The sequence below is a fragment of the Vibrio mediterranei genome (assembly GCF_013364395.1).
GTDB classification, from domain to species: domain Bacteria; phylum Pseudomonadota; class Gammaproteobacteria; order Enterobacterales; family Vibrionaceae; genus Vibrio; species Vibrio mediterranei.
This window is the reverse complement of the sequence record NZ_JABXGK010000008.1, coordinates 1,787,816-1,844,595: the sequence shown is the minus strand read 5'-3', so window position 1 is coordinate 1,844,595 and position 56,780 is coordinate 1,787,816. Positions and strand designations below refer to the sequence as shown.

The following is a 56,780-nucleotide window of genomic DNA, read 5'->3' as shown; positions in this document are numbered from 1 at the left end:
CACCTGCGTCAATCATTTCTTGTGCAGTTTCCCTAGTGCGAACGCCGCCAGATGCTTTTACTCCCATTTGGTTGCCAACAGTATCACGCATTAACTTAATATGCTCGACAGTTGCGCCACCTGTTGAGAAACCTGTTGATGTTTTCACAAAATCAGCACCTGCACGTTTACTAATGTTACACAGTTCAACAATTTGTTCGTTGGTCAGCAAGCAGGTTTCGAAGATGACTTTGAGCAATGTCGCTCCACACGCTTCTTTGATAGCCGCAATCTCTTGTTCTACGGCATCCCACTTTCCGTCTAAGACATGGCTTATGTTGACAACCATGTCAATTTCGTCAGCGCCCAACGAAATCGCATTTTGAGTTTCAAACACTTTTACTTCAGTGGTGTTTGCGCCCAGAGGAAAACCGATAACTGTGCAGATCTTAACATTTGATGTTTTTAAGCGCTGAGCACAATGCTCAACAAAGTCAGGATTAATACAAACAGAGAAGAACTGATGCTCGTGGGCTTCATCACATAGGGTGTTGATTTGGCGTGTTGTAGCATTAGCGAGGAGTAGTGTGTGATCAATGTAGTGATTCATGTTGTTACCTTATGCGTTAATCATGGAATTGAGTGTATGTTACTTTAATAACATTTCAAAGTTACAATGTTATCATGTTAACTATAAAGTGTGATTTAGTACGGGTTTTCTCATAATTTAATCGATATTAACATCATCAAAGTGATCTTGATCTCAGTAAAGAGTCATTGAGATCGATTAATGTTAGTTTCATAACATGAGTGAGGAAATAAAAAATGAAAACAATCGCAGTTATCGGCTCCAATATGGTCGATCTCATTTCATACACCGATCGTATGCCGAAAGAAGGCGAAACGTTAGAAGCACCGTCATTTAAAATGGGATGTGGTGGCAAAGGTGCTAACCAAGCCGTAGCCGCCGCTAAAATGGGCGCAGATGTTGTGATGGTGAGTAAAGTTGGTGATGACATGTTTGCCGACAATACGATTCGAAACTTTCAATCTTACGGCATTAATACTCAATATGTGAGCAAAGTACCTCAGACTTCAAGTGGTGTGGCACCAATTTTCGTAAGTTCTACCTCGCAGAACTCCATTTTAATTATTAAAGGGGCAAATGAGTTTTTGAAACCAGCTGACATTGATAAAGCGGAAAGTACCTTGGTGGAGTGCAGTTTGATAGTGCTTCAGTTAGAAGTACCGCTTGAAACTGTCTATGCTGCTATTGAATTTGGCAACAAACACAATATTCCGGTGTTGCTAAATCCTGCCCCTGCGGTACCTGAGCTTGACATTGACTATGCTTGTCGCTGCGACTTCTTTGTTCCTAACGAAACTGAACTCGAAATTTTGGTGAACAAGCCTGTTGAAACGGTTGAGCAGATTAAAGAAGCTGCCACTATTCTTCTAAATAAAGGTTTAAACAACATCATCGTTACCATGGGGTCGAAAGGGGCTCTTTGGCTAAGCAAAGATGGTAAAGACGTATTCATTGAACCAACTAAAGTGAACGCAGTGGACACCAGTGGTGCGGGTGATGCCTTCATTGGCTGCTTCTCTCGCTACTTTATGCAAACTGGTGATGTACAGAAGTCCTTGGAAAAAGCTTCACTATTTGCTGCATTCAGCGTGACGGAAAAAGGAACACAGTTTTCCTATCCGAGCATTGAACAATTTGAAGAGTTTGAAAAAAAACATACTAAATAATACTAATGGTCTGAACTAACAATTAAAACTGGCTCATTAGAAATAATGAGCCAAAGATAACTTGTTCTTTAAGGAACCCTACAATGATAAAAAATAATACTATCCAAGGCTCTGATGGCTATTTGGATAAAACACCAGTGTTTCAATTTATACTATTATCTTGCCTTTTTCCTTTATGGGGGTGTGCCGCTGCATTAAACGATATTCTAATTACTCAATTTAAATCTGTTTTTGAATTATCTAATTTTGCAAGTGCCTTAGTACAAAGTGCTTTTTATGGCGGTTATTTTTTAATTGCGATCCCTGCTTCTTTAGTCATTAAAAAATCGTCGTATAAAGTAGCTATTATGATTGGTTTATCGCTGTATATCTTTGGCTGTGCGGCATTTTTCCCAGCTTCTCATATGGCAACCTATACTATGTTCCTAGCGGCAATCTTTGCGATTGCGGTAGGATTGTCTTTTCTTGAAACAGCGGCGAATACCTATTCTTCAATGTTGGGTCCAAAATCCCACGCAACATTACGTTTAAACATTAGCCAAACTTTCTATCCAGTAGGTGCGATTGCGGGTATCTTGCTTGGTAAATATCTTATTTTCCAAGAAGGTGCGAGTTTAGAGTCACAAATGGCGGCGATGTCTCCAGATCAGATTCATGCATTCCGTTTGGAGATGCTAGAACATACTTTGAAGCCTTATAAGTACATCATTTTTATCCTTATTGGTGTATTAGCTTTGTTTATGTTCACTCAATACCCGAAATGTAAAGTGGCTCAACAAAGTGGTAAAAAAGCACCTTCCATTGGTAAAACACTTAAGTACTTATCGACAAACAAGCGCTTCAAAAAAGGGATCATTGCACAATTCTTATATGTCGGTATGCAAGTTGCAGTGTGGTCGTTCACCATACGCCTAGCTCTTGAGATGGCGGATATTAATGAGCGTGCAGCGTCGAATTATATGGTGTATTCATTTGTTTGTTTCTTTATCGGCAAATTTATTGCCAATATATTGATGACTAAGTTTTCGGCAGAGAAGGTTCTTATTGCCTATTCAATAATTGGCATGGCGTTCCTAGCTTATGTCTCACTAGTTCATGACTTTAGTGCCGTTTACGTAGCGGTTGGTGTGAGTGTTTTGTTTGGTCCTTGTTGGGCGACTATCTACGCTGGAACGTTAGATACGGTAGATAACGAATACACTGAAACGGCGGGTGCGGTCATTGTTATGGCTATTGTAGGAGCAGCAGTAGTACCTGCCATTCAAGGTTTGGTTGCTGATGTTATTGGTATGCAGTTATCGTTTTTGGTCAACTTTATCTGTTTTGGATACGTTGGTTATTATTTCTTAGGTGAAATGAAAAATAAGAATCTTAACGAAAAACAACCTCAATTAGCTGAACAAACAAATTAATGTCGCAAAAAGCCACTGTATAAGTGGCTTTTCTGTTTCGGAGAAAAGTTATGTATATCATCCCACTAAATAAAACACAATTTAATCAACAAGATGCAATATTAATTCAATCTGAGAATTTTAAAGTATCAGCATTTAAATATAACTCTGGGGTTGAAGGACTAAAGATTGAAAATGCTAAAGGATATTTGATTATCTTACCTTACATGGGACAAATGATCTGGGATGCGAAATTTCTAGGTGAAAATCTTTGTATGGAGAACATGTTCTCTGAGCCCAAACCAAGCAACGAGATTGTCGCTACATACGGTTGTTTTGCGTTCCATTCCGGTTTGATTCGCAACGGCTGTCCAAGTGCTGATGATGACCATCCTCTGCACGGTGAAATGCCGTGTGCCAGTATGGACAGGGCGTGGATAGAAGTGGATGAATATCAGGTTACTTTAAAGGGTGAATATGAGTATGTGATGGGCTTCGGAGACCATTACATAGCGACGCCGTCAGTTTCTATCGGAAAAGACGCATCAGTATTTGAGATCAAAATGAAAGTGCAGAACTTAGCTTCGGTCCCGATGCCACTTCAATACATGTGCCACATGAACACGGCGTATTTCCCAGAAGCGATGATGACACAAAACATTCCAGACAAAGCGGTTAAGCTGCGAGAATCGATTCCCGGGCACGTTAAGCCAACACCGCAATGGCTCGAGTTTAATGATGTACTCAAAGCGCAATCGACACCAATTCAACAGCTTTCAACACCAGACATGTATGACCCTGAAATTGTCTATTTCATGGACGACTTGTCTCAGTATACCGATAAAGCTGAGTTTCAGATGACTATCTCCAATGGTAAGACTTTAGTCACTCGATTTGATACCACTGAATTTAACTATGCGACACGTTGGGTATTGTACAATGGCGACCAAAAAGTCGGAGCCTATGTCCTTCCTGCAACTTGTCGACCAGAAGGTTACTTAGCGGCTGAAAAGAACGATACGCTTATTCGATTGCAACCAAAGGAAGTAAGAGCGTTTACGGTGACAACGGGCATTGTTGAATAAGAAGCTTATTCGGTCCTTGGTGCTTTAGTCGTAAAGCACCAAAATAAATCCTCGAAATATCGTCGAACACTAATTACGCTCCAGGAACCTGTCTCGTTCTACCCTCATGAGTCGGTGCGGTTTTGTATACAGCTTTGTGTTATCAACCTAAAGCGCACAGTTTTGGCAAGGGGAGGCAAAATTCCCTCTTTCGTTCAGCGCTCCGATAATGTATTTCTTTGGGTTTTTCCCTCAGCCGCATCTCACTCGTAGATTTGGTCAAGAATAATGTTCTTGTAACTGTTCGACCACTCTATCAACGCTGCGTAGCGTATTTAGGCGGATACTCAGAAAACTTTGATTTATCCCTACTCGGCTGGTTGCTTCTTTTTGGGTTAAACCCTCGACCAGATACATTTCTAATGCTGTGATGACTTTTCTTGAACTGATCTTCGTAAGTTTAAGTAACAGGCTTAACTGTTCTTCCGTTACTTTTCCACGTTCTAAAGCCATAATTTTCTCCAACTGGAAGGAAGGGGAAGCCTAACTCTTCGTTCCCCCTTAGTGCTATTGCGTTTGGGCCCTGAACTTTCTAAGAAATTTGCCAAATCCAAGGTCTCCAGTCCAAAAGTTAATGGCGTGCTCTACGCCTTTACTGGTGTAAGTGGCTCCGCTAATACCATCTACTCTATAGGGATCTTGAGAAAGGCTATGTTTTTGGCTTAGGGTTATTGATGGTTTATTGTCTTTAAAAATCAGTTTATTAGCGAAACGTGTTGACCAATCTGGGTTGTCGGTTATTTCCGCGCCAAGACCTTTACTCTCTTGGTGCTTGTAGAACTTAAGCCCCGCAATACTAAAGTCACGACTATTTAGACCTAAGTATCCGTAAATCAGCCCGAATTTCCCTTGAGCCCGAATAGGCATAACAAGACGATAAGTGACCCCGTTTTCGTCATGGATAAAATAAACAGGTAGCGCATTTTCGCGCATTTTTATGCCCGCTATATCATCCTTAGCTGATAAGGAAGTCGCGTTAGTGGCTGAGAGTGGATAATGGGTTAGTGACTCGTCGACATCGAACTTCGACGGTCGAAATTCGCCACTATTGAGGTCAACGGTTTTCACATCAACATACTTGTCGATGAGTGTCGAGACGGGTAACCGTTTTTGCATTAGTCCAGCAGATTCCAACAAAGTAAGGCGTTGGTCGAGTTCGGTTGGCTTAGGTGGCTGCTTTTTTAGGTCAGGTTCTGTACAGGCAACAAGAAAGGTTGCGCTGGCAGTGATAACAAGTGTAGTGACAAAACGCATGGTCTTAACCTATTTAAGCTTGCGAGGAACAACTTGTGCGATGACCTTAAATTGACCTTGGTTGGTATCGACAGTCATGGTTAGAAACTCCCCCAGTTTTAAGGTGCGTTTAGGGCCGAACATCATAAAGTGGTGAGTATTTGGGGTTAATGCGGTTTTTTTTCCTGCTGGAATGGTAATGTCTTTAACCATGAACATGACACGCTTCCCTGCTTCATATTTGGTGCTGTGAAGCATGGTTTTGTCAAACTCGTTGATATGAAACCCAGTAATAATCAGTGTTTGGTCGCTGTTATTGTAAATCGTCATTTTAGACCCAGTGCCTTTCGCTCCGCTGGCTAATTGGAAGATGACAGGAGAGTCTATTTGGACCTTGTCTTGAAGCGTTGGAGTGCTTGCATTAACTGCAGGCACGAGAGACAGTAGGCTGAATAACGCGACAAGGGGCAACAAGAATTTTCGCAGTAACATCTTAATATTCCTCATATTTACAATATGTTAATAACTTTATCTAAATCTAGTTTTGCTGAGTAACCAATATGCATATCTACAAGAGTGCCTTTTTGGTTAATCAAATAAGTGGTAGGTGTGACGCCAATAGAGAATCGTTCTTTAGATATTCCTAGTTGGTCTTTGCCAATGGGAAAAGTGAACTGATATTTGTGACGAAATGCATCAAGGTCGACGTCGTACTGGTCAATATTAATAGCGATTATGGCGACTTCATCTGAGCGTCTTTGATAAATGTCTTGCCATTTTTTCATCATGGCTATGCAGGCACCGCAGGTAGAAGACCAGAATTCGAGCACGACTTTCTTACCCTTATAATCATGAATACTGAGTTCGGTGTCGCGAGAATCTAGTGCCACGATGTCGGGACTTTCAGCCCCAATTTTGGCAACTTGCTCTTTACATCCTGTAACTATCACTACCGTACTGAGGAGTGGAATCAGTAAATAGTTACGCCACATCTTGGATTTCCTCACCGATGTATTTACCGTGTTGTAAGCGAATAATGCGGTCAGTAAATTGCCCTAAACTCGGGTTATGGGTGACCATGATGATAGTTTTGTTTTGAGCATGAAGCTTTTTGAAAATCTCAAGGACGATATTCTCATTTTCTTCATCAAGATTTCCGGTAGGCTCATCGGCGAAGATGATTGGACTTTCATTTACAATCGCGCGAGCAATACATACACGTTGTTGCTCCCCGCCTGACAGTTGACTCGGAAGGTGATCAAAACGGTGACCCAATCCCACTTGTGTCAGCACCGCTTTCGCAGCGTCTTCGTCAGGAACGCTATGGTAATGTTGAGCCAACATGACGTTTTCCAACGCCGTCAAATAAGGAATTAGGTGGAATTGCTGAAACACCAAACCAATTTTCTCGGCGCGAAAGGCACGTCGTCCTTCTTCATCGAGAGAGCCAGCATCCTCACCATCCAAAATAACCGTTCCTGATGTTGCACTGTCTAGGCAGCTAAGAATGTTCATCAAGGTGGTTTTGCCTGAACCTGACGCCCCCATAATGGCGACAAACTCACCTTTTTTGACTTCAATACTGATATCGTCAAGTGCATGGACTTGATCGAATACTTTGCAAAGTCCCTCTGTTTTAATAGCGAATGTAGACATATTAATCTCCTTTCAGGACTTTGGCTGGGTCGATACGTATCGCTCGAATTGTCGGAAGAGTGGCCGCGACCAAGGCGGCGCAAAATGAAAGTAAACTGGTAATCAATAGAACAGGTATTCGAATATCGATGGTTGCGCCGAATACGGACTGTCCGAGAAACTGAGCCAGAATGTAGCCGATCACCAAACCGCTAATGACAGCGGCGAGAGTAATGATTAAGGTTTCATAAACGATTTGGCGCTTAATGGATTGATTCGATGCGCCCAATGACTTTTGCAGCGCAAATTCATAACGACGCTCCGCGATCATAGAAGTCATCGTCGTATTTACGCACAACGTCGACAACACCAAAATCACCAAAGCAACGATGCCCATAAGCAGTTTTATTTTATCAAGCACCTTGCCTTCTGAGGCGGAGACTTTGCGAATAGGCCTGATCACAAGATCACTATAATGACGTTTCAACGTCTGCTCGAACTGAGCTACTTGTTGCTTGTCGTTGGTTAGGCTAAACATGGCGAAATTAATCTCATCACCTTTATTGAGCCACTTTTGCACAAACGGTAGATTTACGATTAAGTAATTGTCTTCGTCTGAACCTGACTCGACGATTCCTTTGATTCTAAAGCTGTAACTACCTTGTTTTCCGTATACAGTAAGTTTTGAGCCTATGCCCAGCTCTAACTTCTCAGCGAGCTTTTTACCTATCATGACGTTACGGTCATCAAAGGATACTCCGATCCATTGACCTTCAACTTGCCAGTAAGGTACGAGCTTCTTCAGTTGTGAAAAGTCGATACCCATCAATACGACCTTCTCTAGTTCGGCTTGAACCATGCCATATAGGTAAGGACTAGATGCAATGAGGCTATCTTTAGGGGCAAGTGATTTTATTTCTTGGTATTGCTGCGTTGTGAGCTTTTTAGTGGCTTCAGGGCCAACAAAGAAGTTAGCGCCATAGTTACGAAGCTCATGACTCATTTTTTCATTGATATCGAAATATACGCCTGCCATTGCGGTAATGATTGCCGCGCCAACGGTGAGTGCGAGAAAAACCACCAGGACGCGCTGTGCACGCAGTTTTAGCGACCGCCATACTAGTGTTGATAACATTGAACGAGGTTTATTTGCGGCCATATAACACCTCTATTGGGTACAGTGATGCGATTCTGCGAGATGGGAAATAGGTTCCAAGAACAGTAATCAAAGTAGAGATAAGTAGAACGACAGGAACAATGATCCAGTCAAATGAAATAGAAGAACCAAACAAGGCGTAGCCGATGACTTTGGATAACCCCCAACCAGACAAACAGCCCAACAATCCACCTAAAATGCCACACAATATGGACTCGGAGTAGAACAAGGCATAAACCTGCCAATTATGCGCTCCTAGTGATTTCATTAACCCGATTTCTTTGGCTCGTTGCAGGATCGCATTAGTCATTAGAGATGCGATACCCATTGCTGAAGCAATCAGTGCAGCAAAAGTTACAACAAACAATAGCGCCTGAATCTTACTGATAACGGCACCCTCAGATGCAGCTACTTGCCAAAGCGGTTTTACTAAGGCGTTGTTCATCGCCCCTTCTAGTTGGAACGAAATAGAAGAAACAAACGCAGTGCAAAACCACAAGTCATATTCATCAGAGTCGAGAGACTCTAGATCTTCGCGAGCTTTTTTAGAAAGAGCATTTTCCGGAACGGTCAGAGCAGACACTTTTACGCTTTGGACTTTGCCTTCTAAACCTAGGAGTTGCTGCCCTTTATTTAACGGCATCACAACGGAGCTTTCATCGCTGGTACCGTTAGTGAGAATGCCAGTGATTTTGAAGTCGTTTTTAACATTACTCTCACCAGCGAGGGAGAGGGTATCTCCAACCGACAATGACAGCTGCTTGGCTAACGTTTTACCAATCAGTACTTCGTTTTTCTCGTCGCTGGGCCATTGCCCATCAATATGCCAATAGGTAGAAATGACTTTGTTACCGGTACGATATTCGTGGTCGTCGGCAACTGGGAGGTTTTTGTCAAAAAAAGTACCGATGATGCGAATGGTGCGGTTCGACTCTACATCTTTAACCTGACCTTTCACGAATGGAGCAAAGCCAATTATGTTATTGCGCCAGAATATATCCATGATGTTAGGTAACTCGCTTTCTGCAAGCAGATCGTCTTTTTCCAGTTTATTGACGTTATGAGCGAGGAGTTCGGGCAGCTTTACTTGCCCTTCAGGTGATATCTCAATATTCGCACCGTAGCTTTTCATCTCCATAGACATTTTGTTGCCAATATTGATTGATATTGCTAATAAGGCCGAAATTAGACTTGCTGCTAAGAATACAGTAATGACAGCCAGTCTTTTTCTGTTGGAGTCATGACGCCATGATTGACGTAGCATTCGAATTAACATTGCTAATCTCCGAGTGGGTTAACAGGTTTAACATCGGAATACTTCCAGGGGTCTTCTCTAAATGTCTCGTATGAGTCTTCCGAGGTGAAGAAGTACGTTTTTCCGGAGAATGAATAGCTGTGCTCAGCATCCATATTGCTGATTTGTTTACCGTTAACGGGATCGGTTGCCATAACTTCTACTACTTCACTGAAGTACTTTAGTCCGCTTTCTAGTGTCGCCTGGGTTACAACAATCTCGTTGTTTTCAACCCGCCAGTCAGACATTGGAATAGGGTTACATCCACCTGGCTTGCCAATAGATGGAATAAAAATATGCACCCCACATGCAAGACAAACGACTTGGTCGCCTACTTGAGCGTAACCTGCGTCGCCACATAACATGCAGGCATCAAACACAACACCAAATTTCTTTTCACCTGCAAATCGGTCAATAACGAAAAAGCGAACGACCTTGCCGTCACTGGCTACCCAGTCAAAACGATGTAACTTACCGTCTATTAAGTGTTCATCAATCGGGATATGAACCCGACCATCCGTTGCCATCTCCATTCTTTGTGCTTCTGAACGATGAATGGGTTGTGAAGCGACAAGATCCCAATAGAGTAGGGCGATAAGTACAGCAGCAAGAGTGGCGAGATTAAATGTGACCTTGTGTTTTGCCGAGTTCAGCCGTGCTTGTTGTTTGCGTCGTTCAATGGCAAGAGAGGTATGAGATATTTGTGTTTTTAGCGGTTGGATTTGAGAACGATAGAAATAGCACAAACACAACGATGAAATGATTAAAACCGCATAAGACGTCACCCAAGAAAAGTTAGTGACTTTCGAAACATATGCCAATAAGCCTCTATCTAAGCCAACAATACTTAGCTTCATACTGGCGAGAATGATTTCACCAGATAATGGTAGGGCGGCAATCACCAATAGCAGCACAATTAAAAATCGTCGCGCACCTTTGCTTAATGCTGTGACAGTCAAACTCGACGTGACATGAATAAATGCAATGGCCAAAAAACCTAAGATGATAGCTGTAACATTGAGGATAAGCTCAGTGTTGATTACGTTTGTCGTACTTAGCATGGTCAGCTTAGCGACTTTCGCCCACATAAAACTGGCAAGCAGAGTTGTTAGGCTCTGCAAAACAATCAATATTCGCGGTGGTATTGAGAACAGAAGACTAGCAACAACGGTGAGTAATAAGATCGCTAAGTAGCTAGTAGAGACAGTTAATATGTTGACCTGGCTAAAAGGCAACAGGAAGAACAGTAATGCTCCGGAAAATAGCGATAGCAAAACCCATCCGACTTGATGCTTATACATGCGGGTACTGTGTGTTGCCCAAATGGCACCAAATAGGAGTGCGGGTAGTAAATAGACAAGTAAGACTTGGGAAAGATAGAAACTCATACTGTAATCTGATCGGCAGAGAAAACTTAAATAACCAAACAAGATCAGCTCAGACTCTAATGCAATCGCCTGAGCTGATATAGCAATGGTTAGTTGATACCTACGTATTTAAATTCATAACTCGCATCGAACGGTTTGAACCAACGACCTACACCTGTTTCTTCGTCTGTATGGCGCAGTAGTCCTGCTTTTGATGGCGGGTCAATATGGAAAGTGAGTTTGTAGTTACCAACACCCAACATATTGATATTCGAACCATAGTGAGGACCATCCGCTGCAACCATTGGCATGAACGTGCCTTCTTGAGTCTTACCTGTATCCATGTTTTTCAGTGTGTAGCTGATGGTTAGGTACGGGATCCATTCCCCTGCCGCAAATCCATTCTTGTTGCCTTTTAAGGCGTGAATGTCTGCTTCAAGATGAACCTCCGATTTTGATGCTGCGCGCATCATACCTTGTGGCTCCATGGTCACTGGTTTTAAGTAAACTGCGGCAATTTCCATTCCGTTCATTTCAACAGGTTCACCTGCTGGATGTTCAACGAATGGTAGGTCGTTAGCCATAGCTATGCCTGAAATTGCTTGTACAGCCACTGCTGCGGCGATGAGTTTTTTGTTAAACATAGTAATGTCCTTTACTTGTTTGATTTTACGAAGTTTTAATTGAACTATGAGTTCGCGTTGATAGTCATGTCTTGCTTATTTTTGAGCTTTAAGAGCACGAGCGCGAACAGTGCTGCCAGCACCAAGATGAGCTGAGGTAACAAGGTTTCTAAGTATGGATAGATTCCAAACGCTGCGAATTCTGGCGCGCCAGCAATAAGTGTTGGGTCGAATAATTTACCTTCGATAAGCTCCAACACGCCTTTACCTGCGAATACAAATGCCATTAAGTACATAAATCCGCCGGTGAAAATAAAGAATGGCTTAAGTGGGAGTTTGACTACGCTATATCGCATGATGAAGAAGATGACAGCAAGTACAACGACGCCAACAAGGAAGCCCGCAACTAACGCCGTCATAGTTTGTGCAGTGGCATCGCTCGCCAATGCAAAATAGAACAGCACGGTTTCAGCCCCTTCGCGATAAACCGCTAGAAAACTTGCTAACCAAAGTCCTATTAGGGAGCCTGTCGTAATTGAGTTTGAAAGTTTGCTTTGCAAATAGCGCTTCCACTGAACAGCCTCTACTTTTGAAAGAAGCCAATAACTCATTGAAAATAGGATCACTACGGCAATCAGCATAGTGATGCCTTCCAATAGCTCTCTACTTGCGCCCGCATTCTCGAACAACCATTGAAATAGCGCGGCCGTAATGGCACTGGCGATAAGACCTACCACGACTGAGTTTTTAACGACATGAAGCTTATCGGATGCGTCATTCTTGATTAGGTATGCTGTAATTGCTGCCACAATAAGCATAGCTTCAAGCCCTTCTCTGAAGATGATGGTGAAGCTTGCAAGTAACATGGCCCACCATCCTAAATCTCCTTCAGAAAGCGTGTCAGAGGCGTCCATCAATCCTTGTTTCAAGAACTTCACTTGCACTTGTATATCATCAACCTTTTGATTTGCCTTTAACATGCTGACGATTCGAGTGAAATAGCCTTCTAACTCTGACTTATAGTTACTGTCTCTAGAGCCAACGGCATTCTCCATTCCTGAGGCTTCAAAGTGGTCGAAATAGGCATCTTGCATTGCCAACATTGCACCGTTGGTATCGCCATTTTTATAGATCTCTATAGCACCGTCGACAGCTTGAATAATGCTACTGACAACAGGCCGCCAATCTTTTGATTGAACTGATGATGCTTCGGAAGAGGAGTCTGAGACAGACTGAAAATCGCGAGTTGGGGGAAGACCAGGTAACTCATCCTTTAGATCTTGTACTAAGGTTGCCAGTTCATAGCTAAATTGAATGAGATGTTTTTGGCTATATTCTTGTTTGGCTATTTTCGCTAATGAACGAAATGCTGCATTATATTCAGCCGCTTTTTCCGCTGAACGGTTCAATCTTATTGTGATTTCGAGCTCGGTATTTTTAAAGCCTTTGAATTGCGCTTGCTGAACCAACTCGAAAGCTCGTTGCTGTTTTTTCGTTGATTCATCAGGTTGTTCGGCAGATTCTCGATACTCAGTTAGTGCCTCATTCAGTTGTGTATCAATAGAGGTTACGGCATCTCGCCAAAAAGGAAGAATATCATCCGTATGAAGGTTGGTATTTTCGGCGATGAGCTTATGCCCAGAAACTAGAATACTCGGTAAGTTAGCTACCTCTTGCTTTAACCAATCAATTTCACTTTGAACGTTTTCAATAGATTCTCTAGCGACGATCATTTTTCGTATCTCGCCAAATTTAGATTCTAATTGGTACGCGTATTTCCGTGAATAATTAATGCGGACGGGACCTTCCAAGCTTTCAAATACTTCGAAGTAAGCCATTTGAACTGTAGTTTTAGCTTCGTTTTGTTGCCCCTCTCGATATAGTTCTTCTGCTTTGTCGAGTCGAGAGATTATTTCATTTGCTGCAGATTTGTAATCTATGGCATAAGAGATTTGCGGCATAATAAGTAAGAAGAATACTAGAAAATAACGACGGTAATTGTTAATTGCCTTTAACATATGACATCCGTGAACAAGAGGTGTTCCTGTACGCTAATGGAAGTCATTCTCATTATCAATGTTGGAGATTATAAAGGTGAAGGGTGATAAATGAGTTGATATTAAACTTTGATTTTGATGGTCTTTGTTTAAATCATTGAATAACAATGGAATTTAAACCATTTGGTTGATGTGGTTAAATTTCACTCATGTTGTAATCGGTCATTTCAAGCAAAAACTAAGTTCTCACAAATGGTAATGAAAATTGATATCATTATCATCCGTGTTGAAATGTTGTTGATTTTAGTGATTTATAATGTACTAAAAAAATAAAAAATCTGTTGTTATATCTATCTCGGTTATTTTCTCAATACAGAGTTAAGTGGAGTTTAATTAAATGAAACATCAAAAGGGATATATAAAAAGTTATAGCGAAAATTATTTAATCGCTATAACTTTATGCCGTCACTAATTCTTCTCAGTAAATAGAACGTTATATTCACCTAAACCATCATATTTTATTGCTGTGAGGACTCCAAAGTCTACTTCGACAACACCACAATAAGATCCAGTAATAATTGCTTCACCCGCTTTAAACTCAATACCACGACGAGTCATTGCATTAATGAGCCAGTAGATCGGAGTCTGTGCTAGCTTGTTTGGATGTTTTCCAGCGAACGTCTGCACATTGTTATCTTGAGATACGGTGATTTGGATGGTTGCAGCATCAAAAGCTTGTTCACGAGCAATTTCTGGCCCAATAAACAATCCTTGGTTAACCAAACAGTCTGCTAATTTCTCATAAAACTCAGCGCCACTATCGTCGGCATAGCGAGATTGCATAAGTTCCAATGCCATATGGCAAGAGCCAATGGCATCATTGATCTGTTCTTCACTATAGCCATCAGGTTTTGCGGGTAACGATTTTGACAGGAGGAATGCGATCTCAGGCTCTATCCGAGCGGTATTATTGTCGGCAAAGAGCTCACAGATTTCTCCTTTTTGCACGCTATTAGAGAAAATTGGTGCAACGATAAATTGGTCATCGGATAGAGGCAGGAGACACTTCCATCCTCCAACTTCATCGCTATGCATATCGATCATTGAAGATTGGATTTGTAGTGCGTCATCCAAGGTATTTGGACGTTGCAGTTCATTCAGTCGTGGTGCTTTGGTTCCCGCTACACGGCGGCTTAGCAGCTCAGAGGCAGCTTGCTGAAAAACATTTGTCATATAATATCACCTGTGTTGTATCTTTTAATCATAAAGCAAATTTTTCCAGCAAAATAGGTGATGAGATCATGAAGTCACGAATTTTTCGCAACTGAATTTCTAATCTGTTGTCCCCGCCAACTTTTTACTAAATTCGCTGCGCTTGTTACGTATAAATTCAATAAAAAGCTGAGACTTAAGTGGCAAATGACGCTTGTCAGGGTACACCAACAACATGGTTCGATCTTGTGGAACCCAAGGTTCAAGAAGTGTTTTTATAGCACCGCATTGGATCTCTTGGCGCAGCAGCGAGTAGGGTAAGTAACAGATCCCAGCATGGTGAAGGGCGAGTTCTTTTGTGACGTTGAAGTCATCGGATATCAACTCTGAGTTGTGGGCGATTTCTATTTCTTCGCTATTGCGAGCAAAACGCCAAGGGAGAAAATAGCCTTCGACGTGATTCTTAATACACGGTTTTTGATATAGCTCTAACGGGTGTTTGGGTTCTCCATATTTATCTATGTATTGCGTTGAAGCGGCTAATACGTATTTCACAGGAGACAAAGTTAACGCCACGAGACTGGAATCATGCAATGGACCAAGCCGAAAAGCGAAGTCGATACTTTGCTTGGTAAGGTCTTGATAGCGATTTGATGATGCCAAGTTGATGCGAATGGTTGGATATAGCGCTCTGAACTCAGCAAACATAGGAGCAAGTAAATTTTGGCTCAGAGCTTTCGGTGCGGTGATGGTCAATGTACCAATAGGCTGATTGGCCATGTCTTCTGCATCGCTATATAGTTCGGCGACCGTGTCGGCGATAAGCTGAGCTTTTGGAAGAACTTGAATACCCAATTCGGTCAAAGACAGGGACCGGGTGGAACGATTCAACAGCTTGCCACCAAGATCATGTTCAAGTTGCTGTATTTTGCGGCTGACTGTTGTAGTGGGCACATTGAGCTGTCGTGCTGCTTCAGCGAAGCTACTGAGTTCTACAACTTTGGCAAACAACGGTAAAGCCGAGAGTTCTTTCATTGTATTGATTATCTATTCATCCCATATATGGGATAGTAAAGTTCATTTTAACCTTCTAATCAATGTTTTTGGTATTGGCTATAGTTACGACATACCGATGCGGCACTCTCAAACTATGCTGCACTATAAGGTTCAATAGATAAGACGATTAAGGGGTTCACGATGGAAATTCTAGTACTAGGCGCAACAGGTAACACAGGTTCAGAAGTGGTTCGTCAACTTAAACAGGTTGGTGCAAACTTTGGTGTTATGGCACGAAATCTCGACGCTGCTACCAAGTTAGATCTCAACCCAGATCAAGTTCGCGTGAGCAACTACGACGATGTCGATACCATGACTGAGGCAATGAAAGGCATCAAAAAGATCTATGTAGCAATGCCAGCCCATCCAAACAATCAGCAGTGGATGAAAAATACGGTTGCGGCAGCCAAGGCAGCAGGTGTTGAGCTTATTGTAAAACTATCTGGTATGGGAGCAAAAGCTGACGCGGGGTCAGACATTATTCGCACGCATGTTGTAACAGACGATATTGTAAAGGCATCGGGCATTGCTTATACCATCGTGCAACCTAACTCCTTTTTCCAAAACCTATATGGCAGTCTTGGGACGATCAACGCAATGGGACAATTTTTCTTACCGATTGCGCAAGCAAAACAGAGTGTGATTGATATTCGTGATGTGGCGGCTGTTGTGGTTGCGGCATTAACTCAACCTGGACATGAGAATCAGACTTATCTTATTTCCGGTCCTGAGGCCTTAACGTTTGCCGAGCAAGCAGAGATATTAACGCAAGTATCCGGAAAGCAAATTGACTACGTTGCTGTACCACAAGAAGCAGCAGAAGCGGCAATGAAAGAGGCGGGGATGGATGACTGGAGTGCTGAAAAACTTGCGGAGATAATGGCGTGGTTTGGTGAGGGTCATTACGCAGAAGTTACAACTACCGTTGAGCAAGTTACCGGCAAAAAGCCAAGAACCTTCCGTGCTTTTGCTGAAGAATTTGCATCAGTTATTGAGAAATAATCTAATTTTGGTCTATCAATAGAGGAGAGCCTTAGTTCTCCTCTACCTGTTGTAATTTAGTAAGGATTTAGGCTATTTCACCAACTTAGAAACATAAGGCACATTTCTGAGTTTATCTTGCCACGGTAAGCCATAACCAACGAGCAAGTCGTCGTTTTCCATTTCATAGGCGTAAAACTGTTGGAATGGGATATCCACTCGACCGGGTTTTACGAACAGAGTGGCAATAGAGACCGACTTCGGGGCAAAATTTTCAGCAAGATACTGGACCAGTCGCTTCATCGTCCCTCCTGATTCAATCGCATCGTCGATAACAATGACGTCTTGACCCTCAATGCTTATGTTCTGATGATAAACAATTTCTGAAGAGTTGTTGCTATCGCCAGGAGTATGAGGACAGGAAATATAGTCCATTTTTATGTCAAAGGTGAGGTGACGGACGAGATCGGCAGTAAACAGTATGCCTCCCGGAACAACACTGATGATGACCGCAGATTCAAAATCGTTATTAAGCACGTCCGCAATCGCAATCACGCCGTCTTGTATCTGCTCTGTACTGAGAACCAACTCTCCAATATGTTGACTCTTCATTGGCTACGCCTCTTCTATTTCGAGATGTTTAATGATGTGCGCTGGGTTTCCACCAATCACGACATTATCTGCAAAGCTTTTTGTAACGACTGCACCTGAGGCAACGACAACGTTATTACCAATGATAACGCCAGGATTAATCGTTGCGTGCCCTCCTATCCAACAGTTATCTCCGATCGTAATGGGTTTAGCGAACTCAATACCCGTGTTCCGAGTTGTAGGGTCCAGTGGATGGCAAGCGGTATATAGCCCTACTTGAGGGCCAATAAAGCAGTTATCGCCGATTCGTACTTCGGCACAATCGAGAATGACACAGCCAAAGTTCATGTAGAAATTGGTGCCCACATGAATGTTCTTGCCATAATCGCAATGAAAGTTTGGTTCAATTTTAATCTCACCACCAATAGTGCCAAACAACTGCTGGAGCAATTGCTTCCTGTCATTACTTTGGTGACGAGAAGTACGGTTGTATTGTTCGATTAGATCGCGCGCTGCGGTGCGCAGCGTCGCCAAGGTGTGCTCACTTGGATCATAGTGAAGTCCCGCAAGCATTTTCTCTCTTTCAGTCATAAAGTTACTCAAGTGTTTTAAGCTCTACTCATCAAAGCGACGATCTTTGTAAAAGTAGGTTTTATCGCGGTCATTAATCTCTCTGAGTACTCGACAAGGGTTACCAACTGCCACCACATTGGCAGGAATATCTTTCGTCACCACACTGCCAGCGCCAATGACACTGTTTTCTCCAATAGTCACGCCCGGAAGCACGACAGTATTAGCACCAATCCAAACGTTATTTTTAATGTGAACAGGTATATTGAATTGAGCTAGAACCTTGCGCTGCTCAGGCTCAATAGGGTGTCCAGCCGTTGCAATGGTTACGTTAGGCCCAATCATTACATGGTCACCAATGTAAATGTGGGTATCGTCAACCAGCGTGAGATTGAAGTTAGCGTAGACGTTATTACCAAAATGGGTATGGATACCCCAATTAGCATGTACAGGAGGCTCTAAATAACAATCTTCACCAACTTCTGCGAACAAAATTTGCATTATTCGCTCACGTTTTTTGGTCTCACTAGGGCGGGTATGATTAAAGTCATACAGTGTTTCTAAACACTCAGTTTGACGTTCAGCAAGCGCTTCATCATAAGCATAGACATTTTGACTGTGCAGTTTTGACATTGGATTCATGTAGGTATTCACTATTAAGCTGGTATTGGATAATGATCGATATCCTAGCACTACGATTTATCCATAAGCCACAGACTTCGAAAGGTTTAATTCGAATCTGACAGCCGCTTCTCATTGGTGTTTTCTTCCCACTCATATAGAGCCATTAATGAATTTGTGTATTCGCTGACGGCTTGCTCAATACAGACTATCGCTTCATCGAGATCGGTTTCAGAAAGATTGAATGTGAGTGCGTTTTTGATGGCTTTCAACATAATTTAGTCCTCATTAATCGTGGCACAGTCATGTGGTGTGGAGCTGTTGGTGTTCAAGACTCGAGATAGATTATGAACAATTAATAGGAGGGCAAAAACTGAGTAATTGGTGTTGTTTAGTTCCACATTTAACGCTAATTTGTCTGGATGAGGTTATGTTTGCCTGATTTTTGGTCTTATGTGGAACTGAGGTGATATAGAAATGCCGGAAATAAGTAACGATAGAGCACTGCTGTATTATCAACGTCTAGCGGTATTAGGAACGAATAAAGACATCAGTACCACAATAGATAAGCTTGCGGAGCTGATGTTTACCAGTACGCGGCATAGTCGAACCTTACTTAAACAGCTTGACGAGAAAGGGTGGATCGATTGGCAACCCAAAGTGGGACGGAATCAACGCTCGATACTTCATCTCAACCATTCTGAGAGCACGTTGGTCGTCAATGTTGCGTCAGAGCATATCTCGCAAGGTCACTATGAAAGAGCACTGCAACTGTTAGGTGGGGATAAAGCGTTATTCGGGCAAGTGTTACAACAAACTGCCGGTCCGCAAGTAAGAGAAGGCGTAGTTCATATTCAGCTTACTTATGACCGCTTATTGTCACCGTTGGATACCACCAACTCGTTACGAAATAGTGAGCGATTCCTAACCCGACAAGTATTCTCTTGTTTGACGCGCTGTGACGGTGAGGGAAATGTCGAACCCGATCTGGCTCATCATTGGCGCTATGACTCGCAGGCGCTAACTTGGCGATTTTATCTAAGACCTCATCTTAGATTTCATGACGAAGCACCAATAGATGCAGAGACCATTGCTGAACTCTTCATGCGTCTTAAACAGCACCCTAATTATTGTTCTTTGTTAGCTAATGTTGTGACGATCTGCGCCGTGGGGCGATTGTGTATTGAGTTCACTCTGTCTCAGCCAGAGCCAAGCTTTGCTGCACTGCTAGCGGATTACCGATTCTCTGTATTACCGAGCGCTCAATTAGAAAATAATGCCGTTCGTATTGGTAGTGGTCCCTTTAAGCTAGTCGAGCATTCTCAGGAACAGCTTGATTTACAGGCGTTTGAACATTATCACGGCCTTTGTGCACTATCAGACAGCGTGACGATCTGGCAACTCCCAAAAGCAGGAACAAGCAGTTGTTCTACCTCACTTGTTACTCATGATTTACCTACACCCTATGATGCTGTTTGTAGTCATTTGGTCTCAACTGAAAGCGGCACTGAGCCATCAACTCAGGCGACTCCTCAGAGCCGGATTGAGGATGGCTGCTTACTGGCAATGTTCAACCACACTGCAGCTCTGGATAGCACGCAGCGTCACTATCTTGGTCAGTTGATGAATTCAAGGTCGGTGTTGCAACTGTTGTCCAATAACGACGCAGCTAGAGTTCAGGGCATTGCGGCATACAACCTTTTGCCAAGCTGGATGAAAGTATTGATTCCTCCAGCAGAGATATCTCCTTTGCCGAAGAAGCTAGATATCGCCATCTACCAACATCATGCTTTACGCGAAAGCGCCCAAGTAGTTGCCGATTTGTTGCAGCGGGTTGGCGTGAGCTGTCAGATTAACGAATACAGCCATGCCGACTTTTATGAACTGTGTGCGCGTCATAAGCTTGAGGAAGAGATTATCCTCACCAGTATGAGTTTGGATGACAACCGACCGTCTTCGGCGTTTATTTGGCTTGCGACGGATAGAGTGTTAAGACAGTGCCTAACACCGTCCACGGAGCAATGGCTGCAACATGAGCTTGAACAAGTGAAACAACAGAATCAATCTACGGAATATATGGCGGCCCTTGAACCGATCGCATCGACGTTAGTCTCTGATAGATGGATAATCCCGCTGTTTCACCATAAGCAAACTCTGAATTTTGCTGACCAGTTGCAAGGCGTATCCATGACTATCTGGGGCTGGCCGGATATTAAGAGCGTCTGGGTCGAGGAGTAGAGTTTCTGTATTACTTTAACAACAGGTTGGAGTTGATGTTGGCATAATTCTGCTAAAGTAGCCGACAGTTTGAGACGTGGATGACTGAATTTACGATGCAAGAGATAGTTTTCGCTGGTGGCTGCCTTTGGGGCGTCCAAGAGTTTATGCGACATTTACCTGGGGTCATAAATACCGAAGCGGGTAGAGCCAATGGCAGTGCGAGTACCACACAGTGTGATTACGATGGATACGCTGAGTGTGTTCGAACTCAATTTGATGCGAACCAAGTGTCAATTGAGGAGCTTATGGATTTCTTTTTTGAAATCATTGACCCCTATAGCGTCAACAAGCAAGGGGTAGATGTAGGAGAGAAGTATCGCACTGGAGTTTATAGTGTAAATCCAGAACATCTTGAGCGAGCGAAACGCTACATTGCCGAGCGTTCCGATGCAGATAAAATCGTGGTAGAGGTGTTGCCACTTAGTAACTATGTAAAGAGTGATGACGAGCATCAAGATCGGCTCACGCTGCACCCCAATGATTATTGCCATATACCCAAGGCGATTTTGCATAAGTACAAAAAATAGCTTCAAGTGCTGACTATTTTGGCGCGTTCCTCTGTGAAGGATCGCGTTGAAACGCATGAATAAGTTCGGCTGGATCGCTGGCACTGCGCTGAACTTTGGCACCTTCCGCCCACCAAATAAGTTGAGCAAGCGTTCGATTCATATAGCTATCCCACTCTTGTTGAGATGCTTCGTTTAGCACCTCACCTTTTTCATTGAATACGCTAGCAGCATTGGGAATGTGAATCATGGCAGATACTGGCAAACAGCCTAGCTCGGAGAGAAAAGTTCGCATTGAAACGGCTGCTCTAGCGCCGCCCCATTGCCCTGCAGAGTAGGTCACAATTGCACTGGGTTTATAAGAAAACAGAGAGCTGCCAAAGTGGTTAAGAAGGTGAGCAAGTGCTGGACTCATAGAGTGATTGTACTCAGGTGAGACCATCACATAGCCATCAGCTTGTTCAATCTTCGCTGCCAGCTGCTTTAAGTCTTCTGGTACTTTACTTCGGCTGTAAGCAAATTCAGGCTTAAAAACTGCATCAAAACTCAAAGTAAGAGGATCGATGATTTCCACGTCAATCTCGGGATAAAAGCGTGTTAGCAGAGACTGACAGGCATCACTGACTCTTGCGCCCAGTCGTGCGGGGCGAGGTGGGGTACTTTCTCTTACAGAGCCGAGAAAAATCAATAACTTCACTATCTAGTACTTCCCTAATGTTTTCTGATGTTGTTCGTTTTAGCTTAAAGGGTCTGGATTTTGTTGCAATGAGAAGTCACAAAAAAAGGAGCGCTTGCCCCTTTTCTGATTTTTAGGAGTCTAATTAGACACTTTTGACCAGCTTGTCAGTGACAAATGCTCGGTTACGAACCACAAACCATAGTAGACCGCCCACAATGCCGATTGAGAGTTGAATCATACCTAAATTAGCGATGAGTGCGTCGGGACGCATGGAAACCAATAACATGCCCGCTGAGCCACAAATCATGGCAAAAAACTGAATCAATGCCACAGCGGAGCCGGTGTCTTTGTCTTGCTGATCAAGCATCAAGTTGGTACCAGGCACTCGCATCATAATAACCATTAGCGTCGCTGGAGCGGCTATTAATGCGAAGACCCAAGGCGCGGTAGAACCAATACTGAGCGTTAACACACCCATCAGTGCCAAAATAAAAAAGCACAAAGTAATCACTTTTTGTACTGAAATATGGCGGGATAACTTCATGTAAATAGAAGGGCCTAAAGAGGCGCACATTGCATTGAATGCGAAATAGTAACTGAACTCTTGCTCAGTCAGGCCAAAACCATTGATGTAAATGTACGAACCGGCAGCTAAGAAGGCCATAAGGGCCATGGGTGCGATTGAGAAAATACACAGCAACATCACGAATCTTGGATTCGTCATTACCACGCCAAGTCGAGTCCAAGAGCGAGCTAAAGAGCCTGTATACTGACTTTGCAGTGTTTCGCGGTAACACATGGCTAAGATGGAGGCAAACGCGCCAAATACTGCCAAGGTCACGAACATCATTCTCCATGAAGCGACTTTGAGAAGAAACGCACCGAGTACGGGAGCGACCATTGGCGCAATAATCACGAGCGACATGATAGTGGCCATGATTTTCTCGCGCTCACGTCCTTCGAACATATCTTTGACGATGGCGGTAGAGACGACAGTAATGGCACTGCCAGCAAACGCTTGTAGTACCCTTGAGCCAATGAGGTGCTCAATGCTTCCTGCCATCGCACAGGCAATACTAGCAAGCATGTAAGCACCGATACCTATCAATAAAATTGGCTTGCGACCAAATTTCTCACTTAGCGGCCCCCAGAATAGAAGACCAATCGCGTAAGTAACGAAATAGCTACTTAACGTGAGGTTTACCATTGATTCAGTGGTACTAAATATATCGACCATAGTAGGCAAAGCTGGCAGATAAAGGTCAATCGTTAATGGTGGAAATGCACTGATAATAACGAGAAAAAATAGAGTGCCTTTTTGCCCAAGGATGGGTTGTGTTGATTTCAAATGATTCTCCTGTGGGTGAAATTAGTAACTCAAGTTGTCGTTAACGCGTTCTAATAGCTGCTTCAGTGTGCTTGCTTCGGTCTGAGAAAACCCAGTTAGCATTTCCGTTATCATTTCCATTTCGACTTGGTCGAGGCGTTCTAGCAGCTTTTCCCCTTTTTGGCTGAGGTATAGTGCAACGGAGCGTCGGTCGTTAGGACAACTTTGTTTGATGATGAGATCTTGACGATGAAGCCTTGCGATAATTCTCGCAATTTGGGCTTTATCTCGGTTCATTGACTCGACTAACTTCTGCTGAGAGGCGCCGCCGAAGGCACGAATATCACTCATAGCTTTATGCTCAAGGGGGGAAAACTCGACTTTTTGACGGGTGATCTCCGCCACCATCTTGCCGCGGGTTTTCATTCGAATTTCACGTAATGCGTGATTAATTGCTCGATAGTCTATTGTCATCAATGAAGGCCAATTAGTTGATCTAGTCAACCATTTTAGCTAATTAGTTGATTAGATCAACTAATTAGTCACAGTTTTGAGTTTTTGTTCTAAGAACAAAAATCATAGATGCTCAGTTTTTGCTCTTTAATATATTGAATTAAAAGTAGTTATTGGTGTGGTTCTATTGAATGGTGCACTTTGTTTGTTCATAAATTAGTCACAAAACTATCCCGAATTCGTCAAAAATCCACGCTCTAATATTCAATCAATAACTACTATTGACTGGAATGAAACTTATGGCCATGACCATGCCTGAACTGACGGTTGTATCGGATGCAGAAGAGTTTGCATCGCCGCAACTGGGTAGAAAAGTTCTTGAAACTCGCGCTTTGACTAAGTCTTACCAACAAGGAAAAGTGGTTCTAGATGGAATCAGCTTTGATCTTCACGCTGGTGAATTTGTTGCGGTAGTAGGCCGCTCTGGAGCGGGAAAGTCCACGTTGCTGCATACGTTGAATGGCACCATACCCGCGACCAGAGGCGAAATTCTTAATGTGCATAAAGACTTATCGACTGACAATGTACTATCGATGTCGAGAAAAGAAATCCGTGAGTGGCGTACTCACTGTGGCATGATTTTCCAAGATTTTTGCTTAGTGCCTCGTTTGGATGTGATTTCCAATGTCTTACTTGGACGTTTGAGCCATACCTCGACGCTTAAATCGCTGCTTAAAATCTTCAGCGACCAAGACAAAGCTCAAGCTATCCAACTGCTTAAATGGCTCAACATGTTGCCGTACGCACTACAACGGGCAGAAAACCTCTCTGGGGGACAACAACAACGTGTGGCGATTTGCCGTGCGATGATGCAAAACCCCAAGATCCTGCTTGCCGACGAGCCAGTGGCCTCGTTAGACCCAAAAAATACCGTTCGCATTATGGAAGCGCTGCAAAAAGTTAGCCGTGATGGTGTGGCGGTAATGGTAAATCTTCACTCAATCGAACTGGTTCAGGAGTATTGTTCCCGCGTAATCGGTCTTGCCAAAGGTAAGGTGATTTACGACGGACATCCTTCTGGCCTCAATGATGATGTTTTACATCGTCTTTATGGCGATGAGATCGACCAAATCAACTAATCCAATCGGAAAACTGGACACAATAAATTTTAAGGACAAGTGATGAAAAAGCTTCTATCTATTGGTATCGCTGTTGCGTCTGCTATGACTTTTAACGCAAGTGCGGCTGCTCCAAGTGAAATCAATCTAGGTATTCTAGGTGGTCAAAATGCAGCAGACCAAATTGGTGATAACCAGTGCGTTGCTGATTTTCTCAATGCTGAGCTTGGTGTAAAAACTAATATCCGCAACTCAAGTGACTACAATGCTGTGATTCAAGGTTTGTTAGGTGAGAAGATTGATCTGGTTATCAACATGTCACCAAAATCTTATGCTGAAATATATTTGAGCGACCCTAAAGCGGTAGATTTGGTGGGTATTACAGTAGATAACACCGATAACTCTCGCGGCTATCATTCGGTTATTTTGGTTAAAGAAGATAGCCCTTATCAGTCCATTGAAGACTTGAAAGGCAAAGTGTTCTCCTTCGCTGATCCAAATTCAACGTCAGGTTTCCTTATTCCAAACAACCAGTTAGAAAACACTCTGGGTGGAAATATGGATAATCAATTTGATGGTTTTTTCAAATCGGTCAACTTCTCTGGTGGACATGAGCAAGATATCGTTGGTGTTCTTAACGGTCAGTTTGATGCTGCGGTAACTTGGTCATCAATGGTGGGCGATGCAGATAAAGGGTATAGCGCTGGGGCGTTGCTACGTTATATGGACCACGACGCTGACCTAATGAAAAAAATCCGCATTATCTGGGAATCGCCACTTATCGCTAATGGCCCAACTATTGTTAGCAACCGCCTAGACCCTGATTTCAAAGATAAGCTTGTTGCTGCTGTGAAGAAACTGGACCGTGAAGACAACGCTTGCTTTAGCAAAGCGGCGGGTGGATCGCTTCACCTAGAAGAGACCAGTGTTGCTGAATACCAGTCAATCATCGACTTAGTTAAAGCGACTAAATTCGCTCAGCGTTAATCCCCCCTCCAATTAAAAGCTGGCAGGCGCTGCCAGCTTATTACTTCTACGGTCAATTTCATGCAGTTTGAACAATATTACCAACAGGCTCGTCGTAAGCAGAAGATGGATGCACTTATGTGGTCTTCCATGTTTATGCTGCTTTACTTGCTTTCTGGGCATTATGCAGAGTTTAGCCTTTCAACCATTCTACATAACGCGCCTGCACTTTTTGATTATATCTACGACACACTTCCGCAGTTGTCATGGGATGTCTTATTCGCCAGTCGCGATGAGACTGGTCGCGCGGTTCCGGGTTCACTCATCTATTGGGGCTACCGACTACCGATTCAAATCCCTCTATTGTGGGAAACCATTAATGTTGCGATCGCCGCGACTCTAGTTTCATCAGTTATCGCGATTATCTTGGCATTTTTAGCCGCCAGTAATGGTTATGCGCCAGCATCTGTCAGAGTGGCAGTGCGTTCTTTTGTTGCCTTCTTGCGCACCATGCCGGAGCTTGCCTGGGCGGTGATGTTTGTGATGGCTTATGGTGTCGGAACGTTCCCTGGGTTCGTGGCACTGACACTGCATACGATAGGTAGCTTGACCAAGCTGTTTTATGAATCCATCGAGACCATTTCTGATAAGCCAGTTCGAGGTTTAACGGCGTGTGGTTCAACACCAGTCCAACGACTACGTTTTGCCTTTTGGCCGCAGATTAAGCCAACAGTTCTGTCGTATATATTTCTTCGATTTGAAATCAATTTTCGCTCATCGACCATTCTTGGCTTAGTTGGGGCTGGTGGTATTGGTCAAGAGTTGATGACGAACATTAGCTTGGGTCGACATGATCAGGTCAGCATCACGCTGTTGTTGATCATCATTGTCGTCGCGCTCATAGACATGACGTCTGGTGTGCTACGCAAAAAAGTCATCAGTGGAGATGTAAAATGACGGAACTAACGTTAGAGCAAATCAAACAAGAAAATAAAGCGATTTTCTCGCAACAAAAACGTTATTTAACCATTGTTGCAGTGCTTGCGAGCAGCGTTTTGGTGTATTACTTCTTGTTCTTTACGTTTTTTGGCGTGTCTTCAAAGCAGTTTGAAATGGGCAATAGCAAAATTATGAGCTATTTCCTGCATATGTTTGTATGGAGAGACTTTTGGGATTGGCCGTTTGCCTATTACTTTAAGCAAATAGCGATAACACTGGCGATTGTATTTGGCGGCACGTTAACGGCATCTCTTGTGGCGTTGCCTTTGTCATTTTTGGCTGCTCGTAACGTGATGACGAGACCATTTCGCTTTATTGCTACCTTCATGCGCCGTGTGTTCGATGTTTTACGCGGAATTGATATGGCGATTTGGGGCATGATCTTTGTGCGAGCTGTGGGCTTAGGGCCTCTTGCTGGTGTAATGGCGGTATTCGTTCAAGATCTAGGGCTGTTCGGAAAACTGTATGCAGAGAGTCACGAATCAGCAGATAAGAAACCGTCACGTGGCTTAACCGCGTTGGGCGCGAATAATCTACAGAAACATCGTTTTGCCATCTTTACTCAGTCATTTCCGACTTTTCTTGCATTGACCTTGTATCAACTGGAATCAAATACTCGTTCTGCGGCGGTATTAGGTTTTGTTGGTGCTGGTGGTATCGGCTTAGTTTATGCGGAGAACATGCGCTTGTGGAACTGGGACGTAGTAACTTTTATTACGCTGGTTCTTGTCGCCATTATCATGGGTCTGGATAAGGTATCGAGTATTCTGAGACAGAAATACATTGTGGGAGAGAATGTCCCGCTGTATGAAAAGCGTTAGCAGAATAGTGAAGGGCTAGTCAGTCTAAGCTAGCCTTATAACTATGCCTCACATCTTTTATCTCATTCTTTATCCTTATATTTATTGATCATATTCATATTTGAACATCCGTTCATTTATGAATTGAGCGACTGTTCAAATATGATTATGAGTGATGCTCCTGTGTGCCTCGAGATATCTCAAAACTTTTTTCAACACCTGAGCGTTCTCAAGAGAATTTATTCGCTCTCCTGATGCTTCCTAGGTGCCTTAAAATGGCGATTTTGGCATGTTTTAACATGTTGTTTTTAATGGAGTTATTATTCTCGAATAATAGCGTTATCGATGTTAGTCTTTCGGCTCTACGAAGGAGTAACAGTATGAATATAAAAGATAAAGTCTACCGTCACCATGACTTTTCTCGGCAAGATCTTTCTGGAGCCGTTTTTGAAAACTGTCAGTTTTTTCACTGTGACTTTGCTCGGGCAGATCTCACGGATGCAAGGTTTGAGCGTTGTAAATTCATCGAAACCTCGGACCTAGAAGGATGTCATTTTGACTATGCTAATCTGAAGGATGCCAGTTTTAATAATTGCCAGTTAGCCATGTGTAATTTTGAAGGAGCCGATTGTTTTGGCATAGAGCTACGTGAATGTGACTTGAAAGGGGCGAATTTCCAGCGTGCAAGATTTGCCAATCAAGTCAGTCACACTATGTATTTTTGTTCTGCGTATATCACGGGTTGTAACTTGTCTTATGCCAATCTAGAGCGACAGGTTTTAGAAAAGTGCGAGTTGTTTGAGAACCGTTGGATTGGGGCTAACTTAATGGGAGCGTCATTAAAAGAATCAGATCTCAGCCGCGGGGTATTCTCAGCGGACGCTTGGTCGCAGTTTCGGTTTCAAGGAGCGGATTTGTGTCATGTAGATCTTGAGGGGCTGGACCCCAGAAGAGTGGATCTCACCGGGGTAAAAATTTGCGACTGGCAACAAGAGCAGCTTTTAGAGCCACTGGGTTTGGTAGTTCTACCGGGCTAAAGTGCTCTCGGTGCCTTTTCATCAGGTTTGGGGTTAATCATTACCCCAATTATCGGCTTCTATTTTTGCCAGTGCCTTCGCTGCTTTTTGTAGTGCAGGCAAGAACTTGATGGCTTCATCCGGTTTAACGCGAATAACCGGAGCCTGTATCGCTAAACCGAGGTTAGATTGCCCGGTTGGAGAGGGTACCAGAACCGCAATACACACCAAGCCAGGTAAGAATTCCTCATCATCGATAGCGAAACCTTGAATCTTTGCTTCCTCAATGTCTTTTTCCAATTCTGAGTATTCGGTGATGGTGTTCACGGTATATTGAGTAAGCGGAACGTTTTCAATCAGGCGTCTACGTTGTGACTTCGACATATGTGCGAGAAACAGTTTGCCTGTTGCAGAGCAGTGAACAGGAACACGCGAGCCTGGATGTAAGTGGAAGCGAAGCGGGGCTTCTGTCTCTGCTCTATCGAGGTAAATGATTTCGCCACTGGAGAGCGCTGTCAGGTTACAGCTTTCGCCCACTTCGGCTCGTAGGTTCTCAAGAATCGTGCGGCGGGCACTGTGCATGGTGCTATTTAGCAACAAATTCTCGGCTAGCTTTCTCAAACGAATTCCGGAGCTATAGTGCTTTTCATCCCCATCTTTTTGAATGATGCCTGCGGCCTCTAACTGCTGCAGCATACGATGTAGGGTTGGCTTTGGTAATCCCGTTTCTTCTACTAATCCTTGAAGAGATATGAACTCGTCTTTTTGCGCTATCACCTCTAATAGTGCAAAAAGTCTGAGCGTAGGAGTATCTCCTTGAACTTGTGGTGTTTCTGTTGGCATAGAGTCATTCATCCTTGCGATACGTCGAAGTCTAAGATTGTACATTCCAATTTAGTATATATCCATTTTCTGAATAAAATTTGATCTTTTGTATTAGTGTCATTAACATGAAATAAAATTATGGAACAATATGTCTCGATAAATGGAGTTTGTTATATGAAGGCGATAGAAAGGATTATCAACAAAGCTCACTTAGATCGTAAGCGCGTGGTGTTGAGTGAAGCAGAAGACCCTCGTGTGCTTACCGCTGCTCGCATGGCTGTCGATAAGCAATTGGCATACATTACCTTAGTTGGTGATGAACAAACCATTGCAGAGGCTGCAGAGCAACATCATGTGAGTCTCGCTGGCATTCATATTGTTTCACCACAGAGTTCACCGCTTAAAGAAGTATTAGCAGAGCGGTTATATCTGCTGCGTAAAGCAAAAGGTATGTCTTACAACGACGCGCTCGAACAAGTGCAAAACCCACTTATTTTCGCCAACCTAATGGTCAGAGAAGGGCTAGGTGACGGTACTGTGAATGGTGCTGTGTACACTACTTCTGATGTGGTTCGTGCAGCGCTTCAAATCATCGGTCCTGCTCCAGATAGCGAGCTAGTATCGAGTTTCTTTTTAATGATGTTATGCGAGCCTTTTCATAACCTCAAAGGTGGTTTGATTTTTAGTGATTGCGGATTAGTCATTGATCCGAATGAAGCAGAGCTGGCGTCTATTGCGATTTCAGCTTCAGCCAGCGCCAAATCGCTATTAATGGAAGAACCTAAAGTTGCCATGTTGTCGTTTTCCACCAACGGCAGCGCTAAACATGAGTCCGTTGACAAAGTTCGCAATGCCGCACAACTTGTAAAGCAGCGCTGCCCTGACATCGCTGTTGACCAAGATGTACAGTTGGATGCGGCAATTGTTACTGAAATTGCTGCAAAGAAGCTGCCTGACTCACAAGTCAAGGGCAAATCAAATGTACTGATATTCCCCAATTTGGAAGCGGGAAACATAGGTTACAAGTTGGCGGAGCGATTAGGTGGTGCAGTAGCTATAGGACCGTTGTTGCAAGGGTTAAATCAGCCTGCGAATGACCTATCTAGGGGATGCAGCGCCGAGGATATTCTTCATGTTATTGCGGTTACTGCAGTGCAAGCCCAACAAGATCGAAACATCAAACACACTCCACCCGCTTCAATAAAAGAAGGGATAACCAACTAGGGAAACAAATGGAATTACCGACGTTACTCGCCATTCTTGCCACCATAGTCATTGGCACCTATTTTCAGACAGTAACTGGCTTTGGCCTTGGCATCATTGTCATTGGTTTGACGGTGAGCTTAAATCTGGTCGCTTTACCTGTGATTGCGGCGGTGGTGAGTATTGTTACCTTGTTCAATTGTTTGGTGGCACTGGTCGGTAAACCATTATCTGGTGATCTTAAAACCATGTTGGTTCTGGTAATTGGCATCATACCAGGTGTCGTTGCTGGAGTATTTTTGCTTGATCAACTCAGTGAATCGGCAACCAATATGTTGCGCGGTCTTCTTGGTGTCATGATTTTAGCGGCTGGGCTCAATTTCATGTTTAAACCGAAAACGTTAACACGGCGTTCTGCTTCTGCGTCTTTTCTATTTTCTGGCTTTGGTTCGGGGCTTACTGGTGGCCTATTTGGTATGGCGGGCCCACCGATTGTTTACCACCTTTATCGCCAGCCTTTTTCTATTGAATTAGTGCGCAGCACGCTGTTGATGGTCTTCGCTTGTACCTCGGCTTCGCGCACCGCTTACGTGTATTTCGACGGTAGCTTGAGTGTCAGTATCCTTTGGTTATCTGTCATTGCCGTTCCGCTGGTGGCTTTGGTCACGCTAATCGCTAGGCGTTATCCGCCTCCATTATCAAACGATCAGTTGAGAAAGACGGTGTTCGGTGTCTTGATGGTTATTGGAGGGTATTTAATGGGGGTATCTGCTTCGACGTTGGGTTGATTCTTAATTACATGGCTTGGCCGATATTGAACGGTGACGTTCAGATCACATTCAGTGAAGTTGCATTAGCCAAGCCTCATATCGGTCGTTACGATTTCGCCTAATGTATAGTGGTGTTTAGTTAGATTTAATATGTTGGACCTAAATAAGTATAAAGGAATCATCTTCGATTTAGATGGGACTCTAGTGAACTCTATGGTGGCACATGCTCGTGCTTGGAAGCAGACTTGTAATAAGTTTGATATTCCTTATGACAAAGAGTGGCTGGATCAACTCGGTGGAATGCCATCTAGGAAAGTCACACTCGAAATTTTGAAACGCTATAATTTGTCCATAGACCCACAGCTTATAACAACAGATAAAATTGCCAACTTTGAAGCCATTGAATACAAAGGCGACGTGATACCCACTATCTATACGATTCTTCGACAGCAGCACAAACTCAAAAAGATTGGTATAGGAACTGGTGCTCAAGCTAAGCACGCTCATGGTATTTTAGCTACCACAGATATTCCGTCATTGATCGACACGATAGTTACTTCTGATGATGTAGACAACCACAAGCCCAATCCTGATACTTTCCTAAAGGTAGCTGAGCAGTTAGATCTAGACCCAACAGATTGCGTTGTGTTCGAAGATACGTTGATTGGGCAATACGCGGCGATGGCTGCGGGCATGGACTGTTATATGGTTGAATCTGGTGAGATTACTGCATTTATTCCCGCATATTGAATATATGCTTATGTTTAACAGTAAGGTGCTCTTGATGGTGTAATAAAACAACAAATATCTTTGACTTTGATCACATACTGGCGCAAAATTGACCTTATATCACGCCAGTATGGGAATTAAGTATGAATGCTACAGTAATTAGTAACGAAAGCAGCCAAGCACCAATCAAACCTTCTTTTTTCAATGAAGTGTTTTTCTTTGCTAAGGCGAGCTTAGTGATGGCAGCGATTGTCCTTTTAGTGGCGTCTGCTTGGGTTTAATCTTCCCTGAGCACTTCTTTTGATGTCGGGGGTATATCCCCTCGCTATTCAGCCTGCTCTAATTTCAACCTTCTTGTTGTTTAATCCAATCTAATCCCGAGAGACACTTTCTGTGTTTCAGGGTTTATCACGCTTTTTCAGGCTAGACCAATACAAAGTGGTCATGACCAAGTAGGCGATTGCGGGTGCAATGTAGCTTGTGCTTAGTGATAATTCGTCAATCAATGTGGCTTGGGCGAAGGGCAAGATGACTCCCCCAATTGAGCACATGATCAAGATAGCAGCACCTTGTGAGCTATGTTTTCCCGAAGCCTGCAATGCTTGTGCATATATGATGGGGTAGAGCGTTGCATTACACAGCCCCACCAATAGTAATAGAAACCCTACCCAAGCCGCCTGTTCAAACAGTGCGGTCAAGCTAATCATTGTGGCAACAAGGCATGCGAATGTGAATAAACCATGCCGATTGACCCTATGGCCGAATTTCGCGAATAGTAAGCGGCCAAGGAACATACCAACCCAATAAGCAGCAATTAACTGCGTCGCCAGAATAAGCCCTAAACCACCATACGACTCATCTGCAAGATAGGTAATGGTGAAGGTCCCAAAGCTGACTTCAACACCGATATAGAACAATAGTACCGTGGCAAGCGTCATAAACTCTCTATGGCTTAGCAAACAGAACAGACCTTTCCAAAACCCTGAGATCTGTTTTGGTTTAATATCAGGCAGCTCTATTTTGCTGAAAAACAGCAGAAGACCAAAGAAAAAGCCTGCGATCAGCAGAAACAGAATCGATACGTGAAGCGAGGTATCGGTAAACCCCAACTTCGTAGCAGTAACGATGATAGCGGTCAAAACTAAGGGCCCTAACACTGTTCCTACTGAGTTCGCTGCCGTAGCGATACTCTGCCTAACCACGCTTTTGTCTGGTGTCGAGAGTAGCGATACATAAGGTGAGCTCACCACTTGAATGGCAGAGATGCCTGACGCCATAAGTAGAATGCCGAGTAGGGTTGGGTAGAGTGACTCTGTTCTGACAAGATAAGCCATGACTAAGCAGCCCACTAAACACCAACAAAGGCAGTATTGCATGGTGGTTCGATAACCAAACTTCGCCATAACGAATGACGTTGGAAGCGAGACAGTCACTCGCGTGATAAAAAAGGCCATAGGAAATAACATGGCCATTTTATAGTCCAGAGCAAACGCATCTTTGTAGTAGGGAATAAGAGAATTACTTGAAACGGTAATCAAGCCCCAAATAAAAAATATCAGTGATAATAAGACAAGTGGGGCATCTTTTAGATGAAATGCTCTCATTGTGCCTCCTGTACCTATAAAAAAAGCAGAAGATATCCTTCTGCTTTTCGCCTCAATTAAGAAAATCTAGCTACGCACAAAGTTGATGTGATGAACATGGATATTGTATTTTTCAATGATGACTTTGGTGGCGAGCATACTCCTAATACGTGCATCGGAATCCAAAGCTTTTAGCATCGTCGCTTCGTCTTCATAACTGTGTTGCATCATCAACAGCAAGTTCTTATGACTATCGGCTTCGATGGCTTCAGGTTTGTTGACAACGACGCCAAGGTTATTTGGAAAGGTGCGAATAATAGGCACCACTTCATTTTCCATATACTGATAGAAATCTTGTTTCTGTTCTTCGGTTAACTCGGCTTCAAAGAAAGCGGTGCGAATAATCGTCATAACATTGTCCCCTTATAGCTCAAAACCAGATTGGTTAGCGATGGATTTGAGGGTCGCTTTGGCTTTAGTGATATCCTCGAACCAGTTGTCGTTTTGAGCCCACATCTCGATCACCAGAGGTCCGCGATAGTCTATATCAGCTAACGTCTTAAAAATCGAAGCGAAGTCGACTTGGCCTTCACCGATGACCAAGTCACGGAACTGACCATCACAGGTTTCTGAGACGCGTAGTGTATCTTTCAAGTGGACTTGAACCAGATGATCGCGGCTTAATCTGAGCTCAGTGCACACATCGTGGTTCCAACCTGAAATATTGCCTACGTCGGGATAGGCCATAAAATAAGGGGACGGAATCTCACGTTTGAGCACTTCAAATTTGCTGAGCGAGTTTAGGTATGGAGTATCCATAATTTCCACACCGAGCATGATGCCCGCTCTTTCTGCTAGCTTGGTTGCTTGTTTCATGCCTTCAATAAAAAGGCGATGGGTTTCTGCCGATTGAGGTTCATAGTAAACATCATAGCCGGCCATCTGAATGCAGCGGATGCCAAGCTTGAAGGCCAGCGCAATCGCTTTTTCCATGATGACATGGGATTCTGCGCGAATGCTTTCGTCCATTGAACCAAATGGGAATTTGCGATGCGCACTCAAGCACATGGATTGCAAGGGCATTTCATGCTTTTCGCATAAGTGACGAAGTTGATAGATTTCTTCATCTGACCAATCTAAACGGGCGCGTCGCTCGTCTGTTTCGTCAACTGAGATTTCGACAAAGTCGAACCCCGCTTGTTTGGCCTTAATTAAGCGTTCTTCCCAAGAAAGAGACGCTGGCATTGCTTTTTCGTAAATACCTAATCTGAATTTGTTTTGAGAGTTGAACATACTTTTTCCTTAAAAAAGTTGTTCCTCTATACGCGAGGTGATGTCTTGAATTTTACTGGCAATTTCTTCATAACCTAATGCTTTCATTTTTGGAGTTAGTGAAGAAACGCTGACGGCGTATACAGGGGTGTTGTTTTTGTCAAAAATAGGAACAGCCACACAAGAAATACCGGCTTCGTTTTCTTCATCATCTAAGGCATAGCCACGGGCTTTGATTTGATCAAGAACGCTGAAGAACTGAGATTTGTCCAGAATGGTATTCTCAGTTAATGGTTTCATTGTACTGACATTACGTTGCCAATAAGTTTCTCGTACCGCATCGGTGCTAAATGCGAGGTAACATTTCCCGGCAGCTGAGCAGTACATAGGAGAATGCAACCCAACATAGGTACGAGTTCGAAAGGCGGCGTTGACTGGCTCGAACTTGTCTTTAAAGATGATATTGTCAGCATCAAACGACAGAAAATTAACGGTTTCATTTACGTCGTTAAGTAGCTCTGATAGGAAAGGCTTAACCGCTCCTGTCACGTCAGAGTTAATCGCAGCATGACCGAGCTGTACCAGCTTCATAGTAAGACGATATTCTTTACCAGAACTCATTTGAGCAACGTATCCTGAGGCTTCAAATGTTGCCAAAATGCGATGGACTGAAGACTTATTAAAGCCAGTGCCCTCGGACACTTTTTGTAGAGAAATTCCGTTCGGATAGTTCCCTAGAAATTCGAGTACACTCAACGCTTTAGACAACGATTTAATTTGTTCACTCATATACGTGCTACCAATGTTTTCCTATTTCATTGTGAAAACTTTCTGCCACCTCACGACCATTGCTGCTAGCTAACGCTCGACCAGCAATAAATGACTTAACAGAAAGATTCTTAAACAAATGCAGATCGTCAGGCACAATACCACCAGTAATGGATAGTTCAATTCCTAAATTCGATAATTCCTGCATTTTGTCTAAATCTTGTTGGGTCCAATTGACACCAGCGAGCTCTGCGTCACGCGAGCGATGGTAAATAGCTTGGGTAATTCCCATTTCAACCCATGCCTTGGCGTCATCCAACGTCCAGTGTCCATATAACTCTATTTGCACTTCACCATTGAACTTATCGGTCACGTTTTTTGCTGAACGGATGGTTTCAATATGAGCTGCAGCGCTCACAGTGACCCAGTTAGCGCCAGCCTCCATCGCCAAACGCGCTAAAATGGCGCTTGCATCGGTTATTTTCATGTCGCAGACAACGGTATGATTTGGGTATTTTTCGCGGAGGACCTTTACACTGTCCACACCATGAGCGAACGCTAAAATAGTACCGACTTCAATGACATCAAGCTTGTCCGCAACATGTTCTATTGACATCAGAGCAGTATCGAGGTCGGTTGCGTCAAGTGCCATTTGCAGTAAAGGTTTAGGCATCGATTTCATCCTCAAATTGTTTGAATAACTGAACCAGTTTTTGGTAGTTGTGGTATTTCTTTTGGTAACGTGAATAGTTTTCTAAATTGGGTTCGATGCGAGACATCGAATTGGTCATACTTTTAGTGCACTCTTGAAGTGACGCAAACTCTCCTGAGCCAACCATAGCCATCATGGCCGCACCTAAAGAGCCAGTTTCATCCACATCAGAAATCTCTACTGTCATACCGGTTAGGTCGGCTAACATTTGCATCCAGACGGGACTCATTGCTGGGCCGCCCGTTACCTTTAGTACGTTTGCTTTTGGAAAACGCTGACGCATCCGTTCAAGGTGCAGGTTGTGACAGAAAAGAATCCCTTCCCAGATCGCTTGAATTAAGTGTCCCTTACCGTGGTGAGACTGAAGACCATAAAAGCCGGATTTCAATCCTAAGCCTTGATTGGATCCATAAAGGAAAGGCACAAAGTAGACCGAGCTTGATGCTGGTGCTAGGGCTGCTACCAATGCTTGGTTTTGTGCATGGTCAAGCTCACCGCCGTCTCCAAGGTAATCGGCGAACCATTCGTAGTTGCCTGCGGAAGTCGGGCTAGCCTCATGAATAATGTATTCGTCGTCAATGGCGTAGTGACCATAGACAAAGTTATGACGCTCTCTAGTGACATGTTTTGAGATGCCAGAGGTGACTGCCCACGTGCCCATCACATAGTTGAGCGAGTCTTCGGATGAGTTAATGCCAGAACAGATCGCGGTTGAGACGACGTCGAAAAGCCCACCGAACACCGGAGTGCCTTCTGTAAGGCCTGTCTCTTTAGCGATCGCGGCGGTAATTTTTCCTGCTTGCTGCTGCGGTTTAACGATTGGGGGAAGGGCATCCCAAAGCTCTTCGATACCGAAGAGACTTAGCAGTGCTTTATCGTACTCACCAGTAATGGAGTTGAAGAGATTACTCTCTGACATATTGGTCAGTTCGGCGGCGACTTCTCCGGTGAGGCGATATCTCAAATAATCATGAGACATTAGCACGGCACCGATATTGCGGTAACGCTCAGCATCATTGTCTTTGATCCAGCGAAGAATGGACACTGGGTGTCCTGTCCAAAGCGTTTGCAAAGTCATTGGGTAAATGGTGTCGGCAATGCCTTGATCTAACCAATGTTTGACAATCGGTAACGAGCGCGAATCGGAAGACATGATGCCATAGCCTAAGTTTTCCCCTTGCTTGTCTAGCAGATACACGCCTTTGCCTTGCGCAGAAATACTTAGACCTTCGATACGGTTTGGGTCAACGTCAGTGGTTGCTAACAACTGTTGAATGACGTCAACTGCGTTTTGCCACAGCGCATTCAAATCACGTTCTACCCAACCTTGTTGATCGTTGATGACGCTTGCTGAAACGCGAGCGAGTCCACATTGGGTGCCTTTAGCGTCAAATAACGCGGCTTTCATAAAGGTGCCACCAGAATCGATACCGATGTAATAGTTCATTATTTGGCTTCCAGTAGGTCGTTATGAATTTTCACCACAAGTTTCCTTACTGGCTGGTCATCATCATTTTGGATATTGGTAATGTGCACGATATTGGGTGTAAACAAGTAAAATTGGTTTGGGGTCGCGTGAATGAAGTTCAGAGCAATGCCGTCATGGTTGTAGAATTGCAGATCTCTTTGTTGCAAATAGGGCTCTGCGTTTGTGTGTTTTCCCGTATCGATTGACCATGCCATGGTCTCGCAGCCCTCTAATACGATTTGCAAATCAGAATGATATTTATGAACCTCAGGTTTGAAGTTCGCCAACGGTTCTTTGTGGTACTCCAGTACAACAAACCACGCTTTATCAGAGTCAAAACCAGGCAGTTCGTGACGACCTAAGGAGAGAGAGGCGTGATCTAGGCCATTTAAGTATTCCAAGACGTTTTGGATAACGACAGGATACGATTTGGTTATTGATGAGGTTTGAGTGTTTCCAACTAACATAAAGTTCTCGATTTCTATTAATGAGTATTGAGAAAAAGTTGCCCTAATAGCTGTGCCAAACCCTGCTTATCGTCATTGGTTTTTTCGGTGATAAGGTCGGCGGTGCTTTTCACGGTGTCGTCAGCGTTTTGCATGGCGATACCCATCCCCACGGTTTTCAACATCGAGATATCGTTGTGGTTGTCACCAACGGCCACACACTCATCAAGTTCGATGCCTAAGGGCAAAATATACTGACACAACGCATTACCTTTGCTATTGCCTGTTGCGGCAAAATCGACTCTGTCAATCCAAGAACGTTCACCATTAAAATGGTTTTTTATGAAAGGCAGTTTTGCAAAGCTATCTACTTCACCCTCGACGACAAACTTCCACACGTAGTCTGAGCGTTCTGCTTCAAGTTGAAAATCATCTACCTTTCGAATGTTCGGGCGCTCGTTTTCTGGGAATGTTTGTGACCAGGTAAGCAAAGCCTCCATATAGTCAATAGGACGTGTTCGTGAATAGAGCATGGCATTACGAACATACATCACCATTTTTAGATCATGTGCGTGTGATAGCGTGATGAAATGATAAGCTGTGTTTTTGTCGATGGCATTTTCTTGAATCACGGAGTTGTTTTGGTAGTCAAAGATATAGGTACCGTTGCAACAAATGATTGGCGTCGATAGACCGAGTTGGTCGTAGTATGGCTTCGCGGCGACATGGTGGCGACCTGTCACTATCACCACATGTGTGTTCACCGCGATTTGTTGTATGATTTCGATCAACTCTTCGCTGATAGTATGCTCTGAGTTAAGTACTGTCCCATCGAGGTCTAACGCCAATAATCTGTACATAGGATTACCCTTACTTCTGCCCGTAGTATGAATTTTTACCGTGCTTACGGTTGTAGTGTTTGTCGAGCAATTCGGGTTGAATGGCAACCTCTGGGCTGATAGCACGAGTTGCAGTTGCCATCGCTGCAATTTCCTCCATGACGACGGCATTGTGTACAGCGTCAGAACCATCTTTACCCCACGTAAATGGAGCGTGACCAGCTATGATGGCGCCAGGCATTGCTTGAGGGTCTATGTCTCTTTGGTTGAACTCTTCAATGATAACGAGTCCAGTGTTTTTTTCGTAATCAGTCTCGATCTCTTCCTTACTAAGTAAACGTGTGCAAGGGACATCGCCATAAAAGTAGTCAGCATGAGTAGTGCCGAGTGCTGGGATATCTCGACCTGCTTGTGCCCAAATCGTCGCATTGCGTGAATGGGTATGAACAATTCCGCCGATGGTTGGGAAGGCTTTGTAAAGCTCAATGTGTGTTGCAGTATCGCTTGAAGGATTCAGACTGCCTTCGAGACGATTGCCTTCAAGATCGATAACGACAATATCGTCGACTGTCATAACGTCATATTCCACACCTGATGGTTTGATTGCAATCACGCCAAGTTCGCGATCAATTTCTGATACATTGCCCCAGGTGAAGGTTACAAGACCATATTTAGGTAGTTGTAAATTTGCAGCGAGTACGCGTTGCTTTAATTCTTGGTACATAAGTAAACTGCCGTTGTTCGTGTTTTAGGAAGAGGTTAAAAGAAGGGTTACTCAGATAAGCTCTAAGCAACCCTGACAATGGTTACTTAGCCGCTACCTTGATCTTGTTGATCATGGTGTCGCCATTTTTCTCGATATATGCACTCCAAACTGGTTGGATAGCTTGTTGGAATGCAGCGCCGTCAACATCACGGTTTACTTGCATACCCTGTGCTTCAAGCTCTGCAATCATCTCGTCTTCTTTCTCAATGCTGAGCTTGCGTTGCATCGCTACCGCTTCTGCTGAAACCTCTTCGATGATCTTTTGCTCTTCTGGGCTTAGGCCGTTGAACTTACGTAGGTTCATAGTTAGAACCAATGGAGAATAAGCATGCTGAGTGAGGCTTAAGTATTTTTGTACTTCATTGAACTTGAACGAAAGCGTTACAGAAATTGGGTGGTCTTGAGAGTCGACAACGCCTGTTTCAAGTGCAGTATAAAGCTCAGATACTGGAAGTTGTTGTGGGTTAGCGCCAAGCTCGTTGAACATATCATTCAGTGCTTTAGAGCCGTTGACTCGCATTTGAAGGCCTTTTACGTCGGCTGGGGTGCGAATAGGCTTCTCATTATTGGTCATGTTGCGATAACCGTTTTCAGGGAACCCTAGACCTTTCAGGCCAAATTTCTCAAACTTCGCTAGAACTTCTTTGCCTGGTTCGCCATCAAGAACCTTATACGCAGTCTCGCGATTTGGGAACATGAACGGTAGGGTAAATGCTGCCGATTCAGGCATTAAACCGTTGTAGTTGTTTAGGCCAACCATAGCCAAATCCACTATCCCTGCGCGAGAACCGTCGATCATTTGCTTATCACTGCCTAGCTGACCTTGTGGATAGATGCTGACTTTAATGTCGCCGTTAGAACGTGCTTCTACTTCTTTTTTGAAGAACAACGACAAATCTTGTTGTAAATCAGATTCAGGTGCTGCATGTGCCAATTTCAGTGTTGTTGCAGCAAGTACGTTAGAGCTCATTGCGATAGTTGAAGCAAGTAACGTGAGTTTTAGTAGGGTTTTCATTATGATTTTCTCCGTCGAGGGTTAACCAATGACAAATGACATTGGCACAGTGATAATGCTTGGGAATATGACAAACAATGCGAGTAGGGCCATGTAAGCGCCAATGAAGGGCAATACACCTTTCACAGCAGTAGACATTGGCACTCTAGCTACACCACAAACTACGTTTAATACGGTGCCTACAGGAGGCGTAATCAAACCTATCGAACAGTTAATAACGAACAGTAGGCCGAAATAAGTTGGGTCAATGCCAGCCATTTTTATTACAGGCATTAATAGTGGAACGAGAATTAGAATAGTTGGGCTTAAGTCCATCACCATGCCTACACAAAGTACGAGTAGCATAATGACCGCCATTAGTAGACGAGGACTATCCACAAGTGGGCCTAACAGTTCTGCCAATTGCTGAGGGAGTTGAGCAACCGTAATCAGCCACGCTGCTACCATGGCACAACCGACCAAGAACATGACCATTGCCGTTGACCGACCTGCGTTGATGACGATGTCGTAGAACTTTTTAAGCGTCAGCTCTTTGTACACAAAGGTTGAGATGAAAATCGCGTACGCTGCCGCAACAACCGCTGCTTCCGTTGGAGTAAAGATACCGAAGCGAATGCCAACAATGATGATCACTGGTAGCAACAATGCCCATACACCATCTTTAAGCGCAGCTCGTTTCTCTGCTTTGGTTGCTTTCTCAGATGTTTCTAAGTTCTCTTTCCGAACTGTCATACGCCAAACGAACATCAATGTCAGACCCATTAATAGCCCTGGAACAATACCGCCAAGGAACAGGTTTTTGATAGAGATGCCGCCGGCAACACCCACTAAAATAAGCGGAATTGAAGGTGGAATAACGGGGGCGATGATGCCGCCTGATGCAAGCAAACCCATTGATGGAGCTTCTGGATATTTCGCCGCTTTCATCATTGGATAAAGGATACTCACTAACGCTGCCGCATCCGCTACAGCGGAGCCTGATAGGCCTGCCAGTAGAACCGAAGTCATGATGGCGACGTAACCTAAACCGCCTTGACGATGACCAACGTAAGTGGTGGCTAAACGAACTATGCGTTGTGACAAACCACCAGACGCCATAACTTCACCTGCAATGAGGAAGAATGGAATCGCGAGCAGTGTAAAGCTGTCTACACCATTAATTAAAGACTGCGCAAGAATGTCTGCACTAAAGAAGTCCATGTGAAGCATCAGTGCTATTGATGACAACAGCAAAGCAAACGCCACTGGAAGACCCAATAAGATTGAGACAATCAATACCGATAAGAAAATGGCTAGCGTCATTATTCTTTCTCCTCTTCTAAGCTATCTAGTTGCCAGTCTGGCTTGAAGATTCGCACAAACGCGATCACCCCCATAAGCACACCCGACACCACGCCAGCCAAGTAAAATAACGCTGAAGGAAGCCCCGTTAATTGAGAAATATCTGACCAGTTAGACATCATCTGACGGTAAGAACCGATGTAGAGCATGCCTACCGATACGAGTACTACTACCCAACAAAGTCGTCTTAATACGGGTACTGCTTTTGGAAATAGTCGTTCTGAAAACTCCGAGACAGCTAGGTGCTCACCTCGGCGCAGCACAACCGCGGCGCCGAGCATAACTACCCATACAAGACCAAGGCGAGATAGTTCTACAGAGGGACGAAGACCAGATGAAAAGCCGTAACGTAATACAACGTTGGTAAATACGAGAACAATCATGCAAGTCAGTATGACTGCCATGATGACGTCGATGCTTTTCCAAATACTCTTAAATACACTTTGCATAAAGCTTTCCCTACCTTAGGCGAATTACAGAGAAGTAATTTGATCCCATATGCCATCGTTGATTTCGATGCCACCGGCTGCTTCGTGTTTGTTGATAAAGTTCTGGATTTCAGAACCCGCGATCATTACAGAGCCGGTCTCTGCTGGCTCAGACGCAAGGACATAGTCGCGAATTCGCTTCATCTCTTCACCATAACGGCCCTCGTCCATGGTTTTACTGAGATCGATAGCGATCAGGAACTGAGAAACACCAAATTCGCCGCCCATATCTTCAGTTAAAGCTGGAACAGAGTGACCACCTGTGATTGCCGTTAACATCATGTCTAGAACAATGGCCATTGAAGAGCCTTTCCAGAACCCCATTGGTAGAAGACGTTTGTTTTCCCAAAGAACATGTGGGTCTTTGGTTAGTTCACCGTTGTCATCAAATCCGCCAACTACAGGCAGTTCTTTATCTGCCAGAACGAAATTCTGTAGTTGTCCGTAGGAGAATTGGGTCATTGAGCAATCAACAACTACTGGTGGATCACCTGCAATGGCCATTATCAATGGGTTAGAACCGACACGGTGATCTTTACCGCCCCAAGCTGGCATAACAGCAATAGAGTTAGTTGATGCGATACCTGCGAAGCCTTCGCGCGCCATTTTTAGTACATAAGCACCACCACGCATCCAGTGGTTGGAGTTACGCATACCGACCATGCCGATTCCATAGTCACGGGCTAGTTCCATTGCGCGCTCCGCGCAAATTAATCCGTTGAGTACACCTGGTCCAAAGTTACAGTCCCACTGCTCTAACGCTCCCATACTATTCACACACTCTGGCTCGGCATTAAGCTTGATTTGCCCTTTGTCTACTTGGTCAATGAACACTGGGAACCGGTTAATACCGTGTGAATACGTCCCTTCATTTGCCATCTCTACAAAACCTGCCGCTAGCTTAGTTGCCATCTCCGGTTTCATGTCGCGAGCTAAAAGAATTCGTTCATATTCTTGTTGTAGTTTTTCTGTGGATACCAATGGCATTTGAGCTCTCCGCTAAGTTAGATTCCATAATACGGAATTAATTATGCGAAAGATTCCAAAATAAAACTGTGAGCCAAGTTGAGAAAATTTCTGCTATTAAGTCTTTTGCCAATAACTGTTAACTGGTTAAAAAAAGGAATAAAAAGATTCTGAAATTCCGTAATGCGAAACAATTAATGTGTTCTAGATCGACGTTATGCAGTTTATTTTGATGAAAATAAGGATTTCGGGGAGAACTTTGGCAGAAGAGGTGGGACGTTTAAACCGTAGTTTTACGGCACGTTATAAAATTGAAGTGGGTTGGTTGAATTGAAAGTCGTGTTGGAGCAGCGACAAAGTCAGATCTTAGCTACCCCAATAGGTAATTCTTTGGGTGAGAGTTTTATGGGATATAGAGTGAACGGTTTTTTAGTAGCTATTATCTCAACATTCCAAACACCTCTCGGCATAAACTAAACAAACAACTTTCTTGCACATCTAGGGTGATGTTGTTGCGATAGTAGGGGCTCAGGTCGACGCCCATGCCGACGCCGTAGATCTCGATGTTATTACGGTGGGATTCTCGCTCTATGGTTTGCTTTAGGTGGTTGTCTAGATAAAACTGATCATTGGCGGTGCTGGTGGCAGTGTCCATAGGGCAACCATCTGAGAAGATGATGAGGATTTTTCGTTGTGCCCCTTGTGATGTTAAACGTTGGGCGGCGAACTGGACGGCTTCTCCATCGATGCCCTCTTTAAAAATATCAGCCTTTCGCAAGCTGGCGATGCCGAGTCGAGCGCGTCGCCAATGTGTCTCAAAGTCTTTGAATACGATATGTTTAAGCTCGTTCAGACGGCCAGGGTGTTTTGGCTGGCCTTGCTGAAGCCATTGTCGATATACTTTTCCACCATTCCAGTTACCGGTCGTAAAACCAAGGATTTCGAAAGGGATATCGGCTAACCCTACCGATTTAAGCAAAGTATCCATCAACAAGCTCATTTTGTGACTGTGCTTTTGCATAGAACCAGAGCAGTCCATTAGAAAGGTAATTGCACATTGGTGGGAGGTGCCTAATTCTGGCTGTGAAAAGATGTTGCGTTCAAGGGGGGACGTAACCAGCTTCGTGAGAGTGTTGGCATTGACAACTCCCTCTTCGAGATGGTTTTGACGTTTAGTGTACTGAGGAATTTGTACAATACTAGATAAGATAGCGGCCAACCGGCGAGTATTCACTTGCCTAGCCATCATGTCATCTGTGAGTTTTTGCCGTAGATCCAGTAGTAATGCTCGTCTAACCAAAGTGTCCGCTCTAACCTCTCTGTCAAACTCCCGACTAAACACTTGGTAATTTGCTCCAGCCAATTGAAAAGCTTTACTGTTGCCAGTGATGTCTGCTTCGACGTCATGATCTTCAATATCGCCGTCTACAATCAAGGCAAGTTGCGCGAGGATTTTAATGTCTTCCTCTACTGTTGGTGTGGGCTGGTTGTTGGATTGTTCCTGCTCTTGCTTTATGAGTTCACTGGCTAGCGCGGCAAGCTCCTTAGCGTAAGCAGCATATAGTTGTTGATCGCAACGGTGTTTTTTAAGCTGAACTAAACAGGTGCCGATTATAGGCACGATCCCTGCGCGAGTAGATTCTATCGCTTCGGCGATAGGCTCTGAAACCGGCATGCCAATCATACGTGTGTAAATGACTTGCATAAGAGTGAAAAGAAGCATCCCGAGACGAGACTCGGTAAAGCCGTTTTGATGATACTGCTCACTCCAATAACTGAAATTAAATCGAGTGCTGGTCTGAATACCAGCTAAGTAATGCGGGATTTGCGACTCGATACGAACTTGTTCGCAAAAGTCGAATAGGAGCCGTTCTACTTCATGACTTGGACGCAGCGAATAATGTAATTCTGCGTCAGAAATCAATAGTCGGAATGCTGAAGAGTCTATCTTTCCCTGCATCGCCAGTTTACTTTTTGTTAACTCATGTCGAGAAACAAACGTGAGATCGTTAGCATGCGCTGAGAGAAAGTAGCAAGGTTGGTCGCCTTTATACAATCGCTCACCACGGTAGTTTAGCGTGGCATCACCGCTGATTGCGCGGGCAACAGAAACGCTTAGGTCAAGAATCTTCTTCTGTCGAGACGACACATTAGCCATGGCTTGTCTGCTCCATAGTCGAGGAGGAAGTGCTCGCAATCAAAGGTTCGCCGAAGCATCGGAAGTAGTACTCGCTAACAAGTTGCTTTTCTTCTTCTTCACATCGATTTAGGAAGGACAGCCGGAACGCTGTTGCGACATCATTAAAGATTCGAATGTTCTCTGCCCAAGTCAGCACGGTCCTGGGGGACATAACGGTAGAAAGATCGCCTGCCATAAATCCATTGCGCGTCATTCCTGCTGTCGCAATCATTTGCTCGATGAGTGCTAAGCCAAGCTCATTATTAAGTTCCGGATTCTTGGATAACACGATATTAGCTTCGTGTTTAGGGTCGAGATAGTTCAGAGTCGCAATGATATTCCATCGATCTAGTTGACTATGATTGAGTACTTGAGTACCGGAATACAAACCAGAGAAGTTGCCAAGACCTAGGGTGTTACAGGTAGCGAACAACCGGAAATAAGGATGCGGAGTGATGACACGGTTTTGCTCCAGAGACGTGTATTTGCCATCTTGCTCTAGTAATTGCTGAATCACAAACATCACGTCTGGTCGCCCTGCATCGTATTCGTCCAATACCAAAGCGATAGGTTGTTGGATACTTTGTGGCAGAATCCCTTCTTTAAATTCGGTCACTTGCATTCCATCTTTTATAACTATGCTGTCTTTGCCGATGAAATCTAATCGACTTAGATGACCGTCAAGGTTGATCCTCAAACAAGGCCAATTGAGTCGGGCTGCAACCTGTTCTATATGCGAAGACTTACCGGTACCGTGCGTACCTTGAATCAAAGTTCGGCGATTAGATGAGAAGCCAGCTAGGATGGCCAACGTTACTTCGGGATCAAAACAATAGTTGGGGTCGATTTGTGGAACGTATTCTCCAGCTTCCTCAAACGCCCACACTGTTAAGTCACTATCAATACCGAAGTACTCTCTAACGCTAACCTGTTTAGTCGGTACCCATTCCTTTTCTTTCATTGCTCATTCCCTCTATATAGCGTGCAAATTTCCGGTAACGGTTGGTAATGTTCATCGATTATGAACAGCGTAGCTTGAGTTAACGATACTTTTTGTACAAAAAACTATCAATAATGTGATCTAGTTTTATTAATTGGAATGAATTATTCCAATTTAAGATAAAAAATTGACGCGCAAAAATTCTACTACTAAGGTGAATGTGAATTTAAAAAAGAGACAATTCATTCCGAAAAATGAAATTTTAGTTCAACTCAAGGAGAAGGGAAGGATGAGCGAGCAAGAAAAACGCACGGTTGTTTCCGGCAATACAACGATGACACCATCAGAAGCGTTTGTTGAAACTATGGTCGCCAATGATGTTACTGACATGTTCGGCATCATGGGGTCAGCATTTATGGACGCAATGGACATCTTTGCTCCTGCTGGCATTCGATTAATTCCAGTGGTTCACGAGCAGGGCGCTGCTCATATGGCGGATGGTTACTCACGAGTATCTGGTCGTCATGGCGTGGTTATCGGACAAAACGGTCCGGGTATCAGTAACTGTGTTACTGCGATTGCAGCAGCTTATTGGGCACATAGCCCAGTGGTTATCGTCACGCCAGAAACCGGAACAAAAACAATGGGACTGGGTGGTTTCCAAGAGTGTAACCAACTTCCTATGTTCCAAGAGTTCACTAAATATCAAGGTCATGTGACGCACCCCGATCGTATGGCGGAATACACGGGGCGTTGTTTTGACCGTGCGATGAGTGAGATGGGTCCAACGCAATTGAACATTCCGCGTGACTACTTTTATGGTGAGATTCAAACGGAAATTCCAAAACCCGCTCGTTTAGATAGAGGGCCAGGTGGCGAAAAATCTCTGAATGAAGCTGCAGACCTTATTGCTGAAGCGAAGTTCCCAGTCATCATTTCTGGTGGTGGTGTGGTGATGGCAGATGCTGTCGAAGAATGTGCTGCATTAGCAGAAAGACTTGGCGCACCAGTTGTAAACAGCTACCTGCACAACGATTCCTTCCCAGCCAGCCACCCATTATGGTGTGGTCCTCTTGGATATCAAGGTTCAAAAGCAGCAATGAAGTTGATGGCGCAAGCAGACGTTGTTATTGCTCTTGGTACTCGTCTCGGTCCATTTGGTACTTTACCTCAGCATGGTATGGATTACTGGCCGAAAAACGCGAAGATCATCCAAATCGATGCAGACAACAAGATGCTTGGCTTGGTTAAGAAAATTTCCGTGGGCATCTGTGGTGATGCTAAAGCGGCGGCAGTTGCACTAACAGAGCGTTTGGAAGGTCGCGAACTGCTATGTGACGAAAATAAAGCGTCTCGCCAAGACACAGTCGCAACAGAAAAAGCACTCTGGGAGAAGGAACTGGATGAGTGGACGCACGAACGTGACCCATTCAGCCTAGATATGATTGAAGAAAACGCGCAAGAAACGCCGTTCTCCGGTGGTGAGTATCTCCACCCTCGCCAAGTGCTTCGTGAGTTGGAAAAGGCGATGCCAGAAGATGTCATGGTCTCTACCGACATTGGTAACATCAACTCGGTTGCTAACAGCTATCTGCGTTTTGAAAAGCCACGTAGCTTCTTTGCAGCAATGAGTTTTGGTAACTGTGGTTACGCATTCCCAACCATTATTGGTGCGAAGGCTGCTGCACCACATCGTCCAGCTATTTCTTATGCCGGTGACGGTGCGTGGGGAATGAGCCTGATGGAAACCATGACATGTGTTCGTCATAACATTCCTGTGACTGCAGTAGTATTCCACAACCGTCAGTGGGGCGCAGAGAAGAAAAACCAAGTGGATTTCTACAACCGCCGATTCGTTGCAGGCGAGTTAGATAACCAAAGTTTCGCGGAAATTGCACGTGCGATGGGCGCTGAAGGGATCACGGTTGATAAACTAGAAGATGTCGGCCCTACTCTTCAAAAAGCCATCGACATGCAGATGAACGAAGGCAAAACGACGGTTATTGAAATCATGTGTACACAAGAACTGGGCGACCCGTTCCGTCGTGATGCGCTATCAAAACCGGTTCGCTTCCTAGATAAATACAAAGACTACGTATAGGTCACGGGAAGACTGTCCGGCCAATGTTTGGCCGGACAATACGAACACACGGAAAGGTGAGCGCGATGATTTCGAAAACCATGAAAATGCCGAGAACGCTGTATGGAGAAGCGACGGGTATCGCACCTGGCTTATTACTCAGCATAGTAATAGCTGCGGCCGCGACGTTCGTCTCCGACCATTATGGTGGTCCCAAATTTCTTTATGCATTGTTGCTTGGTATTTCTCTGCATTTTCTTTCTGACCATGAAAAATGTGGTGCAGGTATCGAGTTTGCAGCTAAAAAATTGGTGCGCATAGGTGTTGCTTTATTAGGGGTACGCATTGCATACAGCGATGTCAGCACTATCGGATTAGATGGCGTTGGTATTCTTGCTGGTGCGGTGGTGTTGACCATCATGTTCAGCCTACTTTTTGCCAAGCTATTGAATGTTTCTGGCACATTTGGATTACTTGCAGGTGGCGCAACGGGAATCTGTGGTATTTCTGCGGCGATGGCCATTTCATCTACGATACCGCAAAACAAAGAGAATGAGCAGTACACGTTAATGACTGCAATTGGTGTGGCCGCGTTTTCAACGATTGCTATGGTGCTTTACCCATTAGTGGTGACCTCATTGCAGTTGTCATCCAGTGAAGCAGGCATGTTCTTAGGTGGTTCAATTCATGATGTCGCTCAGGTTGTTGGGGCAGGTTTTATGTTGTCGACAGAGATCGGTGATGCATCAACGTTGGCGAAAATGTTCCGAGTAGCCATGCTAATGCCAGTGATACTGCTAATCGCATTGTCATTTCGAGCGCAAAAACAAAGTGACGGACAGGAAAACCATATTAATGCGCCAATAATCCCTTTTTTCCTATTGGTGTTTATTGCTCTGATTGTTGTCAATAGCTTTAATCTTGTCCCTGATTCTGTCTCGGAAGGTATGTCAGAAATATCTAAGTGGTGCTTGGTTATTTCAATTGCAGCCTTAGGCGTAAAGACATCATTTGAGAAGCTTTTCTCATTAGGGTGGAAACCAATCATATTGCTTTTACTAAATGCAATGTTCATTGCCGGGTATATGTTGGCGGTAATTTACACCCAGAGAATGATTTAATTAGCTAATTCATATTTCGGTAGCAAGAGTGTTCATTATGAATGATAAGCATTATATAAATACAATAGACGAACTATATGAAATAGTGAATTTATTTTCTGAATGCAATAATAATGACCCTTTGATATATCGAGCGGAAGAATGTTCAAAAGGCGGACTAATTCCAAGCTTGGGTAAAGTAAATAGTAATAATCTAAGGCGAGTAGAACAAGAGCTTCTTTCAACTATGAAAGTTTACGGTGTGCCGATGTTGGACTCTCGTGACATCAATGAATGGCTATTAATGTGTTTATCCAATCAGCAAGGGTTTCCAACGCGTTTACTTGAATGGACTGACAGTCTGTTTAACGTAATGTGGTCGGTTTGTAATAGCTCAACAGAGGACTGTGTAAATATTCTTAAGGTCCGGGACTGTCATAAGGTGAATTTTGTAAAATCTCCCCATGACATTGAAAATACGAAAATATTTAAAGCGACCGACTGCGATTTTAGAACGACGAAAAACGATGAATGGTACTCAATTCATCCATTTGAAAAGGAAAGAAATGGCAGCCTTCTTTCTCTTTATGATGATCAGCGATATGTAACGGATTTGATATCTATTTACATATCGCCATCGGTAAAAAATAACTTATTAAAGGAGCTAATATCTATGAGTGCATTAAACAAAACTTCAATAACAGTTGAAGAAAAAATGGCGAATATAGATTCCAAACATAATTTAGATAATAACGGTAAGACTAATAAGGGTGAAATAAATAACGACCTTGAAGTAATTGTTCATGATAGAAAACTGGAACAATATGGACGTAAGTATCATCAAGATTTTGATTTCGACTAGAAAAAATTAGCAGAGAAAGCAAACGAGCGTTTGAATTATCAGTGAGTGATAAATGCTTTTAAATCTAACGAGATCAATAATTAAATTATAAAAAAAACTAAATCTGTGAGCTTAAAGTTTGTACATACCATAACTCAAAGTTAGAGTTGGAGTGATGTTACAAACTTGTTAAGTTGCTGTAATTCTAGTTTAAATACTCTAATAAAACGGCAGTCTAAAACTGCTTTGTATTAAATCAATAACGAAAACATAAAAGGACCCTGGAATATGAATATGCAAACCAATGCCGCGACATTAGTGCAGGAAAACCAAGTCGATACGACATTTTTACAGTCCTTTAGTGATGCGTGGAATAACCACGATATCGAAGCCTTAATGTCATTTATGACCGATGATTGTGTGTTCCACACTGTTGCAGGTGATGGCTTGCTAGGAAACACCATTGAAGGGTACGAAGCGGTTCGCAATAGTTTTGAGTTGGTATGGCAAAACTTTCCAGATGCAGCTTGGAGCGACCCTGTGCACTTTGTTTGCGGCGATAGAGCAGTAACAGAATCTACATTCTCCGCAACTAACCCAGATGGCACTGTTATCGAAGCTCGTATGGTGGACGTTTTCACGCTACGTGAAGGGAAGATCAGTGTTAAGAACGCCTTTAGAAAAACTCGACCAGTAATCACTCCCAATAAGTAAACGCGGCAACCATTGTTCGTTCACGTGTTATGACTAGGAGAGTCGAATTATGAGTTTAGTAATGGAACAACCAGCAGTAGATGCTGTAGAAGCTAAAGCGAAAAGTACCCAAGCCAAAGATAAATACGACCCGAAATATGATCCTCTAAAAGACAAAACGCCAGGTCACGGTAAAGAGTATGCGCCAACATACTGGGTTGATACGGCAGGTGCACCACCAGAAGATGATGGGCCAATAATGTCCGATATGGACGTTGATGTTGCCATTATTGGTTCTGGATTTACTGGGCTGAGTACGGCTATACACCTTGCCGAAATGTACGGTATTAAAGCAACCGTTATTGAGGCGAATCGCTTAAGTTGGGGCTGCAGTACTCGAAATGGTGGTCAGGCTCAATGTGCTTCAGGGAGGCTAAAGCGCTCTCAGTGGATTGAACGCTGGGGTCTAGAAACGGCTTTGAAAATGCACCGCGAATGCGTTGATGGTATGAACACATTCAAAGAGTTAATCAAAGATATCGACTGCGACCCACAGCCTGGTGGTCACCTCTATGTGGCGCACCGACCCAAAATGATGCCAGGTTTAGAGAAAGAAGCAAAACTGCTGCGTGACACCTTCAATTACGATGCGCAAATTTTGGACGCTGAGACAGTAAAACGCGATTACGTCGGCGATCAAGAAGCCGCAGGTGCAATGCACGAGCCAGAAGGCATCGGCATTCACGCAGGTAAACTAGCGTTTGGCTACTTGAGAAAAGCACGAGCATTGGGTGTGAAAGTTCATCCGTCAAGCCCTGTTATGGGATGGGAAACTCGCGGAGGCGTGCACTACCTCAAAACACCAGGTGGTGTGGTAAAGGCTCGTTCAGTGGGGGTTTGCACTGGTGGCTACACTAGTCAAGGTCTGCACTCTGAGCTAAAAAACCGTTTGTTGCCAGTGCTGTCCAATTCAATGGTTACACGCCCTTTGACGCAACAGGAGATTGCCGCGTGTAATTTCAAAACCAATCAGGTGATTACAGATACGCGTGTTCTTCGTCATTACTATCGCTTGCTACCAGACAATCGAGTTCAGATAGGAACTCGCAGTGCCATTACAGGTAAAAATGCGCCAGAGAAGAAATATGAAGATATGTTGCGCGCCGATCTCACGCGTAAATTCCCAGCCCTAGATCAGATCAAAATCGATTACTCATGGTGGGGATGGGTGGATGTAAGCCACGATATGATGCCAAGGATCTATCAGCCCAATCCATCGCAATCCATATTCTACGCCTTAGGTTACGGCGGTAATGGTGTGATGTATTCCGCACAAGCCGGTAAACGTCTGGCTCAATGGATTGGCGGAGAAGGACACAAACTGGATTTACCCATATTTGAATCAAAACTTCCGTTTCCAAACGTGAGGGAAGTGGTGGAGTCAGAGATGTTTGCACCATTTCGACGAGTAGGACAGCGATTCCTTTATCAGTGGTATTCGCTAAAGGATGAGGTGCTGTGACACTCAAAATATGTTTCCAAAATAGGGAAATAATGACGACCAGGAAAGTTGTACCAGGTCACCTTGTGAGCAAAGTACAGAGCGGATGTCTGTACGATATTAAAGGTTAAGACTATGAAACTTATTAAGAACAAAATCATTGCGGGTATGACAATTGCGGCGACGGCAGTGTTCTCATATACGGCTGCGGCAGCAAATTTCAAAATGGCTATTGGCGATGCCGCTGGTGGAACGCAATGGGAGCTAGCCACAACGTTCTCCGAGCTAATGGAGAAAAAGACGGATGGCAAAGTAAAGATTGACCTATTTCCAAATGGACAATTGGGTAATGAACAAGACACCGTCAATGATGCGGCTATCGGTCTATTAGACTTCTCTGTTCTAGCTATAAACAACGTAACCCCATTTTCACCAACGGTTGGCCTACTTACCATGCCATATGTGATTCAAAGCCCTGAAGAAGCAGTGCTATTGACACAAGGCCAGGTTGGTCAGGAGTTGGTTGAAAACACCATTCGTGATGCAGGCGTTCGCATTGTAGGTTGGGCGTACTCAGGCTTTAGAGTCTTGACCAACTCGAAGAAACCAGTGGCTTCACCGGAAGATTTAAAAGGGTTGGTTATTCGTGTTCCTCGTAACGAAATCATGATCGCGTCTTATCAAGCATGGGGCGTAAACCCAACTCCAATGGCGTGGTCTGAGACTTTTACAGGTCTGCAACAGGGCGTGGTAGATGGTCAAGATAACCCATACATCACAGTGTATGCGATGAAATTTAATGAGGTACAAAAGTATGTCACTAATATTCGCTACATCTTCTCTCTTGAGCCGTTGATTGTCAGTGAAACTGTATTCCAGCAACAAACTCCAGAGATGCAAAAAACCATTCTGGAAGCAGGCCAAGAGGCGACAGAGCATAGCTTCGCTTACCTTGAGCAAACTGAGAGCAAGATTCGTAAAGACCTTGAAGACAAGGGCATGGTATTTACCGACCCTGCCAATGGTGAAAAAGAGTGGATCGAGAAAGTCACAACGTCTGTTTGGCCAAAATTCTACTCAAGCATCGGAGGTAAAGAGAAGCTAGACAACGTTCTTGAGCTACTGGGTAGACAATAACGATTAGTTACGCCCTATCTATTGGTGACCTGATAGATAGGGTTTTTGCATGGCTTTACTCGTTTATCTGTTCATACATATTGAGCGACTGGTTGTCATGTAAAAATCAACATTGGAGGTTATATGTCAGTCGCTAAAATAATTAGAAAACACCTAAACAACATTGAGGAGTACACCTGTTGTTTACTACTAGCGAGCTTTGTCTTACTGCTGTTCACGCAAATTTTATCTCGTCAGTTGTTTGACTATTCCATTCCCTGGGGTGATGAAGTCGCCACCTACATGTTTGTTTGGTTCGCTTATTTAGGTGCGGTGGTTGCCGCGAAAATGTCCGCTCATAACCGAGTAAGTTTCCACTTTAAGTTCTTTCCACCCATTGTTCAGACCATCAGTGAAACCATCGCAGATTTCTTATGGCTGCTGTTCAACGGTTACTTTGTTTACCTCAGTTACGACTTTGTTTTCAACAAAATGAATCTATTTTGGAAATCGCAAACGACTGGCATTCCAATGAAGTACTTCTACATGATTTTGCCGATAGCCTTTTCCCTAATGATGGTTCGAATCATTTGGAACAATTATGAGCGTTTATTCAAAGGGGCTCAAAATGAAGACCCCGAAGTAAAAGAGCTTCGCAAAATGACCGCTCAAAAGTCACTGCCATAGTCGTAACAGAGAGATGTAATTATGGAATCCTATTTAACTCTAATCTTATTTGGTGGCTTTTTAACGCTGTTAATCCTTGGCGCGCCAATTACCGTATCGCTCGCAGGTGCCTCCATGGCCGCGTATTTGATATTGGATAAAAACCCGATTGCACTTGTGCAAATTGCGTTTACCTCAGTGGGTAACTTCCCGTTGATGGCATTGCCATCGTTTGTACTGGCTGGTGCTTTGATGGAAGCTGCTGGTATCTCTAAACGCTTGGTGGACATTGCCGAAAGCTTAGCGGGGCCTGTAACCGGCGGCCTCGGAGCGGCAACCGTTATGGCGTGTCTATTCTTTGGTGCCATTTCTGGCTCTGGACCCGCAACCACTGCAGCAGTAGGTATGTTAATGGTACCGGCTATGGTGAAGCGTGATTATGAAAAAAGTTATGCTTCCGCGGTTACCGCGGCCTCCGGCGGACTTGGGATCATTATTCCACCGTCGATTCCGTTGGTCATCTTCGGTATCTCTGCAATGGGTTTGATGGCGCCGCCTGAGGCTATTGCTCAGCACGGCCAGTTTGCCTCGCTGTCGATTCCTAAACTGTTTGTCGCGGGCGTTATTCCTGGTTTGATCATGGCATCAACCTTGGTGTTCACCAATTACATGATTGCCAAAAAACAAGGCTATCAAGGGCTGACTGAAAACTGGTCATTTGGTGAGATTCGACACTCATTACGCCGAGGACTTTGGTCGATATTAGCGCCATTTTTGATTCTCGGTGGTATCTATAGCGGTATGTTTACTCCAACAGAGTCTGCGGTGGTTGCTATTTTCTACTCGCTATTTGTTGGTTTATTTATTCACCGCGAACTGTCATTCAAAAATATCCTTAAGTCCCTGTCGACGACAACATGGATTACTGGGCGCGTCCTATTGATCTTATTCGCGGCAACCGTGTTTGGTCGCTTACTGATTGAGCAAAAGATTCCAGTAGTGGTCGCCGAGTCATTGCTTGGCTTTACCGACAATATGTATCTCGTTTGGGCATTAACTATCATTTTATTGCTGTTTATCGGCATGTTTATGGAAACGTTAGCGGCAATCATGATTATCGTGCCTGTTCTGCTGCCTATTATGTACATGCTTGGCGCTGATCCAACTCACGTAGGTATTGTTGTGGTATGTACGTTATCGATAGGGTTTGCGACGCCACCTCTCGGGGAGAATATTTTTGTCGCCTCAGGGATAGGGGGGGCCACGGTGGAACAGATTACCGCGAAGATCCACCCATTTGTGCTGGCTTCGGTAATTGGCGTGTTTGTTATTGCCTTTTTCCCACAAATTACGCTTTGGCTTCCGTCATTAGTCGGCTATTAGGAGAGATATCCATGAACGTATTGAAACTGATGGTGATAGGCTGTGCCTTGTCCGGCATGTTAACGAGTTTTGTTGTAAGAGCTGAAAGCAGCACTGCCGTCAATGTCTTGGATATTACCGAGCCTCATGTCGCCAGTGACGCAGAAAAGCGTGCCAAAACCTTGTTGGCCAAAGCGGTGATACATGTACAAACCGAAGGGGATGAGAGTGTTAAAGATTTCATGAGTGACCCCGAATACATTGATGGAGAGCTCTATGTCTTTGCCTTAGGTATTGATGGCGAATTTCTCGCCAGTGGAGGTTCGTCCATGGTGTTGGTTGGTGACAGTGTGCTTGATACTCAAGATGTTTACGGTAAGCC

Annotated in this window: 60 protein-coding genes (2 of these 60 running past the window's edge); 24 read left to right on the top strand and 36 right to left on the bottom strand. The window is 43.9% G+C overall.

Features of this window, described 5'->3' with window-relative positions:
- Positions 1-589, bottom strand: the 5' portion of a protein-coding gene (deoC, locus tag HOP38_RS25340) for a deoxyribose-phosphate aldolase (RefSeq protein WP_198559290.1). 71 nt of this gene lie to the left of the window's left edge; only the first 589 of its 660 coding nucleotides appear in the window; its start codon is at positions 587-589; the stop codon falls past the left edge of the window.
- A gap of 215 nt (positions 590-804) precedes the next feature.
- On the opposite strand from deoC, the gene rbsK reads away from it, so the two are divergent.
- The 3 genes from rbsK to HOP38_RS25325 all read left to right on the top strand — a co-directional run bounded on the left by rbsK (position 805) and on the right by HOP38_RS25325 (position 4,210).
- A complete protein-coding gene (gene rbsK, locus HOP38_RS25335; RefSeq protein WP_198559289.1) occupies positions 805-1,734 on the top strand; it encodes a ribokinase in 930 nt (309 codons plus the stop codon).
- Positions 1,735-1,817: 83 nt separating this feature from the next.
- A complete protein-coding gene (gene fucP / locus HOP38_RS25330) occupies positions 1,818-3,146 on the top strand; it encodes an L-fucose:H+ symporter permease (protein ID WP_198559288.1) in 1,329 nt (442 codons plus the stop codon).
- 50 nt (positions 3,147-3,196) lie between these two features.
- The gene (locus HOP38_RS25325) at positions 3,197-4,210 is read left to right on the top strand and encodes an aldose 1-epimerase family protein (RefSeq protein ID WP_198559287.1); all 1,014 of its coding nucleotides are present in this window, start codon (positions 3,197-3,199) and stop codon (positions 4,208-4,210) included.
- A 258-nt stretch (positions 4,211-4,468) separates the two neighbouring features.
- On the opposite strand, the gene HOP38_RS25320 is transcribed toward HOP38_RS25325, so the two are convergent.
- The 12 genes from HOP38_RS25320 to HOP38_RS25265 form a co-directional block, all read right to left on the bottom strand.
- Complete coding sequence (locus HOP38_RS25320) at positions 4,469-4,702, bottom strand: PapB/FocB family fimbrial expression transcriptional regulator (RefSeq protein WP_006069788.1); 234 nt, start codon at positions 4,700-4,702, stop codon at positions 4,469-4,471.
- A gap of 54 nt (positions 4,703-4,756) precedes the next feature.
- A complete protein-coding gene (locus HOP38_RS25315; RefSeq protein ID WP_198559286.1) occupies positions 4,757-5,503 on the bottom strand; it encodes an FMN-binding protein in 747 nt (248 codons plus the stop codon).
- Between the two features lie 9 nt (positions 5,504-5,512).
- Complete coding sequence (locus HOP38_RS25310; protein ID WP_198559285.1) at positions 5,513-5,974, bottom strand: copper chaperone PCu(A)C; 462 nt, start codon at positions 5,972-5,974, stop codon at positions 5,513-5,515.
- A gap of 17 nt (positions 5,975-5,991) precedes the next feature.
- Positions 5,992-6,474, bottom strand: a complete 483-nt coding sequence (locus HOP38_RS25305) for a TlpA family protein disulfide reductase (RefSeq protein WP_198559284.1) — start codon at positions 6,472-6,474, stop codon at positions 5,992-5,994.
- A complete protein-coding gene (locus HOP38_RS25300; RefSeq protein WP_006069792.1) occupies positions 6,464-7,138 on the bottom strand; it encodes an ABC transporter ATP-binding protein in 675 nt (224 codons plus the stop codon). Before HOP38_RS25300 ends, HOP38_RS25305 begins: the two co-directional genes overlap by 11 nt.
- Position 7,139: 1 nt before the next feature.
- Positions 7,140-8,276: an ABC transporter permease gene (locus tag HOP38_RS25295; protein WP_198559283.1), complete on the bottom strand. Its 1,137-nt coding sequence runs from the start codon at positions 8,274-8,276 to the stop codon at positions 7,140-7,142.
- Positions 8,263-9,549, bottom strand: a complete 1,287-nt coding sequence (locus HOP38_RS25290; RefSeq protein WP_031493521.1) for an ABC transporter permease — start codon at positions 9,547-9,549, stop codon at positions 8,263-8,265. The genes HOP38_RS25295 and HOP38_RS25290 overlap by 14 nt, the downstream gene beginning before the upstream one ends.
- Before the next feature lie 2 nt (positions 9,550-9,551).
- A complete protein-coding gene (locus tag HOP38_RS25285; RefSeq protein ID WP_198559282.1) occupies positions 9,552-10,955 on the bottom strand; it encodes a Fe-S-containing protein in 1,404 nt (467 codons plus the stop codon).
- Positions 10,956-11,044: 89 nt separating this feature from the next.
- Positions 11,045-11,578 carry an iron transporter gene (locus HOP38_RS25280; protein WP_006069796.1) on the bottom strand — a complete coding sequence of 178 codons (534 nt, stop codon included), beginning with the start codon at positions 11,576-11,578 and terminating at the stop codon, positions 11,045-11,047.
- A 44-nt stretch (positions 11,579-11,622) separates the two neighbouring features.
- Positions 11,623-13,575: an FTR1 family iron permease gene (locus HOP38_RS25275; RefSeq protein WP_198559281.1), complete on the bottom strand. Its 1,953-nt coding sequence runs from the start codon at positions 13,573-13,575 to the stop codon at positions 11,623-11,625.
- Between the two features lie 447 nt (positions 13,576-14,022).
- Positions 14,023-14,787, bottom strand: a complete 765-nt coding sequence (locus HOP38_RS25270; RefSeq protein WP_006069798.1) for a hypothetical protein — start codon at positions 14,785-14,787, stop codon at positions 14,023-14,025.
- A gap of 99 nt (positions 14,788-14,886) precedes the next feature.
- On the bottom strand, positions 14,887-15,801 hold the full coding sequence (locus HOP38_RS25265; RefSeq protein ID WP_198559280.1) for a LysR family transcriptional regulator: 915 nt from the start codon (positions 15,799-15,801) through the stop codon (positions 14,887-14,889).
- 162 nt (positions 15,802-15,963) lie between these two features.
- Between HOP38_RS25265 and HOP38_RS25260 the strand changes: the two genes are divergently transcribed.
- A complete protein-coding gene (locus tag HOP38_RS25260) occupies positions 15,964-16,824 on the top strand; it encodes an SDR family oxidoreductase (RefSeq protein ID WP_124941568.1) in 861 nt (286 codons plus the stop codon).
- 72 nt (positions 16,825-16,896) lie between these two features.
- On the opposite strand, the gene HOP38_RS25255 is transcribed toward HOP38_RS25260, so the two are convergent.
- The 4 genes from HOP38_RS25255 to HOP38_RS25240 form a co-directional block, all read right to left on the bottom strand.
- Positions 16,897-17,415 (bottom strand): phosphoribosyltransferase, encoded by a 519-nt coding sequence (locus HOP38_RS25255; protein ID WP_006069801.1) that lies wholly within the window; start codon positions 17,413-17,415, stop codon positions 16,897-16,899.
- A 3-nt stretch (positions 17,416-17,418) separates the two neighbouring features.
- Complete coding sequence (locus HOP38_RS25250) at positions 17,419-17,985, bottom strand: sugar O-acetyltransferase (RefSeq protein ID WP_088877858.1); 567 nt, start codon at positions 17,983-17,985, stop codon at positions 17,419-17,421.
- A gap of 24 nt (positions 17,986-18,009) precedes the next feature.
- Positions 18,010-18,606 carry a sugar O-acetyltransferase gene (locus HOP38_RS25245; RefSeq protein ID WP_198559279.1) on the bottom strand — a complete coding sequence of 199 codons (597 nt, stop codon included), beginning with the start codon at positions 18,604-18,606 and terminating at the stop codon, positions 18,010-18,012.
- Between the two features lie 86 nt (positions 18,607-18,692).
- A complete protein-coding gene (locus HOP38_RS25240; RefSeq protein ID WP_006069804.1) occupies positions 18,693-18,860 on the bottom strand; it encodes a hypothetical protein in 168 nt (55 codons plus the stop codon).
- Between the two features lie 202 nt (positions 18,861-19,062).
- Between HOP38_RS25240 and HOP38_RS25235 the strand changes: the two genes are divergently transcribed.
- Positions 19,063-20,823, top strand: a complete 1,761-nt coding sequence (locus HOP38_RS25235) for an SgrR family transcriptional regulator (RefSeq protein ID WP_198559278.1) — start codon at positions 19,063-19,065, stop codon at positions 20,821-20,823.
- Positions 20,824-20,918: 95 nt separating this feature from the next.
- The gene (locus HOP38_RS25230) at positions 20,919-21,392 is read left to right on the top strand and encodes a peptide-methionine (S)-S-oxide reductase (RefSeq protein WP_038221842.1); all 474 of its coding nucleotides are present in this window, start codon (positions 20,919-20,921) and stop codon (positions 21,390-21,392) included.
- A 13-nt stretch (positions 21,393-21,405) separates the two neighbouring features.
- On the opposite strand, the gene HOP38_RS25225 is transcribed toward HOP38_RS25230, so the two are convergent.
- From HOP38_RS25225 to HOP38_RS25215, 3 genes are all read right to left on the bottom strand, one after another.
- On the bottom strand, positions 21,406-22,068 hold the full coding sequence (locus HOP38_RS25225; protein ID WP_038227562.1) for an NADPH-dependent FMN reductase: 663 nt from the start codon (positions 22,066-22,068) through the stop codon (positions 21,406-21,408).
- Positions 22,069-22,192: 124 nt separating this feature from the next.
- On the bottom strand, positions 22,193-23,398 hold the full coding sequence (locus HOP38_RS25220; protein ID WP_006069808.1) for a multidrug effflux MFS transporter: 1,206 nt from the start codon (positions 23,396-23,398) through the stop codon (positions 22,193-22,195).
- Positions 23,399-23,419: 21 nt separating this feature from the next.
- On the bottom strand, positions 23,420-23,851 hold the full coding sequence (locus tag HOP38_RS25215) for a MarR family winged helix-turn-helix transcriptional regulator (protein WP_038221812.1): 432 nt from the start codon (positions 23,849-23,851) through the stop codon (positions 23,420-23,422).
- A 278-nt stretch (positions 23,852-24,129) separates the two neighbouring features.
- On the opposite strand from HOP38_RS25215, the gene phnC reads away from it, so the two are divergent.
- From phnC to HOP38_RS25190, 5 genes are all read left to right on the top strand, one after another.
- Complete coding sequence (gene phnC, locus HOP38_RS25210; RefSeq protein WP_198559277.1) at positions 24,130-24,969, top strand: phosphonate ABC transporter ATP-binding protein; 840 nt, start codon at positions 24,130-24,132, stop codon at positions 24,967-24,969.
- A 42-nt stretch (positions 24,970-25,011) separates the two neighbouring features.
- Positions 25,012-25,935, top strand: a complete 924-nt coding sequence (gene phnD, locus HOP38_RS25205; RefSeq protein WP_006069811.1) for a phosphonate ABC transporter substrate-binding protein — start codon at positions 25,012-25,014, stop codon at positions 25,933-25,935.
- Between the two features lie 60 nt (positions 25,936-25,995).
- Positions 25,996-26,871, top strand: a complete 876-nt coding sequence (gene phnE / locus HOP38_RS25200; protein ID WP_062456353.1) for a phosphonate ABC transporter, permease protein PhnE — start codon at positions 25,996-25,998, stop codon at positions 26,869-26,871.
- Positions 26,868-27,734 carry a phosphonate ABC transporter, permease protein PhnE gene (gene phnE, locus HOP38_RS25195; RefSeq protein ID WP_198559276.1) on the top strand — a complete coding sequence of 289 codons (867 nt, stop codon included), beginning with the start codon at positions 26,868-26,870 and terminating at the stop codon, positions 27,732-27,734. Before phnE (HOP38_RS25200) ends, phnE (HOP38_RS25195) begins: the two co-directional genes overlap by 4 nt.
- 359 nt (positions 27,735-28,093) lie before the next feature.
- Entirely contained in the window at positions 28,094-28,750 is a 657-nt protein-coding gene (locus tag HOP38_RS25190; RefSeq protein WP_198559275.1) for a Qnr family pentapeptide repeat protein, read from the top strand.
- A gap of 33 nt (positions 28,751-28,783) precedes the next feature.
- Here the strand turns inward: HOP38_RS25190 and HOP38_RS25185 are convergent, their stop codons facing one another.
- Entirely contained in the window at positions 28,784-29,572 is a 789-nt protein-coding gene (locus tag HOP38_RS25185) for an IclR family transcriptional regulator (RefSeq protein WP_006069816.1), read from the bottom strand.
- Positions 29,573-29,728: 156 nt separating this feature from the next.
- Between HOP38_RS25185 and pta the strand changes: the two genes are divergently transcribed.
- From pta to HOP38_RS25165, 4 genes are all read left to right on the top strand, one after another.
- Positions 29,729-30,778 carry a phosphate acetyltransferase gene (gene pta / locus HOP38_RS25180; RefSeq protein ID WP_198559274.1) on the top strand — a complete coding sequence of 350 codons (1,050 nt, stop codon included), beginning with the start codon at positions 29,729-29,731 and terminating at the stop codon, positions 30,776-30,778.
- Between the two features lie 8 nt (positions 30,779-30,786).
- Complete coding sequence (locus HOP38_RS25175; RefSeq protein WP_198559273.1) at positions 30,787-31,545, top strand: sulfite exporter TauE/SafE family protein; 759 nt, start codon at positions 30,787-30,789, stop codon at positions 31,543-31,545.
- Positions 31,546-31,677: 132 nt separating this feature from the next.
- A complete protein-coding gene (locus HOP38_RS25170) occupies positions 31,678-32,277 on the top strand; it encodes a beta-phosphoglucomutase family hydrolase (protein ID WP_124941559.1) in 600 nt (199 codons plus the stop codon).
- Between the two features lie 122 nt (positions 32,278-32,399).
- Positions 32,400-32,537: a hypothetical protein gene (locus HOP38_RS25165; protein ID WP_173670901.1), complete on the top strand. Its 138-nt coding sequence runs from the start codon at positions 32,400-32,402 to the stop codon at positions 32,535-32,537.
- A gap of 117 nt (positions 32,538-32,654) precedes the next feature.
- On the opposite strand, the gene HOP38_RS25160 is transcribed toward HOP38_RS25165, so the two are convergent.
- The 15 genes from HOP38_RS25160 to HOP38_RS25090 all read right to left on the bottom strand — a co-directional run bounded on the left by HOP38_RS25160 (position 32,655) and on the right by HOP38_RS25090 (position 47,060).
- Positions 32,655-33,860, bottom strand: a complete 1,206-nt coding sequence (locus HOP38_RS25160) for an MFS transporter (protein WP_198559272.1) — start codon at positions 33,858-33,860, stop codon at positions 32,655-32,657.
- Between the two features lie 66 nt (positions 33,861-33,926).
- Positions 33,927-34,250, bottom strand: a complete 324-nt coding sequence (locus HOP38_RS25155; protein WP_124941557.1) for a hypothetical protein — start codon at positions 34,248-34,250, stop codon at positions 33,927-33,929.
- Between the two features lie 12 nt (positions 34,251-34,262).
- Entirely contained in the window at positions 34,263-35,132 is an 870-nt protein-coding gene (locus HOP38_RS25150; protein ID WP_088877871.1) for an L-ribulose-5-phosphate 3-epimerase, read from the bottom strand.
- A gap of 9 nt (positions 35,133-35,141) precedes the next feature.
- On the bottom strand, positions 35,142-35,900 hold the full coding sequence (locus HOP38_RS25145) for an IclR family transcriptional regulator (protein ID WP_198559271.1): 759 nt from the start codon (positions 35,898-35,900) through the stop codon (positions 35,142-35,144).
- A 7-nt stretch (positions 35,901-35,907) separates the two neighbouring features.
- Positions 35,908-36,552 carry a 3-keto-L-gulonate-6-phosphate decarboxylase UlaD gene (locus HOP38_RS25140; protein ID WP_198559270.1) on the bottom strand — a complete coding sequence of 215 codons (645 nt, stop codon included), beginning with the start codon at positions 36,550-36,552 and terminating at the stop codon, positions 35,908-35,910.
- Positions 36,545-38,038, bottom strand: a complete 1,494-nt coding sequence (locus HOP38_RS25135) for an FGGY-family carbohydrate kinase (protein WP_124941555.1) — start codon at positions 38,036-38,038, stop codon at positions 36,545-36,547. The genes HOP38_RS25140 and HOP38_RS25135 overlap by 8 nt, the downstream gene beginning before the upstream one ends.
- Complete coding sequence (locus tag HOP38_RS25130; RefSeq protein ID WP_124941554.1) at positions 38,038-38,526, bottom strand: NanQ anomerase/TabA/YiaL family protein; 489 nt, start codon at positions 38,524-38,526, stop codon at positions 38,038-38,040. The genes HOP38_RS25135 and HOP38_RS25130 overlap by 1 nt, the downstream gene beginning before the upstream one ends.
- A 17-nt stretch (positions 38,527-38,543) precedes the next feature.
- Positions 38,544-39,365 (bottom strand): Cof-type HAD-IIB family hydrolase, encoded by an 822-nt coding sequence (locus tag HOP38_RS25125; RefSeq protein WP_198559269.1) that lies wholly within the window; start codon positions 39,363-39,365, stop codon positions 38,544-38,546.
- Positions 39,366-39,375: 10 nt separating this feature from the next.
- Positions 39,376-40,068: an L-ribulose-5-phosphate 4-epimerase gene (locus tag HOP38_RS25120; protein WP_088877877.1), complete on the bottom strand. Its 693-nt coding sequence runs from the start codon at positions 40,066-40,068 to the stop codon at positions 39,376-39,378.
- 82 nt (positions 40,069-40,150) lie between these two features.
- The gene (locus tag HOP38_RS25115) at positions 40,151-41,125 is read right to left on the bottom strand and encodes a TRAP transporter substrate-binding protein (protein WP_198559268.1); all 975 of its coding nucleotides are present in this window, start codon (positions 41,123-41,125) and stop codon (positions 40,151-40,153) included.
- Between the two features lie 21 nt (positions 41,126-41,146).
- Positions 41,147-42,427: a TRAP transporter large permease subunit gene (locus HOP38_RS25110; protein ID WP_088877879.1), complete on the bottom strand. Its 1,281-nt coding sequence runs from the start codon at positions 42,425-42,427 to the stop codon at positions 41,147-41,149.
- Complete coding sequence (locus HOP38_RS25105; RefSeq protein WP_063602943.1) at positions 42,427-42,915, bottom strand: TRAP transporter small permease; 489 nt, start codon at positions 42,913-42,915, stop codon at positions 42,427-42,429. The genes HOP38_RS25110 and HOP38_RS25105 overlap by 1 nt, the downstream gene beginning before the upstream one ends.
- A gap of 24 nt (positions 42,916-42,939) precedes the next feature.
- Positions 42,940-43,941 carry a 3-dehydro-L-gulonate 2-dehydrogenase gene (gene yiaK / locus HOP38_RS25100; protein ID WP_088877880.1) on the bottom strand — a complete coding sequence of 334 codons (1,002 nt, stop codon included), beginning with the start codon at positions 43,939-43,941 and terminating at the stop codon, positions 42,940-42,942.
- A 418-nt stretch (positions 43,942-44,359) separates the two neighbouring features.
- The gene (locus tag HOP38_RS25095) at positions 44,360-46,078 is read right to left on the bottom strand and encodes a cobaltochelatase CobT-related protein (RefSeq protein WP_198559267.1); all 1,719 of its coding nucleotides are present in this window, start codon (positions 46,076-46,078) and stop codon (positions 44,360-44,362) included.
- Positions 46,071-47,060 (bottom strand): AAA family ATPase, encoded by a 990-nt coding sequence (locus HOP38_RS25090; RefSeq protein WP_088877884.1) that lies wholly within the window; start codon positions 47,058-47,060, stop codon positions 46,071-46,073. The genes HOP38_RS25095 and HOP38_RS25090 overlap by 8 nt, the downstream gene beginning before the upstream one ends.
- A 268-nt stretch (positions 47,061-47,328) precedes the next feature.
- Here HOP38_RS25090 and xsc point away from each other — a divergent pair, with 268 nt between their 5' ends.
- The 9 genes from xsc to HOP38_RS25045 all read left to right on the top strand — a co-directional run.
- Positions 47,329-49,140, top strand: a complete 1,812-nt coding sequence (xsc, locus tag HOP38_RS25085; protein ID WP_006069821.1) for a sulfoacetaldehyde acetyltransferase — start codon at positions 47,329-47,331, stop codon at positions 49,138-49,140.
- A 65-nt stretch (positions 49,141-49,205) separates the two neighbouring features.
- Entirely contained in the window at positions 49,206-50,240 is a 1,035-nt protein-coding gene (locus tag HOP38_RS25080) for a YeiH family protein (RefSeq protein ID WP_198559266.1), read from the top strand.
- A gap of 28 nt (positions 50,241-50,268) precedes the next feature.
- Positions 50,269-51,081 carry an FRG domain-containing protein gene (locus HOP38_RS25075; RefSeq protein ID WP_198559265.1) on the top strand — a complete coding sequence of 271 codons (813 nt, stop codon included), beginning with the start codon at positions 50,269-50,271 and terminating at the stop codon, positions 51,079-51,081.
- 267 nt (positions 51,082-51,348) lie between these two features.
- Positions 51,349-51,774, top strand: coding sequence for a nuclear transport factor 2 family protein (locus HOP38_RS25070; protein ID WP_006069824.1), 426 nt, complete (start codon positions 51,349-51,351; stop codon positions 51,772-51,774).
- A 49-nt stretch (positions 51,775-51,823) separates the two neighbouring features.
- Positions 51,824-53,275 carry an NAD(P)/FAD-dependent oxidoreductase gene (locus HOP38_RS25065; RefSeq protein ID WP_006069825.1) on the top strand — a complete coding sequence of 484 codons (1,452 nt, stop codon included), beginning with the start codon at positions 51,824-51,826 and terminating at the stop codon, positions 53,273-53,275.
- Between the two features lie 114 nt (positions 53,276-53,389).
- A complete protein-coding gene (locus HOP38_RS25060) occupies positions 53,390-54,391 on the top strand; it encodes a TRAP transporter substrate-binding protein (protein ID WP_006069826.1) in 1,002 nt (333 codons plus the stop codon).
- A 123-nt stretch (positions 54,392-54,514) separates the two neighbouring features.
- The gene (locus tag HOP38_RS25055; protein WP_006069827.1) at positions 54,515-55,057 is read left to right on the top strand and encodes a TRAP transporter small permease; all 543 of its coding nucleotides are present in this window, start codon (positions 54,515-54,517) and stop codon (positions 55,055-55,057) included.
- Positions 55,058-55,078: 21 nt separating this feature from the next.
- Positions 55,079-56,419, top strand: a complete 1,341-nt coding sequence (locus tag HOP38_RS25050; RefSeq protein ID WP_006069828.1) for a TRAP transporter large permease — start codon at positions 55,079-55,081, stop codon at positions 56,417-56,419.
- 11 nt (positions 56,420-56,430) lie between these two features.
- On the top strand, positions 56,431-56,780 hold the start of the coding sequence (locus HOP38_RS25045; RefSeq protein ID WP_062456322.1) for a cache domain-containing protein. The gene runs 553 nt beyond the window's last position; the window shows 350 of its 903 coding nt (coding positions 1-350); the start codon lies at positions 56,431-56,433; its stop codon lies beyond the right edge, outside the window.

What these genes read in the sequence shown, in the direction of transcription:
- rbsK (WP_198559289.1), top strand. Translation starts at nt 805, where the DNA reads ATGAAAACAATCGCAGTTATCGGCTCCAATATGGTCGATCTCATTTCA.
- fucP (WP_198559288.1), top strand. Translation starts at nt 1,818, where the DNA reads ATGATAAAAAATAATACTATCCAAGGCTCTGATGGCTATTTGGATAAA.
- HOP38_RS25325 (WP_198559287.1), top strand. Translation starts at nt 3,197, where the DNA reads ATGTATATCATCCCACTAAATAAAACACAATTTAATCAACAAGATGCA.
- HOP38_RS25320 (WP_006069788.1), bottom strand. Translation starts at nt 4,702, where the DNA reads ATGGCTTTAGAACGTGGAAAAGTAACGGAAGAACAGTTAAGCCTGTTA.
- HOP38_RS25315 (WP_198559286.1), bottom strand. Translation starts at nt 5,503, where the DNA reads ATGCGTTTTGTCACTACACTTGTTATCACTGCCAGCGCAACCTTTCTT.
- HOP38_RS25310 (WP_198559285.1), bottom strand. Translation starts at nt 5,974, where the DNA reads ATGTTACTGCGAAAATTCTTGTTGCCCCTTGTCGCGTTATTCAGCCTA.
- HOP38_RS25305 (WP_198559284.1), bottom strand. Translation starts at nt 6,474, where the DNA reads ATGTGGCGTAACTATTTACTGATTCCACTCCTCAGTACGGTAGTGATA.
- HOP38_RS25300 (WP_006069792.1), bottom strand. Translation starts at nt 7,138, where the DNA reads ATGTCTACATTCGCTATTAAAACAGAGGGACTTTGCAAAGTATTCGAT.
- HOP38_RS25295 (WP_198559283.1), bottom strand. Translation starts at nt 8,276, where the DNA reads ATGGCCGCAAATAAACCTCGTTCAATGTTATCAACACTAGTATGGCGG.
- HOP38_RS25290 (WP_031493521.1), bottom strand. Translation starts at nt 9,549, where the DNA reads ATGTTAATTCGAATGCTACGTCAATCATGGCGTCATGACTCCAACAGA.
- HOP38_RS25285 (WP_198559282.1), bottom strand. Translation starts at nt 10,955, where the DNA reads ATGAGTTTCTATCTTTCCCAAGTCTTACTTGTCTATTTACTACCCGCA.
- HOP38_RS25280 (WP_006069796.1), bottom strand. Translation starts at nt 11,578, where the DNA reads ATGTTTAACAAAAAACTCATCGCCGCAGCAGTGGCTGTACAAGCAATT.
- HOP38_RS25275 (WP_198559281.1), bottom strand. Translation starts at nt 13,575, where the DNA reads ATGTTAAAGGCAATTAACAATTACCGTCGTTATTTTCTAGTATTCTTC.
- HOP38_RS25270 (WP_006069798.1), bottom strand. Translation starts at nt 14,787, where the DNA reads ATGACAAATGTTTTTCAGCAAGCTGCCTCTGAGCTGCTAAGCCGCCGT.
- HOP38_RS25265 (WP_198559280.1), bottom strand. Translation starts at nt 15,801, where the DNA reads ATGAAAGAACTCTCGGCTTTACCGTTGTTTGCCAAAGTTGTAGAACTC.
- HOP38_RS25260 (WP_124941568.1), top strand. Translation starts at nt 15,964, where the DNA reads ATGGAAATTCTAGTACTAGGCGCAACAGGTAACACAGGTTCAGAAGTG.
- HOP38_RS25255 (WP_006069801.1), bottom strand. Translation starts at nt 17,415, where the DNA reads ATGAAGAGTCAACATATTGGAGAGTTGGTTCTCAGTACAGAGCAGATA.
- HOP38_RS25250 (WP_088877858.1), bottom strand. Translation starts at nt 17,985, where the DNA reads ATGACTGAAAGAGAGAAAATGCTTGCGGGACTTCACTATGATCCAAGT.
- HOP38_RS25245 (WP_198559279.1), bottom strand. Translation starts at nt 18,606, where the DNA reads ATGAATCCAATGTCAAAACTGCACAGTCAAAATGTCTATGCTTATGAT.
- HOP38_RS25240 (WP_006069804.1), bottom strand. Translation starts at nt 18,860, where the DNA reads ATGTTGAAAGCCATCAAAAACGCACTCACATTCAATCTTTCTGAAACC.
- HOP38_RS25235 (WP_198559278.1), top strand. Translation starts at nt 19,063, where the DNA reads ATGCCGGAAATAAGTAACGATAGAGCACTGCTGTATTATCAACGTCTA.
- HOP38_RS25230 (WP_038221842.1), top strand. Translation starts at nt 20,919, where the DNA reads ATGCAAGAGATAGTTTTCGCTGGTGGCTGCCTTTGGGGCGTCCAAGAG.
- HOP38_RS25215 (WP_038221812.1), bottom strand. Translation starts at nt 23,851, where the DNA reads ATGACAATAGACTATCGAGCAATTAATCACGCATTACGTGAAATTCGA.
- phnC (WP_198559277.1), top strand. Translation starts at nt 24,130, where the DNA reads ATGGCCATGACCATGCCTGAACTGACGGTTGTATCGGATGCAGAAGAG.
- phnD (WP_006069811.1), top strand. Translation starts at nt 25,012, where the DNA reads ATGAAAAAGCTTCTATCTATTGGTATCGCTGTTGCGTCTGCTATGACT.
- phnE (WP_062456353.1), top strand. Translation starts at nt 25,996, where the DNA reads ATGCAGTTTGAACAATATTACCAACAGGCTCGTCGTAAGCAGAAGATG.
- phnE (WP_198559276.1), top strand. Translation starts at nt 26,868, where the DNA reads ATGACGGAACTAACGTTAGAGCAAATCAAACAAGAAAATAAAGCGATT.
- HOP38_RS25190 (WP_198559275.1), top strand. Translation starts at nt 28,094, where the DNA reads ATGAATATAAAAGATAAAGTCTACCGTCACCATGACTTTTCTCGGCAA.
- HOP38_RS25185 (WP_006069816.1), bottom strand. Translation starts at nt 29,572, where the DNA reads ATGCCAACAGAAACACCACAAGTTCAAGGAGATACTCCTACGCTCAGA.
- pta (WP_198559274.1), top strand. Translation starts at nt 29,729, where the DNA reads ATGAAGGCGATAGAAAGGATTATCAACAAAGCTCACTTAGATCGTAAG.
- HOP38_RS25175 (WP_198559273.1), top strand. Translation starts at nt 30,787, where the DNA reads ATGGAATTACCGACGTTACTCGCCATTCTTGCCACCATAGTCATTGGC.
- HOP38_RS25170 (WP_124941559.1), top strand. Translation starts at nt 31,678, where the DNA reads ATGTTGGACCTAAATAAGTATAAAGGAATCATCTTCGATTTAGATGGG.
- HOP38_RS25165 (WP_173670901.1), top strand. Translation starts at nt 32,400, where the DNA reads ATGAATGCTACAGTAATTAGTAACGAAAGCAGCCAAGCACCAATCAAA.
- HOP38_RS25160 (WP_198559272.1), bottom strand. Translation starts at nt 33,860, where the DNA reads ATGAGAGCATTTCATCTAAAAGATGCCCCACTTGTCTTATTATCACTG.
- HOP38_RS25155 (WP_124941557.1), bottom strand. Translation starts at nt 34,250, where the DNA reads ATGACGATTATTCGCACCGCTTTCTTTGAAGCCGAGTTAACCGAAGAA.
- HOP38_RS25150 (WP_088877871.1), bottom strand. Translation starts at nt 35,132, where the DNA reads ATGTTCAACTCTCAAAACAAATTCAGATTAGGTATTTACGAAAAAGCA.
- HOP38_RS25145 (WP_198559271.1), bottom strand. Translation starts at nt 35,900, where the DNA reads ATGAGTGAACAAATTAAATCGTTGTCTAAAGCGTTGAGTGTACTCGAA.
- HOP38_RS25140 (WP_198559270.1), bottom strand. Translation starts at nt 36,552, where the DNA reads ATGCCTAAACCTTTACTGCAAATGGCACTTGACGCAACCGACCTCGAT.
- HOP38_RS25135 (WP_124941555.1), bottom strand. Translation starts at nt 38,038, where the DNA reads ATGAACTATTACATCGGTATCGATTCTGGTGGCACCTTTATGAAAGCC.
- HOP38_RS25130 (WP_124941554.1), bottom strand. Translation starts at nt 38,526, where the DNA reads ATGTTAGTTGGAAACACTCAAACCTCATCAATAACCAAATCGTATCCT.
- HOP38_RS25125 (WP_198559269.1), bottom strand. Translation starts at nt 39,365, where the DNA reads ATGTACAGATTATTGGCGTTAGACCTCGATGGGACAGTACTTAACTCA.
- HOP38_RS25120 (WP_088877877.1), bottom strand. Translation starts at nt 40,068, where the DNA reads ATGTACCAAGAATTAAAGCAACGCGTACTCGCTGCAAATTTACAACTA.
- HOP38_RS25115 (WP_198559268.1), bottom strand. Translation starts at nt 41,125, where the DNA reads ATGAAAACCCTACTAAAACTCACGTTACTTGCTTCAACTATCGCAATG.
- HOP38_RS25110 (WP_088877879.1), bottom strand. Translation starts at nt 42,427, where the DNA reads ATGACGCTAGCCATTTTCTTATCGGTATTGATTGTCTCAATCTTATTG.
- HOP38_RS25105 (WP_063602943.1), bottom strand. Translation starts at nt 42,915, where the DNA reads ATGCAAAGTGTATTTAAGAGTATTTGGAAAAGCATCGACGTCATCATG.
- yiaK (WP_088877880.1), bottom strand. Translation starts at nt 43,941, where the DNA reads ATGCCATTGGTATCCACAGAAAAACTACAACAAGAATATGAACGAATT.
- HOP38_RS25095 (WP_198559267.1), bottom strand. Translation starts at nt 46,078, where the DNA reads ATGGCTAATGTGTCGTCTCGACAGAAGAAGATTCTTGACCTAAGCGTT.
- HOP38_RS25090 (WP_088877884.1), bottom strand. Translation starts at nt 47,060, where the DNA reads ATGAAAGAAAAGGAATGGGTACCGACTAAACAGGTTAGCGTTAGAGAG.
- xsc (WP_006069821.1), top strand. Translation starts at nt 47,329, where the DNA reads ATGAGCGAGCAAGAAAAACGCACGGTTGTTTCCGGCAATACAACGATG.
- HOP38_RS25080 (WP_198559266.1), top strand. Translation starts at nt 49,206, where the DNA reads ATGATTTCGAAAACCATGAAAATGCCGAGAACGCTGTATGGAGAAGCG.
- HOP38_RS25070 (WP_006069824.1), top strand. Translation starts at nt 51,349, where the DNA reads ATGAATATGCAAACCAATGCCGCGACATTAGTGCAGGAAAACCAAGTC.
- HOP38_RS25065 (WP_006069825.1), top strand. Translation starts at nt 51,824, where the DNA reads ATGAGTTTAGTAATGGAACAACCAGCAGTAGATGCTGTAGAAGCTAAA.
- HOP38_RS25060 (WP_006069826.1), top strand. Translation starts at nt 53,390, where the DNA reads ATGAAACTTATTAAGAACAAAATCATTGCGGGTATGACAATTGCGGCG.
- HOP38_RS25055 (WP_006069827.1), top strand. Translation starts at nt 54,515, where the DNA reads ATGTCAGTCGCTAAAATAATTAGAAAACACCTAAACAACATTGAGGAG.
- HOP38_RS25050 (WP_006069828.1), top strand. Translation starts at nt 55,079, where the DNA reads ATGGAATCCTATTTAACTCTAATCTTATTTGGTGGCTTTTTAACGCTG.